We start from the raw sequence: 49,722 nt of genomic DNA on the forward strand, positions 1-49,722 counted from the left end.
TCGTCTGCGAACGAGGGATCCTTGTCGGCTCCATTGCCCCGGGAATTCGTCCCTACGCCATTCCCTATCGGCAGGTCACGCCCGGCAGCATTGCCGGGGTCGCCGGCGCGAACAGATATCTCAAAGAGGCCGGACTGCAAGGACAGATCGCGCAGTCGACTCTGCGAGCGTCCTGGTGGACGAAGAACGGTCTCCACTTCGTCGCCTGCTCAGCCGAGGATGCCAGGCGCGGACGCAGACGATTCACGCTGGCCCTCGACCCGATTCCACGGTCGATCGACGGCCGCTGGATCTGGTTCGCAGGGACCGGTCGGCAGTCCGCGAGGTCGGCGGTCGAAGTGATCGCTCGGGCCGCCTCGGCAGTGGGGTATCCACAGCTGGCTCAGGCCGCGCTCGACCGCGGAGTCGTCGAGCTGACCGGCAACCCCGAGGACGCGGCGCTCCAACTGCCCGGTCACCCACCGGTCCACGGGGGCGGGATCAGATAGTCGGGACTCGGGTTACCCGCGGTCGAGGTTTGTGTCACCTGGCGGCAAGCACCGCGTCGCGCTGTTCGGGCGAGAGTCGTTTGACGGCTTCGCGGACCGTCACTCCGGAGGCGCGGTGGGCGCGCGGGAGGATCCAGTCGAAGACGAGGTCGGGGCGTGTGCGTGCGGTGTCGCGCAGAATCCAGCCGATGGCCTTGCGGATGAAGAATTCCTTCTCCTCGAGCATCGCCTCGGCGAAACGGGAGAACCGGTCGAAGTCGCCGCGGCCCTGTCGCAGCGGAACCAGGTGCGCCAGCAGGGCCGAACGGCGGATCCAGAAGTCCTCCTCGCTCGCCCAGCGCTCGAGAATGGGATCGAAAGCAGCATCCCGTTCGCTCAACGGCCCGATGAGATCCCCGGCCAGGGGGTCGACAAGGGCTCAGGTCTTCGCTTCGCGCAGCAGGTCTTCAATGAAATCCGCATCCCCGGCGCCGAGGCGGTCCTGCGACTGGATGAGCACCATCGTGGCTGCAGCGCGACGTTCGTGGACGGGTGTGTGGTTCCCGGTTGACCCGCCGTCAGTCAGTTCGGTGCTGTCGGCCGAGTCATCTGACGACGTCGGCGCGGCCCAGAGAAGCCGGGCAAGCTCGATGACCTCATCGTGTTCGAGCCCCGTCCCTCGCAGTGCTGCCCGAACGATGGCTCGGGTGTCCGGGACGCTCACCCCGTAATGGAGGAGTTCGCTCTTGAGGTAGGCCTTTTCCTTCTGGGCGCGTTCGCTGCCGCCACGGGCGCGCAGATCTCGGTCGACCGCCTCGGCGAGGGCCTGGACGTTGTACCGGGAATCGGAGGTCATGGAACGAATCATTCCACGGTCGCACCGCACCGCATCGTGCGGACGCGGGCGCTGCAGCTCGCGGTGAATGCGAAACGGCCGGCAGGCGGACTCCGTCGATCGCATTGATCGGGGAGTGCGCCTGCCGGCCGTTCTCTGTTCTCAACCGGAGGCCGCGAGTCTCATGCTGCGCAGTGTCTCCGGAAGTCTTTCGCTATCCGGCACGGACGGGGTTCAGCCCGACCGAAGCCGGCGTCGGGCGCGTGACCTCAGTCCGTTCCCGCGTCGAAGGCGGCGGAAAGGCCTGCGCGGTCGCTGGCCTCGTCGACGTCGACGGTGGAGTTCGCGATCTCCTCGGCGCCGCCGGCCTCCAGTGAGCCCACGAGCTCCGAGGTCGGCCCGGACACGATGCCCATGGCCGCGTACTGCTCGAGACGCGCGCGCGAGTCGGCGATGTCGAGGTTGCGCATGGTCATCTGGCCGATGCGGTCCTCGGGGCCGAAGGCGGCATCGCCCACGCGCTCCATCGACAGCTTCTCCGGGTGGTAGGACAGGTTCGGGCCCTCGGTGTTGACGATCGTGTAGTCGTCGCCGCGGCGCAGGCGCAGGGTGACCTCGCCGGTGATCGCCGAGGCGACCCACCGCTGCATGGACTCACGCAGCATGAGCGACTGCGGGTCGAGCCAGCGTCCCTCATACATCCGGCGACCGAGGCGGCGGCCCTCTTCGTGGTAGAGGGCGATGGTGTCCTCGTTGTGGATGGCGTTGAGCAGACGCTCGTACGTCACGTGCAGCAGGGCCATGCCGGGAGCCTCGTAGATGCCGCGGGACTTCGCCTCGATGATGCGGTTCTCGATCTGGTCGGACACGCCGAGTCCGTGGCGGCCGCCGATCTCGTTGGCCTTGAAGACCAGGGCAACGGGGTCGACGAATTCTTCGCCGTTGATGGCGACGGGGCGGCCGGCCTCGAAGCGGACGGAGACCTCTTCCGATTTGACCTCGACGTCATCGCGCCAGGCGGCGACGCCCATGATCGGCTCGACGATGTCGAGTCCGGCGTCGAGGAACTCGAGGGTCTTCGCCTCGTGTGTGGCGCCCCAGATGTTCGCATCCGTCGAGTAGGCCTTCTCGGCCGAGTCCCGGTAGGGGTAGCCGTGTTCGACGAGCCATTCGCTCATCTCCTGTCGGCCGCCGAGCTCGTCGACGAACTCCGAGTCGAGCCAGGGCTTGTAGATGCGCAGCTTCGGGTTGGCCATGAGGCCGTACCGGTAGAACCGCTCGATGTCGTTGCCCTTGTAGGTCGAGCCGTCGCCCCAGATGTCGACGCCGTCTTCCTTCATGGCGCGGACCAGCATGGTTCCGGTGACGGCGCGGCCCAGCGGGGTGGTGTTGAAATAGGTCTTGCCGCCGGAGCGGACGTTGAACGCACCGCACTGGAGAGCGACGAAGCCCTCTTCGACGAGCAGGCGCTTGGCGTCGACGAAGCGGGCGATTTCGGCACCGTATTCCTTGGCACGCTCGGTCACCGACTCCAGGTCGGGCTCATCGTACTGGCCGATATCGGCCGTGTACGTGCACGGGATGGCACCCTTGTGGCGCATCCACGCGACCGCGCAGGAGGTGTCCAGTCCGCCGGAGAAGGCGATTCCAACGTGCTCACCGACCGGGAGCGAAGACAGTACTTTCGACATGGCACCAGCGTAACGGCATTCCCCGCCGAATGTCGAATTGTTATGCAACGGAATGTATTTTTATGTGGTTGGGGTGGGTGAGGCGATGGAATCTCGCCGAGGCGGCCCCGCCGATTGCTATCGTGAACAGGTGACGAATCCTCCCGCGCCTCAGTTCTCCGTCCGCGCCGAGGCGCGCGGCGACATCGACGCGATTCACGCGCTGACCGCGGCTGCCTTCGGTCAGGTCGACGAAGCCGAGCTCGTCGACGCCCTCCGCGCATCCGGCAATGGGCTCGAGGGTCTGTCGTTCGTCGGCGTCCTCGACGAGGAAGTCATCGCCCACGCCATGCTCTCCCGGTGCTTTGTCGGCGACGTTCCCGGGGTCTGCCTTGCCCCCTGTTCCGTGTGGCCCGAGCACCAGCGCACCGGTGTCGGCACCGCCGTCATCGAGGCGCTGCTGGCCGAGGCTGCCCGCAGGGGTGAGGCATTCGCCGTGGTCCTCGGCCATGCCGAGTACTACCCGCGCTTCGGGTTCACCCCGGCCTCGGGCTTCGGCATCACCCTGCACGTCGACGTTCCAGGCGACGCGCTCATGGCGATGCCGTTGGCCGGCGAGGTGCCTGCGGGTGCCTTGGCCTTCGCGCCAGAGTTCGGGGTCTGAGGCAGAGCAGGCGGCGCGACGGTGCTGGCGGCCGCTATCCGTTCTGCTGCCAGCTTGGTACCTCCGCTCGCGGTATCTGCCCACGAAGCTGGCTTCACCCGAAACAGCAGGTCGCAATCGGATATTTGCGCGTGGATATAGGTCAGCATCGGACACTAGCGGCAGAACTTAGGTCAACATCGGACACTTTTCGACGCCAGAAATGTCCGATGCTGACCTACATTTTTCACTGCAGTCCGAGATGTCGGCGGATGTCGCGTTCAAGCTGACGGCGATTGGTCGACTTCGTTACTCGCAATACCGTCCAGCCGGCGGCTTTCAGTGCGTTGACTCGGTCGATATCAGCGGCCCACTGTCCCTCTGATGTCCTGTGAAAGTCTCCCTCGTACTCCAATGCGAGTTTCTCCTTCAGGTAGCCGAGGTCGGGATGCAGGGTCCGGTCGATCGTCGGGCAGTAGACGGCGGGGTGGACGGCAGGTTCCGGAAGGCCTCGGGACACGGCCCACAGGCGGAGGTCGGTCTCCATCGGCGAGTCGACATCTTCCCGAATGAGTTCAACAGCGGCCTTGAGCTTCGATCTGGCCCTGAGGTGCCTCGTCTCGGCGACGTGCTCGACCAGAGACGGCAGTGTGAATTGCGGTGGGCTCTTCCAGTCGCCGATCGCCGCGTCTCCGATCTTCACCAGCGACTCCACGGAGCAGACGGAAGCAAACTGACTGAATACCTGCAAAGGACTCAAGGTCGGCAGGCCCAGCCATGAGATCGATCTGAGCATTCTCATTCGGTGCAGAACGACGCCTCTTCTGCGAATGCGCTTATTGGTGTCCGATGTCCCCAGGTGAAGATCGTTTCGTCTGAGTGATCGCGGCAATGGCCATCCATACAAACGCGCGGCAGTCTCTCTGCAGGCTACGACTCCCGGGTGTCTGTGGACGAGTGCCCTGAGCAGTCTCGCCTCATCGAGCCACGCGTCATCTGCCCACGTCGGAACCGGATACTCGGTGGAAGCCGAGTCATCGAAACGGAGCCCCCAAGAAGCCGGGGGAAGCCCGCGCCCGGCCCGGATCTCGTAGTCGGAAGCTCCCCGTGCTCGCGCCTCCGAGACCGAGAGAACTGCCGGATAGTGTGCGTAGATCAGTGGATGTTTCATGCACAGATCGTCTACTTGGACTCAGCGTGTGGGAAGACCTGCCTGAGGCGGCTGTGGGCAACCGTACTGCATCCACAGCCCGTATGCGCCTGAGTCAGGCCATTTGTCCACAACCGGTCGAGGGCGGAGCTGGGGGTGACCTCAGGCGATGTCAGCGCGCCCGGGAGAAGCTTCGGGTGTCCCGGCGACGGCTCGAACGAAACTCTGCACAGGAGTGTGTGTGCGAGTGGACTCAGCGAGACGCGTAGTCACGGCGGCATAGGGTGTGCGCGAAATAGTGGTCACCATCGGACTTCCGGGCTAGAGAATTAGGTCACCATCGGACATTTATCGAGCCAGAAAGTATCCGATGGTGACCTGAATTCGAGCACAGTGTCCGTTTGTGACCACTATTCGGGGAAGCGGCCGCGCCCTGCCCGCGCGAGTTTCAGCTTCGCGCGGTGGGCGCGGATCGCCTCGGCGACGGCGATGGCGTCACCTTCGGGAGCGTCGGACTTCCGATCCGGACGTGCCGTGAACAGGTAGATGAATCCGGCGACAAGCACGACGGCCAGACCGATGAGCACGATCCAGTCGGCGAAGAACGATCCGGAGTCGCCGGGAAGCGAGAGCAGGACCATCGCGAAGATGCCGTAGGCCAAGGCCGCGATGTTGACGACGACGCCCCAGCCTCCCAGCGACCACGGCCCCGCCGGTTTCCACCCGCGCAAACGCTGACGCAGCGCCCCGAGGACGACCATCTGGAAGGCGAGGTAGATGCCGAGGATCGCGAACGAGGTCACGGCGACGAGGATTCCGTCGTTGAACCAGATGAGCACGCAGATCAGAGCGGGTGCGGTGCAGGCGACGATGAGGGCGTTGTGTGGGATCTTCGTTCCGTCGGTGACCTTCGACAGCCACGTGTGCCCGGGCATCATTCCGTCGCGGGCGAAGCTGAAGATCAGTCTCGATGCGGCGGCCTGCAGGCTGAGCACACACGAGATGAACGCGAGGATCGCAACCAGCAGGAAGATCTTCGCACCGACATCGCCGAGACTGCCGGCGAGGATCGCGGGAATCGGGTCGGCGACCTCGCCGGCGACGATCTCCTCGAGATTCGGTGCCGCGAGCACATACCCGCCGAAGGAGAACAGCGCAGAGATCGCCCCGACGAAGATCGTCATGAGCATCGCCTTCGGAATGCCGCGGGCCGGATTCGACACCTCCTCGGCAACGTCACCACAAGCCTCGAAACCGTAGAAGAGGAAGAGCCCAGCAACTGCGGCTCCCATGAAGACGGGCAGGTAGCTGCCGTCACCGGCGGTGCCCATGGTGTCGAAGAAGACGGAGAAGCTGTGCTTGCGTTCGAAGATGAGCAGGAACAGGCCGAGCCCGATGACGCCGATGAGTTCGGCGAAGAGGCCGATGCGCGCGATGCGGGCCAACCATTTCGTGCCCGAGAAGTTGATCGCCAAGGCGAGGACGAGGAGTCCAAGGCCGAGGAACAGAGTGGAGTTGCGGCTGAGATCGAGGCCGAAGAGGCTTGCGAGGAACCCAGCCCCGAACTCCGCCACCGAGGTGATCGTGACGATGAGTGCGCAGATGTAGATCCAGGCGGCCATCCACGCATACCGTTTGCTCCACAGCCGCCTCGCCCATGGGTAGATTCCACCGGCGATGGGGAATTGGGAGACGACCTCCCCGAAGACGAGGGCGACGAGCAGCTGCCCGCAGGCAACGATGACGATCCACCAGATCGAGGGCGGACCACCGGTCGACAGTGCGACGGCCAGCAGCGAATAGACGCCGACGAGCGGTGAGAGATAGGTGAAGCCGAGAGCGAAGTTCGCCCACGGGCTCATCGACCGCTCGAACGAGTCACCGTAGCCGAGGACGGCGAGGTGATCGGAATCGGAGAGATGGCCATCGGCACGATTGCCGGCGGAGGTGTGAGCGCCCGCGGGATGGTGGGCCTTCGAGGGGAGATCGGACATGATGCAGTTCCTTCATTCGAATCGTCGTTGATTCCGTACTGTTCGCATCGTATCTCCGATTCTCGCCTGCGGAAGCGTTCTCGTCCGAGCGGCTGATCGCGATTTCCGCCTCACGGCGGAGGTGCCGGGCCACCGCGAGTCATAGCGTGGAATCACAAGCACGGACCACCGTCGAACCGGTGGGCCCGATGCAGGAACGAGGAGGAACCGTGAACACGCAGACGCACAGTCAAACCGGATTCGCCGAGGCGACCGGACCGACCGAGCCATCACCTCAGCCCGCTGTCCCACCCCACCCGCCCGGAACGACGGATTCCATTCCCGGTCCTGTCGCCTCGGCGATGAATGGATCGCACGCCCCCACCGAGGAGGTCGACGCGAAAGGGCGCCCACTCGCCGTCGTGCCTTCCCGGGTGCCGTGGCTCGAGATCGGAGTCTTCGCCGTCATTGCCTTCGGCCTCGCGTGGCTGGCCTGCCTGCCGCTGTGGACTTCGGGCGAGGGCATCAACGACCCGCTCGCCGTGACGGTCTTCGGCGGACTCATGATGTTCACACCTCTGGTCGCCAGCATCATCGCCTCCATCGTCCAGCGCCGCCGTGCCCGTGCCAGGGGAGAGGTCTTGGCCAGCGCTCCGCGCTACTTCGGCTTCTGGCCGTTGCGTCCCTTCGGTCGAGTCATCGGGGTGACCGTCGCGGCCTTCTTCGGCATCATGGTTCTCGTCGTCCTCGGCTATCTGGTCAGCGCTGCGTTCGGTTGGCTCACGCTCGACCTCACCGGGCTGTCCGCGTTCAAGGAACAATTGGCCACACTCCCGGGTATGGAGTCGGTGCCGATTGCGGTCGCTATCCTCGGTTATCTGCTGCTCATGCTCGCAGGCTCGATATCCAATTGCTTCGTCACGATCGGTGAGGAATTCGGCTGGAGAGGATGGCTGCTCACCAGCCTCCGCCCCCTGGGCGCCTGGCCGGCTCTGCTCATCGTCGGTGTCGTCTGGGGTCTGTGGCACGCACCGCTCATCCTGCTCGGCTACAACTTCAACCGCCCCGACATCACCGGCCTGGGACTCATGGTCGGCGGCTGCATCATGGTCGGCATCCTCTTCGGCTGGTTGCGCCTGCGCACCGGATCCGTCTGGCCGGCGGTCTTCGCTCACGCGGCACTCAACGGGTCCAACGCGATGCTCCTGGGGCTGCTCATGGACTCCGGTGCGTCGACTCCGGACCCGGCGCTCTTCACCCTCCTCGGGATCTCCGGATGGATCGTCTCTGCCGTCGTCATCGCCACACTCGTTCTGACGGGGCAGTTCCGGAAGCAACCGGAGCTGGGAATCAAGAAGGCCGCCCCCGCCGCACCAGATCACCGGCAGGCCGTCTGATCACCATCGAAATATGACGCCTGGGCCGGCCTCGAAATTGAGGCACGGCCCCGGCGTCCGTTAGGCTCAAAACCCCATAGACCTAAGGAGCCTCTTGTGATTTTTGGCCCATCGCTGCTGCAGACGGCAGGACGTATGCTCACCGCACCGATCTTCATCACCGGGGGACTCTCGGCTGTGAAGGATCCCGCGGGCAAGGCGGCGATGGCTGAGTCGACTCTCGATTCCATCCGCGAATACGTGCCCGGACTTCCCGACGACAATGAGCTGCTCGTGCGCATCAACGGCGGCGTGCAGATCCTCGCCGGTGCCACCCTGCTGCTCGGCATCAAGCCGCGACTCTCGGCACTGGCGCTCGCAGGCTCCCTCATCCCGACCACTCTGGCCGGACACTCCTTCTGGGAGATGGAAGGCGGCGACGCGAAGGCCCACCAGACCCAGTTCTCGAAGAACCTCGCGGCCCTCGGCGGACTGCTCCTCATTGCCGGAGACGGCGACAACAGCAAGGCCATCGAGAAGGCCGCGAGGAAGGCAGCGAAGAAGGCCGAGAAGCGCGCCCTCAAGCAGGCCTGAGGTCAGTGATGGTCTGTGCGCTCGAAGTTGCGGACGAGCCGTGCGGGCAAACCCGGTGAATTTCAGCACAGATCGTCCGCATCTCGGCGTTCGCCCCATCGCCTGACGCGCCCACCACCAGTCGCACCAGCCTTCAACCGAATCCAACGCACCCCTGGAAATCGGCCGGGAAACGCCTATGCTCGAGGCATGGCCAAGGCACTTCTCATCGTCGATGTCCAGAATGATTTCACCGAAGGCGGCGCGCTCGGCGTGACCGGCGGCGACACCGTCGCCGAAGGCATCACCGCTCACCTCGCCGCGCATGCCGGCGACTATGACGCCGTCATCGCCTCCCGCGACTGGCATGATGCCGACAATGACAACGGCGGCCACTTCAGCGACACTCCGGACTTCGTCGACAGTTGGCCCGTCCACTGCGTCGCCGGCACCGATGGTGCGGCCTTCGACCCGCTGCTCGACACCGCGGCCATCACCCACGAGGTCCGCAAGGGGCAGGGCAAACCCGACTATTCGGCGTTCCAGGGGATCACGGACACGGGGAGCCGCCTCGGCGAGCTTCTCACCGAACTCACCATCACCGAGGTGGACGTCGTCGGCATCGCCACCGACCATTGCGTACGCGCTTCCGCCCTCGACGCGCTGAGCGTGGGGCTGAGGGTCCGCGTGCTCACCGACTTCATTGCGGGTGTCGGGGGAGACTCGAGCACGGCGGCACTCGCGGAGGTCGAAAAGGCAGGGGTCGAGCTCGCCTGAGCCGCTGACTCTCCACCCCTGCCGTAACCTCAGCCGCAAGCATCACCCCAGGTCAGCGCGCTTCCTCCATCGAAAGTTGCAGACCGAATCCGAACTCTTCGGCGATGTGTGTGACTCCTGAGATTGATGGACTGGAGTCATGAACTCACCACTGGCGAAAACCGCACATACGCTGACATCGAAGCGCGGTTCGTGGCTCGTCCTCGGCGGGATCGTCGTGCTCGTCGCTCTGCTCTTCGGACTTCTGTCCGGGGCAGGGGAGGACCGGCCCACGGAAACCGCGCCGGCCGACTCCGAATCGACTCAGGCACAGACAATCCTCGACAAATTCCCCGAGGCGGACAAACAGTCCGTCATGGTCGTGGCGTCGAACGAGGACGGATCCGAGCTCTCCGCCGACGACCAGGCCGAGCTGGAGAAGCTCGGCGGCTCGCTCGGCGATTCCGGCGGCGATGAATCCACTGCGGCCGTGACCGGGCCGATCCTCAGCGACGACAGACAGGCCGCGCTGCTCATGGTGCCCATCACGGTGGGCCTGACGAACTCCGACACCGCCGAGACCGTCGACGATCTGCGCACCGCCATCGCCGATGACCCGACCGCCCAGTCGCTCACCGGCGACGGCATGTCTCTGCTGGTCACCGGCGGTCCCGCGATCGGCGCCGATATCGCCTCGGCGTTCAACGGTGCGGACTTCACGCTGCTCATCGTCACCATCGTCATCGTCGCGCTGCTGCTCATCATCACCTACCGTTCGCCGGTCCTGTGGCTGCTGCCGCTCATCGTCATCGGCACCGCCGACGGACTCGCCTCGACCGTGACCGCGGCCGTCGGCGACTGGCTCGACCTGCAGTTCGATGCGGGCATCATCAGCGTTCTCGTCTTCGGCGCCGGCGCGAACTACGCGCTGCTGTTCATCTCCCGCTACCGCGAGGAGCTGCGCCGCTTCACCGACCACCGCACCGCCCTAGCCGAGGCGTGGACCCACACCGCCACGACGATCCTCGCCTCGAATCTCACCGTCGTGCTGTCCCTGCTCAGCCTCGTGTTCGCGACCATCCCCGGCACCCGCGGTCTGGGCATCACCGCGGCAGTGGGCCTGCTCATCTCCGCAGCCGCGGTCCTCTTCGCGCTGCCGCCCGTGCTCGCGATCTGCGGCAAGACGATGTTCTGGCCGTTCATCCCCAAGGTCGAACGGGCAGCGGATGAAGAGCTCACCCCCGCCGAGGCGGCCGCCGCCACCCGTGCCACCGCACCTGCGAGTGCGGCCAAACCTTCGATCTGGCGCACGATCGCCACTCGGGTGGTGCGCAAACCGGGGCTCCACCTCGGCGCCGGGATCGTCATCCTCGGTGTCATGGCCACCGGTTTCATCGGGTCGTCGATCGGTCTCGATCAGACCGAGAAGCTCCGGGTCCAGTCCGAATCGGCGCAGGGACTCGACGTCCTCGCCGACCATTTCCCGCCCGGGGAATCCCAGCCGATCTGGATCGTCGCCGATACCGACCATGCCGATGACGTCGTCGATACGGTCAGCGATATGGACGGCGTCGTGCGCGCCTCGGCGATCGAGGACACGACAATCGACGGCACCTCAGTCACGAAGATCATGGTCACCGGAGAGCTCGAACCCGACAGCGCGAAGGGACTCGAGCTCGTCGAGGACATCCGCAGCGACGTCCACGCCATTGACGGAGCGAACGCCCAGGTAGGAGGGGCCGCGGCCACGGAGCTCGACGCCCGCGACGGCAACCGGACGGACTTCGTCACGATCGTCCCGATGGTGCTGGCGATCAGCTTCATCATCCTGCTCGGCATCCTCCGCGCACCGATCGCAGCGTTCACTCTGCTGCTCGTCAACGTGGTGTCCTCGGCCGCGGCGATCGGACTCGGAGCATTCCTGTCACGGACGATCTTCGGCCAGTCCGCCCTCGATGCTCAGGTGCCGATCCTCGCGTTCCTATTCCTCGTGGCGCTCGGCATCGACTACTCGATCTTCCTCGCCCACCGCGCGAAGAAGGAGTCCGTCCTCCACGGCGGACGCCAGGGAATGGTCGAAGCCGTCGCCCACACCGGTGGAGTCATCACCAGCGCCGGCATCGTCCTGGCCGGAGTGTTCGCGACACTGGGCATGCTGCCGCTGATGGTCCTCGGCCAGCTCGGCCTCATCGTCGGAGTCGGCGTGCTCGTCGACACGATCATCGTCCGCACCGTCATCGTGCCCTCGATCTTCGGACTCGTGGGCGACAAGATGTGGTGGCCGAACAAGGTGATCACTCATTTCGATGAGGGTGGTGTTGGTGGTGGGACCGGTGGCGCTGTCCGCGCTGCCGGTTCCGGTCAGGCGGACGACGCCGACGATTCCGCCGTCGACTCGGTGCCGACCCACCTGCTCGCCGAGCAGGAGCACGTAAACAGTGGTTCCGGCTCACACCACGGTCGGCACTGAGCTCGCGGGCCGAGCCTCGATCACATGTCAATGTGACTTGCCGGGCCCGGGTGGCGGGGAGACTCATCGCCCGGGCCCGGCTCGCCTGAGCCGCACCGCCGGCGGAGGCCCGGCCTTCGCACCACTTCGTCGCCCGGCGTGCCACCGACCGCGGGCATTCACACGACTTCGCCACCGGGATGTGGTTGAGTTGGCAGAGAGAATCGTGAGTACGGAACAACGTACGCAACAGCATCGCCTCGGCACCAACGCCTACGAGGCGGATCTGCAGGAAGGCGGCAGCGTGGGCGCACGCAAATGGACGGAACGCACGATGGAGATCGGCCAGCATGCCATCGCGCTCGTCCTCATGCTCATCTCCTGCATCCGCGCGATCACCACCGGCGCTCCGATGCTCGCCGCGATCGCAGTGAGCATCGTCTTCCTCGCCTGGTACGCCCTGGGCGCGGTCCGCGCCGCCCGAACCGGTGCGCTGGTGCTGGCGAAATGGTGGCTCATCGTCCTCGCCGCCGCGTGGCTGTGCACCCTGCTCGTCTCCGCCGAGTTCATCTGGGTCGCCTTCCTCCTCTGGCTGCTCGCCGGCCACCTCTTCTCCCTGCGAATCGCCATCGTCTTCACTGCCCTGACCTATATCGCGACCATCGTCGCGCCGCTGGCCCACTATGGTCAGGTGCTCCCGCCGAGCATCATCGGCTCACTCATCGGTGCCGTTTTCGCCCTCGGGCTCTCCCGCGGCTACATCGAACTCCTCCGTGAAGGTCGTCGCCGAGAGGAGCTGCTGCGCTCCCTCGAACTCGCCCACCAGAACCTGCTCGACCTCCAGGACGAACTCGCCCTGACTCAGCGGCATGCCGGCGAGATCCAGGAGCGCACCCGTGTCTCCCGCGACATCCACGACACGATCGCGCAGTCGATCTCGTCGATCCGCCTCATCGCCCACGCCGAGGCGGAGCGCACCACCGATGACCACGCGGGGCAGGTCCTCGCCCAAGTCGAGGGCCTCGCCGCGCAGAGCTCCCGCGACGTCCGCCGCATCATCGCCGCACTTGCCCCGGCCGAACTGGAGGACGGTGCGCTGACCGCGGCGATCCGGCGGCTGCTCGCCAGGCTGGAGGAGGACAGCTCGATCACGGGCCGCCTCGACGTCGACGAGACCCTGCCGACCCTGTCCGCCGAGGTGGAGGTGGCGCTGCTGCGCACCGCGCAATCGGCTCTGGCCAACGTTCGCCAGCATTCGCAGGCCACACGAGTGATGGTCAGCCTCATGGACCTCGACGGGGCGATCAGAATGGACATCGTCGACGACGGGGTCGGAATGGCCGATCCGCACAACCGACAGCGGAACCCGGATTCAGGATTCGGCCTCGACTTCATCGGCTCGAGGATGCGCGAACTCGGCGGGGAACTCGTCATCGAATCGAGCCCGGGCTCCGGGTTCGCGATCTCGGCGACCCTGCCCGGCCAATCCCAGCTGCACACTCGGGGTGCGGGGCTCAACCCCGCCGTCGAGGGCACGGACGCGGATTCGGACCGCCGCCTCGGCGAGGGTGAGGGCACAGGCACGGACGGGTCGGGCACGGATGAGTCGGGCCGCCACGGCGAGGGTGGCAGCGCAGGCGATAACACGGACACAGGAGAGAACGCATGAGCATTCGAGTCATCCTCGTCGACGACCACCCGGTCGTGCGGGCCGGTCTGAAGTCCGTCATCGACGCACCGGACCACATCGCTGTGATCGGCGAGGCCGGCAGCGGAGAGGAAGCGCTGATGATCGTCGACGAACTCGACCCCGACGTCGTCCTGTGCGACCTGCGGCTGGGGGAGGGGATCGACGGCATCGAGGTGACGAAGCGGCTGCGCGCGAAGTCGAACCCGCCGGCGGTGCTCATCCTCACCACCTTCGACCTCGACTCGGAGATCATCGCCGCGATCAACGCCGGGGCCTCGGGGTACCTGCTCAAGGACATCGACCCGGGGGACATCTCGACGGCGATCGAGAAGGCGGCGAAGGGGGAGACCTATATGCCTCCGGAGATCTCGTCGAAGGTCTTCGCCGCGATGCGCAATCCCAGCCCGAAACTCACCCGGCGTGAGCGTGACGTCGTGAAACTGCTGGCCACGGGAGCGTCGAACGCGCAGATCGCTCAGGAGCTCTTCGTCACCGAGGCGACGGTGAAGAGTCACCTCGTCAATGTGTTCACGAAGCTCGGCGTGGATTCCCGTGCCCGCGCCATCCGCGTCGCCGAGGACCAGGGGCTGGTGTAGAGGCCGCGCCTCTCGCGGTCTCCGCCGAGAAACGGGCTGAGTGTCGAAAAACGGGTGTGCACATGCGTTTCTCGACACTCAGCCCGTTTCTCGGCGATTCTCACGCGCCGGCCGAGCTCGCTTACTCGTTCGCGAACCGGGTGAACTGCGCTTCATCCTTGACCGAGGTGCCTCTGTACTCCTGTTGCTGCCCACTCGGCACCAGGTCTTGGTAGTAGCCGAGTCGGTTGTCCCAAGGATCTGTGAAGTCAACAAAAGCGACGACACCAGGCAGCTGTGACGGTTCGGACCGTTCTATCCCGGAGGAATCGAGAAACGACAACGCCTCGGCCAGATCGAGAACGCGAAAGCGGACTCGGTTGAGCAATGGGGATGCTGGGTCCTTCCCTGACACCTGAAACCAGCATTCTTGACCGGGGATCGGAGCCCATTCGAAGAAGTCGTCGTGCGGCTCGAACTTCGGATCGCGACCGAACAGCGAGCTGTAGAACGATCGCGCTGCGGCGGTCTCGTCGGTCGGCACGTAGACCTGCAACGTGAAACCCGTAGTCTTCACAGCAGAAACTCCCGCATCATTTCCCATGGCTCTTGCCCTCCTCGCAATCAGCTGTCTCGTGCGGGTCTCCGAACCACGCGCGCGGAACGCTGTCCTCCAGCTTCGTCAGATCGAGGTAGCGGAGGACGATTCCATCCCGGCTCAATGCGGCATAATTGCCGACCGGCACCACTACTGGCGAAATGATCCAAGAAGAAGAGTCATCCAGGCCGAACCATGTCACATCGTCGACCAGCAGCACCGGACCGGGCCCGAGTGCACGTTCAGCCGGATCGTCTTCGACCATCACGCAGGCGCGGTCGTTGACTCCTAACAACGCAGTCCGCGGATCGGGCCGCCAATAGACGTGGAGCCCGCCCGCCACGTGGGCGGAGACTGCTCCGGCGAGATCATCTGTGGGGACCATGGTGAATGCGTGCGCGAGTATCGTCATACTCAGCTCTCATTCTGTTGAGCATCGAATCGGCATTGATGTCGCGGTTCTGACAGTCAGTGTACTTCGAGGCTATCTGTCAGGAGGTTATCTGCCCGGTTCCGAACCCAACTGTCAGGTGAATAACTGATTGGTAATGATTCGTGGCATCGTAGCTGGTGACGGCTTCAGGATGCCGGCGTGAGTCGAGTGATCTCGCCCGGACCCGCTTCTTTCGGCTACGGAGTCTCACCTCGTACCGGTAGTGTGTTCCCTGCGCAACGGGACAGCCCGAGCGCGCGCAGGATCATTCGGATCGAGACAGCGGAGGTGACATGGCAGGCGAAGACGAGACTCTTCCGCCCCGCCCGGCGGCCCCTCCGAACCGTCGCATCGGCGCCCTGTCCGGCAACACCAAGGGCATTTCCACCACTGCAGATACCTCCGCCGAGGCGGCGCCGGACGTATCGACGAACGCGAACTCCGACCAGAATCCCGACCCTCGGTCCGCACCAGCCGGACCGTCGGAGGAGAACGCCGCAACCGCCTCGGCGCCGGATATCACCCTCCCGCATGTCGGGGAACTCGAATCGGCGAGTGACGACGCCATCGTCGACCCCTCGGAAGCGGTGCTCGAGAGCATCGACCTCGACACCTGGAAGTGGCCCGAGTTCTTCGCCTTCGCGCTCACCCGCATGCAGGAGATCTTCCCGACCGGCGGCATCCCGCGCGGCATCGGGCCTGTGCGCGAATACGTGACCGGTGACAACGACTTCCGCCCGCTGACCATCGACCGCGAGAAGTGGCCGGCGATCGACGAGGACTGGACCACCGTCGGCGACGTCCTGGCCAACACCCACACCGACGCCTGGCTCGTCACCCGAGGCGGGGTGGCGCTGGCCGAGGAATACGCGTGGCCGATGAAGCCGGCCCGCCAGCACATGCTCTTCTCCGTGAGCAAGTCCATCGTCGCCACCGTCATCGGAGCGCTCGCCGACGCCGGACTCCTGCGCACGACCGATCTCGTCACCACGCATGTGCCCGCACTCGCCAAGAGCGGATACGTGGGAGCGACGATCCGTGACCTGCTCGACATGCGCTCGGGCATCAAGTTCTCCGAGGAATACCTCAAGGAGGGCTCCGAGATCCGAGCCCTGTTCGAAGCGGTCGATTTCGCGCCGCGGACGGCCACCTCGGCGAAGGGGATCAAGAATTTCCTCAGCCGGCTGACCAGCGACCGCGAACACGGATCGGCGTTCGTCTACCGCAGCTGCGAGACCGACGTGCTCGCCTGGATCGCCGAGGCGGTCACCGGGCAGCCGTTCTCCATCGTCGCCAGCGAATACGTGTGGTCGCGCATCGGCGCCGCCCATGCCGCCCAGGTCTGTCAGGACCGGTGGGGCGGGTCGATCGCCGACGGTGCCATCAGCGCCACCCTGCGCGACCTCGCCCGCTTCGGCGAGATGATCGCCCGCGGCGGCACCACTGACAACGGCGAACGGGTGCTGTCATCCGAATGGGTCGACGACGTCTTCACCGGTACCGAGGACTCGGCGAAGATCTTCGCCGCGTCCCCGTCGGGGCGCTCCTATCCGGGCGGCATGTACCGCAGCCAGTTCTGGCTGCCTTCGGCCAGCCGAGACGTCGTCATCGGCATCGGCATCCACGGCCAGATGCTCTACATCGACCGCGCCACGCAGACCGTCGGAGTCAAACTCTCGAGCGACCCCGAGCCGGTGAGCCTGGCCGCCCAGCACGGCACCCTGGCCATGTTCGAAGCCATCGCCGAGGCGGTCCCGACCACCGGTCGGACGCCTGCCGATCCTGCCCCCACCGAGGCGGCTGCCCGGAATGCTGCACAAAGTGCCTCGCCTGTGGTGCCGACAGCAGCTGCTTCCGCCAGACCGACAGCGGCCGCTTCCGCCGACCCGAGCATCGGCAGTCCCGAGGCCGAGAGCGCAGAGGCCCTGGCCGCGGAGGCCGGCCCGGCCGCCGTAGCACCGGCCGACGCTGTGGCGGCAGCCGCGACATCCGTCGAATCGGTTCCTGCGGACACCCTGCCCGCACCGGCAGAGGCCGCACCGGTGGCACCGGCTCCCGCAGACCCGGCTCCGGCAGCCCCTGCCGCTGCAGACCCTGCATCTGGAGACCCTGCATCGGCAGCGCCCGTGCCTCCGGCGAGTGATTCCGCGCCTCCCGCCGCCGCACCTCCTGAGGCCACGACTTCCGCGGCCGCGCCCCAGACACCACCTCTGCCAGGAACTCAGGCGGCTCCTCTCGTCGGCCAGAACACTCTCTACTGAGTCCACGCGATTCGAGTGCCTCCTGCGGGTGGATCCGCCTCGAAACAGCGTGCGGAATCGAGGCGGATCCAGCCGCAGGAGACATTCCGCGTCACCATATGACGAAACAGGTGCGACCGGAGAACGGGATCGGTAGCGTGTGGAACGGAACGACGCCGATCACAGGAGGCAACACGATGTCAGACTTCTTCGACCGCGAGACCGACGGCAAGTACGACAGGGCCTACAAAGAGACCACTCCCGACATTCTCAAGGCCTTCGGCGAGTTCAACAACGCCGTCTTCGCTTCCGAAGGTCGTGAGATCCCGCTGAAGTACCGTGAACTGATCGCCTACGCCGTCGGCTTGACCACCCAGTGCGCCTACTGCATCGATGCGCATTCGAATGCCGCCGTCAAAGCCGGTGCCACGGAGACCGAGCTGGCCGAGACCGCCTGGACCGCCTCGGCGATCCGCGCCGGCGGAGCCTTCACCCACGGTCGTCTGGGCTTCAAGCTCACCGGAGTCCACGAGCACTGAGTCCGCCCCGGGACGAGCCCTGATCGCTAAACTGAGAGGCGATCATGAGTGACGAGCCCCGCACCCTTCCGCGCAGAACACCCCGTTCCCGCCCGCACCGCATCCTCGTGCTGGCGTTGGACGGGGTGTCTGCTATGGATCTCGGCGTCCCCGTCCAGGTCTTCGGGCGCGAGTCGAACGCCGCCACCGACCGCACCCGCACCGAGGCGGCTCCGCGCTCCCAGCCGAACCCGAGCGGTGAGGCGGCTTCCGCCGTCCCCGGTGCACGAACGACGACCGTGCCCGCGGGCAGCTGGCCCTATGAGGTCGAGGTCTGCGGCATCACCGCAGGCAAAGTGGTTGGATCGGACGGCCTCGACTATTCCGTCGATCGAGGTCTCGAAGCGTTGGAGACCGCGGATACGGTCATCCTGCCGGGTGCCACCTCGGCGGTGGCGGACGAACCGCCCGCTTCGGTCATCGGGGCCCTGCTCTCGGCGTTCGAACGCGGCGCGCGGATCGCCGCGATCTCCACCGGCACGTTCGTCCTCGCGCGCACGGGGCTGCTCGTCGGGCGACGCGCCACCACGCACTGGTCGACGGCGAAAGAGCTTGCTCGACGGTTCCCCTCGATCAAGGTCGACGAGAACGTCCTCTTCATCGACGAAGGACAGCTGCTGACCTCGGCCGGAGCCGCCTCGGCGATCGATCTCTGCCTCCATCTCATCCGCAGCGACCACGGGGTCGGCCTGTCCAATCAGGTCGCCCGACGCCTGGTCGCCGCCGCCTACCGCAGCGCCGGCCAAGCTCAATACGTGCCGCGCAGCGTGCCCGACCCGCTCGGCGACGACTTCGCCGACACCCGCGAATGGGCGCTGCAGCACATCGGAGAGACCATCACCCTGCGCGATCTCGCCGCCAATGCCGGGGTCTCCGTGCGCACCTTCTCCCGCCGTTTCGTCGAAGACACCGGCTACACGCCCATGCAGTGGGTGCTGCGAGCCCGAGTCGACCTCGCCCGGGAGCTGCTGGAGAACTCCGACCTGGGCATCGAACAGATCGCTGATCAGGTGGGACTCGGAACCGGCGCGAATCTGCGGATGCATTTCCAGCGCATCCTCTCGACCTCCCCGAACGACTACCGCCACTCCTTTCAGGGTTGAAAAGGCACTCTTCCCAGGGCTGAGTACAGGCCGCTTCCAGTGGTGAGGGCTGGGCGCTTTTCGGTACATTTCAGCGACCCGGATCACACGTCAGCGGCCCTGGCCAGAAACTTTCGGCATCTGGCAATACGACTGGCGAAAACCTTGCGCAGATTGACTGTCTGGCCACTGTTGTCACGCGTGGAAGTCGCCCATGATGGAGATATCAAGACGAATCCCGTGTCCAACATGTACAAGGAGTGACATTGACTCGCATCGCCATCAATGGTTTCGGTCGCATCGGACGCAGCACCCTGCGGGCCCTGATCGAGCGCGGCAGCGAGCTCGAGGTCGTGGCCATCAACGACCTCGGCGCCGTCGACGATCTCGCTCGGCTGCTGAAGTTCGACACCACCCTCGGACGCTTCAATCACGACGTCGAGGCCACCGAGGATTCCCTCATCATCGACGGCAAGACCATCAAAGTCTTCGCCGAGAAGGATCCGGCCAAGCTGCCCTGGGGCGAGCTCGGCATCGACATCGCCCTCGAATCGACCGGCCGCTTCACCAAGGCCGACAAGGCCAGCGCCCACATCACTGCCGGCGCGAAGAAGGTCCTCGTCTCCGCTCCCTCGAAGGGTGCCGACGTCACCCTCGCCTATGGTGTGAACAGCGAGGCGTACAAGCCCGAGCACACCGTCATCTCCAACGCCTCGTGCACGACGAACGCCCTGGCTCCGCTGGCCAAGGTCCTCGATGACCTCGCCGGAATCGAGCAGGGCTTCATGACCACCGTCCACGCCTACACCGGTGACCAGATGGTTCAGGACGGCCCGCACAAGGACCCCCGTCGTGCCCGTGCCGCTGCCGAGAACATCATCCCCACTTCGACGGGTGCGGCCAAGGCCATCGGCCTCGTCCTCCCGCAGCTCGACGGAAAGCTGTCCGGCGACGCCATCCGCGTTCCCGTCCCGGTCGGCTCGATCGTCGAGATCAACACGACCGTGTCCCGCGAGGTCACCCGCGACGAGGTGCTCGACGCCTACAAGAAGGCCTCGGAGGGCGAACTCAAAGGCATCCTCGAGTACGAGGACGAGCCCATCGTCTCCTCTGATATCGTCGGTCAGCCCGCTTCGTCGATCTTCGACTCCGCGCTCACCCGCGTCGTCGGCAACCACGTCAAGGTCGTTGCCTGGTACGACAACGAGTGGGGCTTCTCCAATCGTGTCGTCGACAACCTCGAGTTCATCGGCAAGGACTGACGTTCCCCGCTGATGTTTCCCGGCGCTCGACGCCGGCGACATTTCGGCGCCGAGGTGGTCCCTCGATGCCAACGGATGCAACTGTGGCCTCGAATCTGCTCAATGCAGATTCGAGGCCACAGCCTTGTGATGACTCAGCCGCCCTTGTGATGACTCAGCCGCCGGATCTTCACTGACGACGCCTGGACACTCAGCATCCTTCCGCGGAGGGCTCAGACGTCATCGGAGCCGGGGGTGCCGCCTTCGTCTTCCCAGCGTTCGATCGCGCGGACTTTCGCGCGGCTGAACTTCAGACGGACGCCGTAGCCACCCTCTGCGCCGTCGGGAATGAACCGTGCACCATACTCCTCGAGGGCGAGGATGAGGCGACGTTCCTGCTCGGCGGTGATGTCCGCGATTCCCTTCTCGTAGTCCTTGAGTTCGGACTTCTTGATCTCAGCCTTGTCTGCCACATGCTTGGCTGACACCTGGCAGAGGATCCGCGATGCGCGTGCCAGGGGGCCGTCGATGATGATCTCTGCTGTGCTCATGGCTCCACCATGCCAGAGCCCACCATGCCTGCCAAGGCCAGTCGCCTGAGACATTTCGCAGGTGGGAGCGGATTATATATATGTTCGATTCATGACCGAGCATGTTGTGTCAGTGCCGGTGTCTAGTGTTCTCCTCAAGCTTCCGACATCGGAGTCGGCGGCATCGCGTCGCAAGGTGCGGCGCATGACGGAAGGTCAGAACAATGATGATCACGACCAACAGCGTCGCTCGATTGGCGCAGAGGTGCGGAGAGTTCCTCGGCGACTTCGGTCAGGCGATGACACCGAGCTACCCGAGTAGCCTCGCTCTGTGCATTCTTGACGCGATCTATTCGACGGGCTCCCACCCGACAGCGGTGGATAACATCGTCGCCCGGTACATCGCCCGACACGGGAGCAGTGACGGTGCGAAATCGCTTCGCTATTCGATCGCCGCGGCTGGAGGGGCGGACGTATGGGCGCGGGAGGTGATCTGCAACCTCAAACCGGCCAGTACCCGCCCCGGGGCAGTTCTCAAGGCTGAGGTCGTCGACAGCGCCGTCCGAGTCATGGCCGACCATGGAATCGATGATGTCGGTGATCTGCGGGAGGCGGTCGGTGAGGGAGTCGGCAGCATTGCGTTCTCCAGCGACGTGTCGAAGGGGTGGCGAGCTCTGCCCAGCCAGAGCTCGGGCATCACCTGGCTCCACCTGTTGATGCTCGCCGGGTCCACCCATTTCGAAGTCGACCACAAGGTGGTCGGATACCTCGCCGAGGTGGCCGATCCCGCAGCCGATCTCACCGTCGACTACGTGCACGCTGAGATCGACGCGGTCGCCCGCGTGCTCGATGCCGAGGTGCCGACCGTCGAAAGGATCGTGTGGCAGGCCTCACACGGTCGCATCCTCTCACAGCTCAAGGACGAGGACCTGCTACCGGTCAGCGGTCCAGTTGAAGGGCCTGAGACGTCCGGTGCGGTCTGGGAGTTCTGTCCGGAACCGCTGGTGAGCAGACCCGTCTGAACCGTGTCGAGCGGTGCGCTCGGCTCAACTCTCCGTATTGCGCCGGTGCTGAGCGGCCAGCCGCACCGGCGCGTTCGGGGCACCGTAGCCCTGGTAATCTCCTCGGCGCTCAACCATCTCGAAGAAGACCGAACCGATCGTCGACGTATAGAAATGGAGGAACTCGCCCCGGTCGTCACGGTCGTAGAGGATATTGTGCTCACGCAGCCGGCCAAGCAGCTCAGGTTCGAGGTCGAAGCGCGCGGCAAGGTCCTCATAGTAGTTCTGCGGCACTGCCAGGAACTTCAAACCACGAGCGACCGCGGCCATTGCGGCAGTGAAGATGTCATCGCAGACGATAGCCACATGCTCCGGGTAGGTCTCTGCGGGTGAGCCGGCGCCTCGGCTCAGGGGGTTGGGGCTGTGGTCGGGAGAGACGTTGAGCGGCATCCTCACTGCCCCATCGGCACTCGACATCACTTGGGAGCGCACAAGACCGGAGGGGCTCGGCACGTCCTGGGACGGCAGAGCGGTCAGGGCGAGCAGGGAGGTGTAGAAAAGCACTGCTTCGTCGTAGTGATGAGCAGGCTGAGCGAGGTTGATGTGGTCGATCGCCGACTGCCGCTCGTCCGGGACGGTGCCGAACTCGTCGGTCCACTGCGGATCCACGCCGTTTCCGTCACCGAAGAAGACCTCCGATCCGTCGGGCGCGAAGACTCCACGCAGCACCTCTTCGTCGTGTGCCTGATCGCGGGGGACTTCGGTAGCCGAGAGCAAGAGCGCACGTTCCATTGCGGCGTCGGCATCGTCGACGGCGAAGCCGATGCCGCGCAGGAATGTTCCGGATCCGGGGGAGTCTGCTGCCACGGCGGCGGCTTCGTCAGCCGGGTCGGTGCTGTCGATGGTCACGGCGGTGGATTCGTCGTGCCGACTGGTGGGTTCGGTGACGACGATTCGAGCCTGACCGCGTCGCCACAGCTGCACATGCGGTTTCGTGCGATGGAAGCCGACGAACCGGAAGCCGAGCTGGTGGAGCTGCCGGGTGAGCGCGCCCAGATCATCGGTGCTCAGTTCGACGTAGTCGATGCCGCGAGGCTCCGAGACCTGGGGCAGAGGGCGCAGACTCAGCCGCGCGCGATTGCTTTCCGGCCCAGCACCGGGCGCCTCGGCCTCACCAGCGGCAGATGCCTTGGCCCCACTGGCAGCCGACACGTTGGCTTCGAGCCACCGCAGGGAACGCAGTCCGTCGACAGCGGTGCGCTGAGTGTCGGCCTGCCGGAAGGAATCGTTGAAGACCTCGAGCGACACCGGTCCGGCATAACCGGTCCCAGCGACGCGAGCGAGGAAGTCGGTGAGATCCCACGAGCCTTCGCCGGGGAAGACTCGGTGGTGACGGGACCAGCTGAGCACGTCCATCGACAGGGCCGGGGCATCGGCGAGCTGGAGGAAGAAGATCTTCTCTCCCGGGATCTCGGCGATGCGTGACAGGTCCGTGTCACGGGAGAGGATGTGGAAGCTGTCCAGGCAGGTGCCGATGCGCGGATGATCGGCGGCCTTGACGAGGTCCCAGGCGCGATCGTATTCGGAGACGAACCGCCCCCAGGCCAGCGCCTCGTAGGCGACGTCGATGCCGTATCTCTCGGCCAGATCGCCGAGGCGGCGCAGCTGATCGACGACGACCTGATCATCGTCGACGGTTGCGGTGGCGACGTTCGAGCACAGCAGCATCGTGGTCATGCCGAGCCGCTTCATCAGCTGGAACTTCGCCTCGGCGCGGGCCAGGTTGGCGGCGAACAGCTCGTCCTCGACGCCTTCGAAATCGCGGAAGGGCTGATAGAGATCAAGACTCAACCCGAGTTCTGCAGCCAGTCCGGCGATCACCTCGGGGGAACTGGGCGAGACGATGAGATCCTGCTCGAAGATCTCGACTCCGTCGAACCCGGCCGTCGCGGCAGCCTGCAGCTTCTCCTCAAGCGTGCCGGACAGACACACGGTGGCAATCGAGGTTCTCATCGTGACCTTTCCTCGTGGACGACATCGATCTCTTCCAGACTCAGTCCCTTCGTCTCCTTCGCCGTCATGGCGACCAGGCCGACGACGATGCAGACACCCGCGGTGAATGCGGCCCCCGAGACCCAATTCTCTCCTCCGGCGCCGGCGACAGCGGACGCGAGGACCGGAGCCAGACCGCCGGAGACCGCGAAGCCGACCTGAGTGCCCAGGGCCAGACCTGTCACGCGTGCCGTCGTCGGGAACATCTCGGCGTAGAACGAGGGCCAGATGGAGTTGGCCAGCGAGTACGCACAGCCGGACATGATGGCGCCGAAGACGAAAATGAGCGGCCAGTTCCCGGCCGAAACCGCACCCAGGTACGGGAACATCATCAGACCCGACCCGACGGCCCCGGTGCCCTGGCCGTGCCCGTCTTCGACCTCGACGGCACACTGTTGGCCTCGCTCGCTCTCGCCGCACCGGTCTTCCGCAGCAGCCTCGACGCGCTCATCGAATTCGTCCCCCAACTGACCGAGACCGCGGCATCCATCGCCGCCCGATTCCCGAGGTGACAATGCCTGAGATCCTCATCCTCAACGGCCCCAACCTCAACCTTCTCGGGGAACGCGAACCGGAGATCTACGGCCGCACCACCTTGGCCGATATCGAGGACATGTGCGCCGACACCGCCGCCGAGGCGGGGCTCGGCGTACGCTGCATCCAGAGCAACCATGAGGGCGGGCTCATCGACGCCGTCCACGCCGCCCGGCACTCCACGATCGGTGCGATCATCAACGCCGGAGCATACACGCACACCTCCCTGGCTCTGCACGATGCGCTGAAATCCTACGACCACCCGATCATCGAGGTGCACCTGAGCAACCCGCATGCCCGGGAAGCCGTGCGCCACCACTCCTACCTCTCACCCGTGGCCGCAGCCGTCATCGCCGGAGCCGGCGCACAGGGCTACGTCCACGCGGTCGAGATCCTCATCGACCACCTCACGAACGCGAAAGCGAGACTATGACCTCAACCCTCCTCCTCGGCCTCATCGGCGACGGCATCTCCGCCTCCCGCACCCCGCGGATGCATGAGAACGAAGGAGCCGCGCACTCCATCCCCACGATCTACCGCACCATCGACATCGGCACACCCCGCCTCGCCGAGGTGGGACTCGAGGAGCTGCTCGCCGGCGCGGTCCGGCTCGGCTTCGACGGACTCAACATCACCCACCCGTTCAAGCAGCAGGTCATCGGCCTCATCGATGAGGTCGATCCGGTGGCCGCCCGCATCAATTCGGTCAACACCGTCGTCATCGACAGCGCCGGCCGGACGACCGGATACAACACCGACGTCACCGGGTTCGCTGCCGGTTTCCGTGCCGGATTGGACGGTGCCGCCACCGAGGCGGTCGTGCAGATCGGTGCGGGTGGAGCCGGCCGTGCGGTCGGGTTCGCCCTCGCCGAACTCGGGATCGGCGACCTCGTCATCGCCGACATGGATGTGCAGCGTGCCGAAGGACTGGCCGCGGACATCGGCGCAGCGACGTCGGTCGGAACCCGGGCGAGAGCGATCGGACTCGATGAGCTGGGAGGGGCGGCCGCCTCGGCGCAGGGGATCGTCAACGCCACCCCGGTGGGGATGAAGGCGTACCCGGGAACCTCGGTCGACACCTCGGCATTCGGATCGGAGACCTGGGTGGCCGATGTCGTGTACTTCCCGCTCGAGACGCAGCTGCTCGCCGAAGCCAGGGCGAAGGGCTACCGCACGCTCGACGGATCGGGGATGGCGGTCAATCAGGCCATCGACGCGTTCGAGCTCTTCAGCGGCCGGAAGGCGAACCCGCAGCGTATGCGCGAGACTTTCCTGTCCTTCGGAGCCTGATGCTCAGACCTGTTCCTTCTTCTGCTTGCGGTATTCCTTGAAGAAGCTGATGGCGAAGATACCGACGATGAGGGCCAAGGTCAGCCACAGGGCGTACTTGTCGATGACCTTGAGGATGTCGACGGCGGCCTCTCCGAGCTGATAGCCCAGGAATGTCCAGATGAGAGTGAAGATGAGGCAGCCGAGGAGGTCGGCGACGAGGAACAGCGACAGCCGCATCCGCGTCCATCCCGCGACGAGATAGACGAGGGTGCCCGGGATACCCGGGCAACGCGAGATCAGCGTCATGAGGAACAGCGCCCAGCTCGGGATCTTCTTCAGCTGGTTGATGCGTTTGAGCTGGCGCTCGTTCTGCGCGAAGAGCCGCAGCACACCGTCGCCCCAGCGGCGACCGGCCAGCCAGAACGCCCAATCGAGTTTGGCCATGCCGACGAAGCCTGCGACGACGACCAGCCACAGCGGAATCTCACCGACCCGGGCATAGGCGGCGGCAGCGACGATCGAGGTCTTCGCGCCGTTGATGAATTCCTGGACGACCGGAGCATGGACGAGCATCCACGGTCGCAGCGGCATGAGGCCGAGGTAGATGAGCGGGACGCCGATGATGATGAACAGCAGCAGCTTGTCGAGGCCGGCAGCCTTGCCCTGCCAGGGTTTGATCGCCGCCCACGGATTCTCCTTGGGGTCAGTCTCGGAGCCGGCATCCGGCTCGGTAGTCGCGGAACCGTCTGTCCATGCGGAACCGGTGTCCGGCTCGGTGGGCTCGGACGTCGTCGATGAGGAGTCTGCGGATACGGGCTCTGCCTCGTCGCGGTCCGCGCGATCGTCGCTCATCGGTGGGCTCCTGCGGGTCGTCGGGGCGGTCGGCGCTTACGGTATCACAGGCGCCCGAACATCCCGCTTAAGAAGACTCTCATCGCCTCCGGCTCGACTTTGCCGCGGGCCTTGGGCAATGTGGACGGTATGGGTGGACGATCGAAGATCCTCGGCGGGGTTGTGGCCGGTCTCGTCGTCATGCTCGCACTGCTGACCGTGCTCATCGTGCGCAACACCACCCAATCAGAACCGCCGGATCTCAGCCCGGTGGAAGTCACCCCCGAACCGACGGAGACCTCCGAGCCGAAGAATTCCGAAGCCGATGCCGACAGCTCTGTCGAGGCAGACTCCAACGGCAGCGCATCTGATAGCAGCGCCGCCGACGGCCGCGCATCGGAGGGCAGCGAGTCCGGAGATGCGGACTCGAAGGACCCGCAGGAGATCGAGCACTCCTACGAACCGGTGCCGAACCCGCCTCGCGAAGTCCCCGGCGGCGGGGACGACGACGACGACGGCGACGACGGCGACGACGGCGACGACGGCGACGACGGCGACGACGGCGACGACGGCGACGACGACGGCGACGACGGCGACGACGGCGACGACGGCGACGACGGCGACGATGACGGCGATGACGGGGACGACGATGACGACTGAACGGCGCGTCGGGCTGACCGTTCAGAACCGCCTGACCATCACCGTCGCCGTGCTGTCCGTCCTCACTCTCTCCATCGTCGGCCTCATCCTCTACACCGTGGAGTCGAACAACGTCTCCGGCCGAATCACCGCCTCGATGTCCCAAGAGATCGACGAGATGCGAACGTTCTCCGAGAACGGGATCGATCCGCAGACAGGCAAACCGTTCACCTCCGTCGATGAGATCCTCAGCAACTTCCTCGCCCAGAACAGGCCGGACGAAGACGAGGTGCTCTTCGCCTTCCTCACCGACGGCAGAGTGCTCTATCAGGGCGAACCGGAGGACCTCCTCGGCAGTTCGAGCGCCTTCGAGAAGGCCGTGGCTGGTGCGGCCGAGAAAGGCGGGGAGGTCCGCCTGACCGTCGGCGACGTCGAGTACGAAGGCTTCGTTCTGCCCATCACCGGCGCCGAGGCGGGAGCCGCCACGACCACGGACACCCAGACCGCGCCCACCGACTCGACGACCCGGACGAAGGGCGTCGGCGAAGTCGCGGGCGGAGCGGCCGCGACGAACGGGGCGGGAGCCTTCGTCGTCGTCCACAACGTCTCGGCCAGCCACGCCGACCTCGTGCAGATCATGCAGATCTATGTCGTCGTCGCGCTCGCCGCCACCCTGCTCATCGCCGGTCTCTCCTCACTTCTGGCGCGACGGCTGCTGTCACCGGTGACCGAGCTGAGGCGGACCGCACAGTCGATCTCCGGCGGTGACCTCAGCAGTCGCCTGAAGACGAAGGGCCATGACGACATTGCCGAACTCGGGCACACCTTCAATGACATGCTCGACCGTCTCGAGGCGGCTTTCGAAGCTCAGCGGCGGTTCCTCGACGATGTCGGGCATGAGCTGCGCACCCCGCTGACCATCCTCGGCGGTCATCTGGAGACGATGAACGCGGAGGACGTCAGCGACGTCGAGGAGACGCGGGCGATGCTGCTCGATGAGACGGATCGGATGGGCCGCCTCGTCGAAGAGCTGCTCCTGCTGGCCCGTGCCCGACGCCCTGATTTCGTGCGTTTCGCCGAGGTGGATCTCACTGTGGTCGTGTCCGATTCCTTGGCGAAGGCCAAAGGACTGGGAGATCGGGAGTGGGGCCTCGAGGTGCCCGAAACGCTGAGTTTCCACGGAGACAGACAGCGCCTGACACAGGCGCTTCTCCAGCTGGCGTCCAATGCCGTCGAGCACACCGAGGACGGTCAGGTGATCGTCTTCGGTGCCCGCGACGACTCCGAATCCGTGCACATCTGGGTCCGCGACGAAGGCAAGGGCGTGCCCGACGAGATCGCCGAGGACATCTTCGATCGTTTCTGCCGCCGGTCGACCGACGGGGCCGGCTTCGGGCTGGGGTTGTCAATCATCACGGCCATCGCCGAGGCGCACGGAGGCACGGTCGTGCTCGACCCGACCACCATCGGTGCACAGTTCCGCATGATCCTGCCGAAAGGACAGAAGTGAAGAGCATTCTCGTGATCGAGGACGAACAGCGGATCTCCGCCTTCATCTCGAAGGGCCTGACCGCCGCCGGATTCGGTCCGCAGACCGCCGCCGACGGCCTCACCGGGCGAGACTTGGCCTTGACGGGAGACTTCGCACTCGTCATCCTCGACATCGGTCTGCCCGGACTCGACGGATTCAGCGTGCTGAGACATCTGCGCGAGCGACGACCCGAACTGCCGGTGCTCGTGCTCACCGCCCGGGACAACCCGGACGACACGATCTATGCCCTCGAGTCAGGGGCGGTCGACTATATGATCAAGCCCTTCCGGTTCGCGGAACTGCTGGCTCGGGTCCGTCTGCGGCTCAAGGAGAGTCCGCAGGAGCAGGAGGTCACGGAGCTCATTCGCGACGAGGTGCGCATCGACCTGCTCAAGAGACAGGTGTGGGTCAAAGACCGTCTCGTCGAGCTCTCCGCTCGGGAACTGTCCCTGGCCGAGATCCTGCTGCGCAACCGCGGCAACGTCCTCTCCCGCGGACAGCTGCTCTCCCATGTGTGGGGATTCGACTTCGACCCCGGCTCGAACGTCGTCGACGTCTATATCGGGTACCTGCGCAAGAAACTCGGCTCCGATTTCGTCACTACCGTGAGGGGCTTCGGATACCGCGTGGACTGAACCTAAGATCTTTCTCATCCGCGTCTTAACTTCATCTTAAGCACAGCCGACAAGCTGAGATGTATGAGAAGACGCTTGAGAGTCGCACTGTTCTCCCACGACTCGCTGGGACTGGGCCACATCCGCCGCAACCGGGCACTGGCTTTTGCGCTGGCCCGGGACCTGCCGGCACTGACCGGCCGTGAGGTCTCCGGTCTGCTCATCGCCAGCAGCCCCGAGGCCGCGCGATTCGACCTGCCCGATGGCTGGGACTGGGTCATCCTGCCCGGAGTCACTCCCGCACCCGGCGGCTATGTCCCACGGGCGCTCGCCTCCTCGATGCAGGGGCTGCGGGCGCTGCGGGCGGCGGCGGTCTCCGCGATCCTCGACCAGCAGCGGCCCGAGCTGTTCATCGTCGACCGGCATCCCTTCGGCATCGGCGGCGAACTCGCCGAGGCCATCGACCAGGTCCGCGGCCACGGCTGCCGTACGGTCCTCGGTCTGCGCGAAGTCCTTGACACCCCGTCGGTCATCGACGCTGAATGGGAGAAGGTCGGAGGACCCGCACGCGTGGCCGATGCCTTCGATGAAGTCTGGATCTACGGTGACCCGGACGTCTACGATCCCCGGTCCACCGGCGAAGTTCCCGCGACCTTGGCGGCCAGGGCCGTCACCACCGGCTACCTGTCCCAGGACCGTCCCGATGACGGCGGTGCCCTTCCTGAGGGAGTCGAGGCGGCGCGCGTCGGGTCGGCCGGGACCGAGTCTCCAGGGGTCGGATCCCAGCGTTTCGTCCTCACCTGCCTCGGCGGGGGATCCGACGGCGGCAGCCTCGCCTCCATCGCCGTCGACGCACAACCGCCCGATGGTCACCGTCACCTCATCGTCACCGGTCCGCAGATGGACACCGAGGAGTTCGACCGACTGCGTGTGCGCGCCGGTGCGACCACCACCGTCATCCGCCACCACCAAGACATCCCCGGACTCGTCGCCTCCGCCGAGGCGGTCGTGTGCATGGGCGGGTACAACACTCTGGCCGAACTGATGGCCACCGACACTCCGGCACTCGTCGTCCCACGCAAGGGACACCGGGCCGAGCAGCCCAGACGGGCATTCGCCCTCGTCGCTGCCGGCGCGGTCGATGCCCACACGATCGACAGCCTCGACGCCGAGGTGCTCAGCGAATGGTTCGCCGGCCGGGTCGGACGTCCCACCGATCGCTCCCATATCGACCTCTCGGGTCTGACCACCGTGCCTCGCCTGGCGGCCGAGCTCATCGCTGATGCCCGCGCCGAGGCGCCGGCCTTTGTCCCCGAAGCCGCACCGACAGCGGGGCACCGACCGACCGCGCCTCGCGGCACAGCCTCATCCGCCCGTCTGCCCATCACCTTGGAGGAGACCAGCCATGCTGTCTGAACAGACACACACCATTTCGACGCCGGCAGCGCCGTCAACACCGCAGGCACGACAGTCCGGCCGCCGTGCCTATGTACTCAAGATGTACCCGCGGTTCTCCGAGACCTTCATCGTCTCCGAGATCCTCGCCCGCGAAGCCGCCGGAGAAGACCTCGTGATCTTCTCCCTGCGCCCGAGCACGGACACCCGCTTCCACCCCGAACTCGCCCGCGTCCGCGCCGAGGTCATCCACATCGATCGGCCCTCGAGCGCCCGCAGCTTCTGGCAGACCTTCGCCGAGGCCGCAGCGGAACCGCGCGTGGCCGCGGCAGTGCCGGGCCACCTCGGCGAGCTCATGGAACTGAGCCACGATGATGTGATCCAAGCGCTCACCCTCGCCCGGTTGGCACTCGACCACGAAGTGACGCACCTGCACGCGCACTTCGCGTCGGTGGCGACGACGGTGGCCCGGGCCGCCTCGGCGCTGACGGGGATCCCGTACTCCTTCACCACGCATGCGAAGGACATCTTCCACGAGGATGTCGTGCTCACCGACCTCGCCCGCAAGACCGCGGACGCCGACCATGTGATCGCGATCAGCGAATTCAATCGCCGCTACCTGTCCACGGTGCTCGGGCCCGAGCTGGCCGACCGGATCGTCGTCGTGCGCAACGGCCTCGAACTCGACCGCTTCCCGTACCGACCCAGTCAGGGAGCAACGGGCGAGGTTCCCTCGCTGCTGGCTGTCGGCCGCCTCGTCGAGAAGAAGGGGTTCACCCACCTCCTCGACGCGCTCGCCCGCCTCCGCGACGAGGGAACGAGCTGCCGCCTCGATCTCGTGGGCACGGGCCCCCTGGAGGAGGAGCTGCGCGCGCAGTCCCGCACGCTCGGGCTCGATGAGCTCGTGACGTTTCACGGAGCGCTCACCCAGGCCGAGGTCCGTGACATGCTCACCGACCACGACATCCTCGTCTCCCCATTCGTCATCGGCTCTGACGGCAACGCCGACGGCCTGCCCACCGTGCTGCTGGAGGGCATGGCCACCGGAATTCCCTGCATCGCCGGCACCGTCACCGCCGTGCCCGAGGTCATCGACCACGGCCGCACCGGGTGGCTCGTCGACGGCACCGATGAGCAGAACATCGCCTCCACCATCGCCGAGGTGGTCGCCGCCCTGCGTACGGGCCCCGCTGGAATCCGTGCCGTCACCGATGCCGCCCGTGACCGCGTGAGCCGCCTGCACGACTCGACCGTCCAGGCCGGTCAGCTCGCGAGCCTGGCCGACGCTGCGGCGGTGCCTGGGGCGGTCCCTGCCGTTCCGACAGTCCGTGAAATGGAGTCAGTGTCATGAGAATCGCCTATGTCCTTCTCGACCCCGGCATCGGAGTCTTCGGCACGAAAGGTGCCAGCGTCCACGTCCAGGAAGTCGTGCGCACCTTCCGAGCACTCGGTCACGAAGTCAGTGTTTTCTGCACCCGCACCGATGACGACGTGCCCTCCGACCTCGCCGACCTCGATATCACCCGACTCGAGGTGCCGCGCGGTCTCGACCGCTCCCAGCGTGAGATCGCACTGCTGCGACTCTCCGACATGCTCGCCGACTTGGTCACGGACACGGTGGCCGCCTCGGGGCAGGGGTTCGACCTCGTCTACGAACGGTATTCGCTGTTCTCCACGGCCGGTGCTCGGATCAGCCAGCGCCTCGACGTGCCTTTGATCACGGAGGTCAATGCGCCTCTGCTGGAGGAGCAGCGGACCCATCGCGGACTCGTCCACGCCGAACACGCCGCCCGTGCCACGGCGGCAAGTTTCGCCGGAGCCGCACGCATCGTGTGCGTGAGCGAACTCGTCGCCGACTGGGTCCGCACCGACTATCCCGGCCTCGGCGACGTCAGCGTCGTCCCGAACGGAGTGAACACGGAACGGATCACTCCACGGTCAGGTCACGACTGCCTCGGCGGGGAAGGATGCGGGTCGCCCAGCGGTCGCTCGATACGGGAGGACCGCCCCGGTGGGGGACCTCCGAGTGTTCACGGTCCGGTGCGGATCGGGTTCGTCGGCACCCTCAAACCCTGGCACGGCACGGATCGGCTCCTTGCCGCCTGCGCTGGTCTGGTCGGGGACTTCCGCGTCGACATCGTCGGCCACGGCCCCGAAGCCGAGGCGCTCGAGAACCAGGTGCGCAGGCTCGGGTTGGGAGGACGAGTGCGCTTCCACGGTGCGCTGGCGCCGGAAGCGGTGCCTCAGGCTCTGCGCGAATTCGACATCGCGGTCGCCCCGTACCCAGCAGGCGAGAACTACTTCTCCCCGCTCAAGGTCTACGAATATCTGGCGGCGGGCCTGCCCGTCGTCGCATCGGCGGTCGGCGCGATCCCCGGCGTGCTCGCAGACACCGGGGCCGCGATCCTCACCGACCCGGCCGACACCGCGGACCTCACCGGCGCGCTGCAGAGACTCATCGACGACGCCGAACTGCGTGCGACGATGGGGCAGCGCGCTCGGGAAGAGGCTCTGACCAGCCATTCCTGGACTCGCCGGTGCCAACAGATCCTCGCACGGGTGACGGGAACCGCCGGCGACACAGCCGCCGGAGAAACCGCCGCCGTCGATGCCGGTGCCGCCCCCATCGACATGAGGATGCCGGTGTCAGGACGGCACCCCGCCTCGGCGGTGATCTCATGAGCGGCAAGAAGCTCACGGCCTCGGCGCTGCGGCGGACCCTGCGGATCATCCGTCCGCACCTGCGCCGGCACACGTGGCTGATCATCGGCGGGATGGCCGCACTGCTGGCCGACGTCGTCTTCCGCATCCTCGAACCCTGGCCGATCAAGATCGCCGTCGACGCCGTCACCGCGGCCCTGGGCGCCCAGATCGCCCCGACGTTCGGTCTCGACGCCGGAGTCGGCACGACGCTCGCGGTCGTGGCCATCGGCCTGGCCGTCATCGTCGGCGGACGGGCCGCGGCGAACTACGCCTCGACGATCTGCTTCGCCCTCGCCGGCGCACGCGTGGCCACCCAACTGCGCTCACGCGTGTTCGACCACGTCCAGTCCCTGTCGCTGCGCTACCACTCGAAGGCCTCGATCGGAGACACCTCACAGCGACTCGTCGGTGACATCGGACGGCTGCAGGAGGTCGCCGTCACCGCGGGCCTGCCCCTGGTCGGCAATGTCATCACCCTCGCCGTCCTGCTCGTCGTCATGGTCATCCTCGACCCGGTGCTCAGCGCCATCGTGCTCGTCACGGCGGCGGTCTACGGACTGCTGTCGAAGGCGGCGACCCCGAAGATCACGAAGGCCTCCCGGTCCACCCGCAAGGGCGAGGGCCGACTCGTCGGATCCGCCGCCGAGGCGCTCGGTGCCATCCGCGTCGTCCAGGCCTACGGACTCGAGAAGACCGTGGCCCGCGACTTCGCCGACGGCAACGAACGCGCACTCAAAGCTGGGGTGCGGGCACGCCGTCTGGCGGCCGGGCTCGAACGCTCCACGGATGTCCTCGTCGGCATCTCGCAGGCCCTCGTTCTCGCCTTCGGCGGGTGGCAGGTGCTGCGCGGGGCGATGTCCCCGGGTGACCTCGTCCTCTTCCTCCTCTACCTCAAGATCGCGATGAAGCCGCTGCGGGACATGGCCAAATACACCGGCCGGATCGCCCGCGCGGCCGCCTCGGGGGAGAGGATCGCCGACCTCCTCGACGAACCCGTCGAGATCGCCGACGCCCCCGACGCCGTGTCCATGGGCCCGGTCTGCGGCGACGTCGTCTTCAACCGCATCACCTCGACCGATGGGCACGGCAGGCCGCTGTTCGACGAGCTCGATCTGCTCATTCCAGCAGGACAGAAGATCGGCATACTCGGTGCCTCCGGGGCCGGAAAATCGACCCTGATGAGCTACCTGATGCGGCTGTCTCAACCGGACTCCGGTTCGATCTACCTCGACGGCTACGACACCCACAACGTCACCCGCGCCTCCCTGCGGCAGAACGTGTCCGTCCTCCTCCAGGAGTCCGTGCTCTTCGCCGCGAGCGTGCGTGAGAACATTCGCTACGGTCGGCTCGACGCCACCGACGCCGAGGTGGTCGCCGCCGCCCGTGCGGCCCGTGCCGATGAGTTCATCCGCTCTCTTCCCGACGGCTACGACACCGAGCTCGGCAACCGCGGAGACACGCTCTCCGGCGGGCAGCGGCAGCGCCTGGCCATCGCCCGGGCCCTGGTCCGCGACGCCCCGGTCGTCGTCTTCGACGAAGCGACGACGGGGCTCGACCCGCAGACCCGCGCCGAGGTGGCCGACTCCGTGACCGCGCTGACACGGGGGCGCACGAGCATCGTCATCAGCCACGACGTGGCGATGATCCGCGACCTTGACCGGGCGGTGTGGCTCGAGAACGGGCGGATCGTCGAAGACGGTACGCCGAGCGAACTCGCGGCGGCCGAGGGCAGCCGGTTCGCGCGGTGGATCCGCTCGCAGGCCGACGAGGCCGACAGCGTGCCCGGTGGGATGTCCGACCCGATGTCCGCGGGACCGCCAGCGCCCGCGGCGTCCGACGCCCCGGTTCAGGCCCCGGTGCTCGACTCGGTTCCGGTCGCGGCTCCTGACGTGGTGCCGCGACCGGCAGAGCCGCCGACCATCGGCAGAGCATCTGTCCAGGTAGGAGCCACATCATGACCGCATCGGCAGTCGACACCGTGGACACGCGGTTCGCGCAGCTGCCCTTTATCGACCAGCTGCGATCCGGGGAGGAGCTGTCCCGGCAGCTGGGCTTCGCGGTTCGGCCTCTTCGGATCCGCGTGAAGCCGGGGCGCGGCGCCATCGTCGCATGGCGGCGAGAGGTGGCCGGCCACCTCGGCGAGTTCGCCGACTGGGGGTTCACCGCGGTGATGACGAGCCCGGACAAGCTCGCCAACGCTCGGCGGCGGGCCGCCCGGCACGGGCAGGAGCTGGTCGTCCACGAGGCTGCCGACCCGCGCTCGGCGGGTGCGACCGGTGCGGTGCTGGTCAGCGGCGACGTGCTTGCCGACCCCAGGATCGGCAAGCATGTCGCACGGACACTCGACCACCTCCGCGGGGATCTGCGGATCATCGGATACAACCCCGCCAGGCGGCTGCTGCTCAAACACACCCCGGCCGATGGGGCGCCGGAATTCGTGCGGATCGCCGCCGACTCCCAGATCCACCTCGCCGAGGCAGCCGACCGTTGGCAGCGCGCGCAGCTGCCGAGCCTGCCGGTCGAGTTCGTCGGCGGACGTGAGACTGCCACGCGTTCGCCGTGGTGGGGGACCGGCGACCTGGGCGATCGACCGGATCCGAACGTCGCCGAGGAGGTCGGCGTGATCATCGCCGAACTGCACAGAAGCGGTGTGCCTGACAACGGCGGAGAACCGGCAGAGAGTGTAGGCGCTTCGGCGGAGGCGGACCGTGCGCTCGGCTCTCCGCTCGACCAGCTCGAGACCATCAGCCGGTCGCTGGTTCGTCTGCTCCCGGAACGAGAGGCGGACATCGTCGGACTGCTCTCAGAACTGAGCAGACGGCTCGGGTCGAGGCGAGGATTCGGACCGAATCGACGCCTCGGGCCGAAGCGGGAACTGCGGGAGATCCACGGGGACCTGAGCCCCGACCAGGTGCTTCTGGCGAATTCCGAGTGCCGGATCATCGACCTGGATCGATCAGGGTATGGGGCGATCGGGATGGATCTGGGGCGGTGGATTGCGGCCTGCCGCGTCGATTCCCGGTTGCACGAGCTCGAGCGACCCTTCATCGACGGCTACCGTTCCGCCGGCGGCGAGGAGACCGACCTGGGCGCATGGACGGCGTGGGCGATGCTTGTGGCCGGACTCGAACCCTGGCGAAACTGCTCCGAGAGCTGGAGGGACGAGACGATGCGAATCATCGACCTCGCGGGCACCGCTCTGGAAGAGAACGCCCCGACGACGGAGGTCGGATCATGACCGCGACGAAGCAGACCGTGACGAAACAGATCGCGGCGAAGCAGATCGCGGCGAAGCAGGTCGTGACGAAAAAGTCTGCAGCGAAGTGGGGCGCGGCCCTGCACATCCCCGACGCAGTCACGATCGGCGGACAGGACTGGAATGTGCGTCGAGCCTGGCCCGCAGGAGACAGTCGAATCGCGTGGGAGGCTTCTCTTCCTGGCCAGGGGATCCGGGTCGGCTATCTCGACGAACGCGGCGTGACGGTCCTCGACGCTGACCGTGACCCGAAGCTGCCGGGTCTCGCCAGGCTGCTCGCAGACGGAGGCAGGTTGGTCTCCCATCGACCGGGCAAACGCGCCGTCGTCCGCCTGCGCGACGGCAGCTTCGCCAAATGTGTGCGCGACGGAAAGGCCTCCGCCGTCATCGCGGGACAGCGCCGAGCGGCTGGGTTCCTTCCCGGTTTCGCCCTCCCGCAGGTGCTCAGTTCGGATTCTTCGACCGTTGTGCTCAGCGTGGTGCCCGGGGTCGAACTCCACGATCCTGCGAGGCTCGGAGCGGAGTGGTCACGCGCCTGGGCCGAGTCCCTCGACGCCTGGGCTCAGGCAGAGCCACATCCGACCGGTACCGTGACAACGGCTGCGACGAGGCTGCCGACCGCGATGCCGTTTCATGGGACCGCGGACGAGGTCGAAGTGCTCCACTTATGGCGTGAGCGCGCCCGTCCTCTGCTGGAGACCACGCGGACGGTGCGAGGGGAGACTCTGCTCGCCGACGTGGACGAACTCATCGCAGAGGTCACGGTCGAACTCGACGACGGGGCCGCCTCGGCGAGGGACGGATCGATCGGGCTCATCCACCGGGACCTGCACGATAAGCAGATCATGTGGGATCCGGTCTCCGGACCGGGACTGCTCGACGTCGATACGGCGTGCCGGGGTGAACGGGCGCTCGACCTCGGAAACCTCTGCGCGCATGCCCGGTGGCGCACCGAGCAGGGACTGTGGACCTCCGCCGAGGCGGCCGTGGTCATCGATGAGATCGCCCGGGTCGCCTCAGCGGCGGGGATCGACCCGGCCAGGGTCAGCGCATACGAACATGCCACCCTCATTCGGCTCGCCTGCGTCTACGCTTTCCGGCCCGCGTGGAGCGACCGGATCGGGTGGCTGCTCGAGGCGGCGCAGGCGATGTGAGACTGCGACACTTGAGCCCTGCGGAGGGCCGCTGACTTCACTCGGCAGTGCTGCGTCGCGCGTCTCCCCAGATATCGACTCCGGAATCGACGGCGAATTCGTCGATTGCCGTGAGTTCTTCATGGCTCAACGGTGCCGCGTCGAGAGCCGCGACATTGTGCTCGAGCTGTTCGACACGGCTGGCCCCGATGACCAGCGAGGACACTCGGTCATCCCGCAGTGCCCAGGACAGGGCGAGCTGTGCCAACGACTGACCGCGAGCGGCCGCGATGTCGTTGAGCCCGCGGATCCGGGCGAGGTTGTCGGCGCTTAGGAACCCGTCCTTGAACGATGGCTTCGCCTTGCCCGCTCGCGAATCTTCGGGCACTCCGTCGAGGTACTTGTCCGTGAGCAGGCCCTGCGCCAGCGGGGAGAAGCAGATGACACCGAGCCCTTCGTCAGCGGTTGTGTCGAGGAGCTCATCATCGTCGATCCACCGGTTGATCATCGAGTACGAAGGCTGGTGGATGAGCAGGGGAGTGCCGAGATCGCGGGCGATCCGCGAGGCCCGGGCCGTATCGGCGGCGGAGTATGAGGAGATCCCGGCGTAGAGAGCGCGACCGGAGCGCACGGCGGTGTCGAGTGCGCCGATGGTCTCCTGGAGAGGCGTCGAAGCATCGGGGCGGTGGGAGTAGAAGATGTCGACATAGTCGAGGCCGAGTCGGCGCAGTGACGCATCGAGGCTGGCCAGAAGGTATTTGCGGCTGCCGCCGGGACCTCCATATGGGCCGGGATGCATGTTCCAACCGGCCTTCGTCGAGATGATGAGCTCATCGCGGTAGGGGCGGAGGTCTTCGCGCAGCAGCCGGCCGAAGTTCGTCTCCGCCGAGCCCGGGGGAGGTCCGTAGTTGTTCGCCAGGTCGAAGTGCGTGATGCCCATGTCGAAGGCGCGACGAACGATATCGCGCTGGTTCTGGAAGGCGACATCGTCGCCGAAGTTGTGCCACAGTCCCAGTGACAACGCAGGCAGGACGAGTCCGGATCGGCCGACGGGGCGATAGGTCATCGAGTCGTAGCGGTTCTCGGCTGCTAGGTACACACGGACTCCCTGGAGTGAGTGGAAGAGGTCGGGTCCCAGCTTACGGGCGTGCGGCCAGCGTGCACACGCAGGCGCGATTGCCGTCGGCGTCGGCAAGGACGGTGAATGACGGTGCCTGGGACTCGTCGACGATCGTGCCTCCGGCGTCGACCGCGGCTCTGATCCGCTCCGGCGCGACCGCCGCCGGCACGGAGACATCGACGTGCAGACGCTGGTGCGGAACCTCGTGTTCTTCGCAGTCCTGGAACCACAGCAGCGGCATCTGGCCGGAGGGGTCGACGACGTCGGGGCCGGAGACGTTGCTCGCATCCCCGGTCAGGAGCGCCGCCCAGAACGGGGCGATGGCGTCCTGATTTGCGGTGTCGAGGCCGAGTTCGAGCAGTGCCGGGATGGTGGGGTCCGACTTCACCCCCGCCGAGGCGGCCGCCTCGCTGATCTGTCCCGCGAGGTTGAGGTCGCGTTCGGTCACGGCACCGGTGTCGTGGCTGGTCAGGCGGATGTCGACGTGGGGGAAAGTGAGCGTGACATCGGGATGGTGGCCGGCCGCCTCGGCGAGGGACCCGATCTCGGCCACGAGGTCGAGCCCGGTGGCGAAGTCGCCGGTGAGGAACCGGGCGCCGATGCAGTCCGGCAGCCCCTGCCAATCGCCGAGCCCGTGGGAGTCGAGTGCGTCGAGCAGATTCTGTCCGGTATATGCAGTCATGGCTTCATGCTAGGGACTTCTCCCTCCCGCGTGAACCCCTCCCGCGTGAACCCCTCGTTGCCGGATCCAGCAGTCAGGGGCGTAACGTTGCCCCAGTGATTGGCTCAACCGCATACCTCGTGACGCTTCTCTTCGCGTCGATCGCGCTTCTCATCCTCCTCATCAACTGGAAGACGAAGCTGCATCCGTTCCTCGCTCTCCTCATCACCTCCGCCGTGACGGCACTGGCCGCCGGTGAGGAAATCGCCAAGATTCCGGAGACGATCGCCGCCGGAGCCGGCGACACCCTCGGCGAGACCGGTGTCGTCGTGGCCCTCGGAGCGATGCTCGGACGGCTTCTGGCCGACAGCGGCGCCATCCAGCGGATCGCGAACCTCGTCATCGTGCACTCCTCGCCGAAGGCCGCACCGTGGATCATGACGGGAGTCGCCTTCATCATCGGCATCCCGATGTTCTTCGAGGTCGGCCTCGTCGTCCTCATCCCCGTCATCTACGCGGTCGCCTCGCAGCTGGAGAAGAAGACCGGGCAGAAGAAGCTGTGGTACCTGCGCATCCTCGTTCCCGCGATCGCCGCGCTCGCCTGCCTCCACGGCATGGTTCCGCCCCATCCGGGACCGCTCATCGCCGTGTCCGGACTCGACGCGAACGTCGGAATGACCATCGGCCTCGGCCTGGTCTGTGCGATTCCCACCGTCATCCTCGCCGGCCCGGTCTACGCCCGCTGGATCGCCCCACGGGTCAAGCTCGAACCGACCGCTGACCTCATCGACCAGTACACCGGAGCCCGCGCCGAGGTGGACCAGAAGGAACTGCGAACGATTCCGGTCTGGCTCGCCTTCGTCACCGTCCTCGTCCCCGTCGTGCTCATGCTCGTGCACACCGTGGTGCAGCTCGTGGCACCGGAGTCATCGTTCGAACCCATCGCCGAGGTGATCGGCAACCCGATCATCGCCATGCTGGCCGGAGTCATCTTCGCCGCCATCGCACTCGGATGGACCTCGGGAATGGGCGGTGAGCGGATCCGCAGCTCCTTCGGCGACAGCCTCAAGTCGATCGCCGGAGTCATCCTCATCATCGGCGGCGGTGGCGCCTTCAACGAGGTGCTCAAGGACTCGGGCATCGGCGACGCCGTCGTCGGCGCGACCTCTCACCTGGAGATGAACCTCATCCTGCTCGGCTGGTTCATCGGCATCCTGCTGTCGTTCGCCACCGGATCGGCGACCGTCGGAATCACCTCGGCCACCGGCATCGTCGCACCTCTCATCGGTGATCACTCGGGGGCATACGTGTCTCTGGTCGTCATTGCGATCGGCTCGGGATCGATCGGCCTGAACTGGGTCAACCATGCGGGATTCTGGTTCGTCAAGGAGAGCTTCGGCATGACGATCGGTCAGGCGACGAAGACTCACATGATGGTCCAGACCCTGGTCAGCGTCTTCGGACTGATCTTCGCCTTCCTGCTCTCACTGCTCTTCGTCTGACCGGAGGCGTGCGCTCGCCCGACCTCCGCCCACCCGGTCTCCGCCCGTCCGCCCGGCCTCCGCCCGCACGGCCTCCGCCGGCCCGGCCTCTGACCGCCCGCCCTCTGCTCGCCGATTTCTGCCGATCAAGCCGGAGCGCGGATATGTCATGGTCGACGACGCCATATTCGCGGCCACGCTTGACCGAAAGGAGGGAGCGCTTGAACGTGAGCGAGCGCTTGATCGACGGCACGAGTGCAACGCTGACCGAGGGGGATGGGCACCACAAAATAGACCAGTGGTCTTGATTTAGTGGTGTGTCCTGTGCCTCAATGGTGGTGTGACGAAATTCCATGCCATCCGCGACCAGCTCCTCGACCGCCTCGAGGACATGGCCGCCGGTGAGCAGTTCCCTCCGGAACGACAGCTCGCCGAGACTCTCGGCATCTCGCGGATGACCCTGCGCCGCGCCATCGACGAACTCGTCGCCAAGGGCATGGTCCGCAGGCGTCACGGCACGGGCGTCTTCGCACTCGGGCCGAAACTCGACCAACCGCTGGCGGCGAGCTCCTTCACCGAGGATATGCTCGCCCGCGGAATGCGTCCCGGGTCCCATATCCTCAGCTTCGACACCGCCGAGGCGGGCGCGCACATCGCTCGTCGACTCCACATCTCCGAAGATGACGACGTCATCGCGATCCTGCGTCTGCGCCTGGCCGACGACGAACCGATCGCTCTCGAAGAACTCCACGTCCCCTCGGCTCTCGTTCCGGGGCTGAGCCCAGGCGACCTCGAGGACCAGTCCTTCTACGATCTGCTGCGCCGGAATTTCGGCATCCGCCTCAACCACAGCGTGCAGACGATCGAGCCCACCCTCCTCGATGCCGGCGAAGCTCAACACCTCGGCGTCGAAGAACTCTCACCGGCCCTGCTGTTCGAACGCATCTCCCGCGGTGCCGATGACCGCCCGTTCGAGTTCGTCCGCTCGGTCTACAGAGGCGACCGTTACAAGGTCCGCACCGAACTCACCGTCCCCGCCCCGGCGGCAGCCGGAGCCGCAGCCGAAGCCGTTCCCACCGGCACCGTCCCCACCGGCACAGCTCCCGCCACCGTCACCGACCACACTGGAGGAGTGCAGCCATGATCATCGCCGGCCTCATGACCGGAACCTCCGCCGACGGTCTCGACCTCGTCATCGCCGAGTTCCGACCCGACCCCATCAGCGACACGGAACCCACCCCCAGCTTCGACCTCGTCGGCGCGGACCCCACCACCCTGACCGTGCGGATCCTCGCCGAACGCGAAACCCCGTTCGACGACCGACTCTCCGCCGACATCCTTCGTCTCCTCGAACCGGCAGATCTGCCGTTGTCACTGGTCAGCAGCGTCGACGCCCGGCTCGGCCGGTTCTGCGCCGACGCCCTGTCCGAACTCTGCGCCGACCACGACCTGACCCCTGACCTCGTCGTCAGTCACGGACAGACCGTCCGCCACGACATCACCGACGGGCAGGTCACTTCGACCCTCCAGCTGGGACAGCCGGCCTTCATCGCAGAACGACTCGGTGTTGCCGTGCTCTCCGATGTCCGCTCCCGCGATGTCGCCGCAGGGGGACAGGGCGCCCCGCTCGTCGGGCTGCTCGACTCCCTCCTGCTCTCCGACGTCGAGGCTCCGACCGCGGTGCTCAACCTCGGCGGAATCGCGAACATCACCGTCATCGCTCCCGGTGAGGACCCCATCGCCTTCGACACAGGCCCGGCCAACGCCCTCATCGACATCCTCGCCCGCCGCATCACCGACGGCCGGCAGAGCTATGACCGTGACGGCGCACTCGCCGCGGCAGGCACTGTCGACGAGGACCTGCTCACCGCGCTCCTGACCGAACCCTTCTACGGCCGCCCGGCCCCGAAATCGACGGGCAAGGAACTCTTCCACGCCGCCTACCTCGACTCATTCCTCGAATCCCACCCCCGCCTCGGCGAGCATGATCAGATCGCCACGGTCACGGCGCTGACCGCGCACACCATCGCCGAGGCGGTCCGAGACCACAATGTCACCACCGTCATCGCCTCGGGAGGTGGGACGAGGAATCCGGAGCTGATGCGCCGCCTCGGCGAGGAAGTGGGTGACGGTGTCACCCTCACGAGCACCGACCAAGCCTTCGGGCTGCCCGAAGGCAGCAAGGAAGCCCTGCTCATGGCACTCCTCGGATGGCTGAGCTGGCACGGACTCGACGGCACACAGCCCAGCCTGACCGGGGCGATCGGGCCGCGCATCGCGGGTCGGTTCACCCCCGGTGACGGACCGCTGCGGCTGCCCGAACCCCTCCACCGACGACCCGCTCGGCTGAGACTGACCGACTGAACCGCGGCCGGACTGAACCGCAGCCGGCACCGTCCGCGCGATCTCACCGGCACACCGACCACGACTGACCAACCCAACCCGACACACTCCACCACCACCAAGACACCCCCAACACAACACCCCCAACAAGGAGAGACCAATGCAGATCATCGACCTCCTGGTGATCGTCGCCTATCTCGTCGCAACGGCGTGGCTGGGACTGGCACTGAGCGGAAAGCAGAGCAGCCTCAAGGGCTACTTCCTCGGCGGGCGCGACCTGCCGTGGTGGGCCGTCTGCCTGTCCGTCGTCGCCACCGAGACGAGCGCGCTGACCGTCATCGGCATCCCCGTCATGAGCTACCTCGGCGACCTCAACTACCTGCAGCTGGGGCTGGGCTACATCCTCGGCCGCGTCATCGTCGCCTACTTCATGCTGCCGCGCTACTACGACGGTGAGATGATCACCGCCTATGCCTACCTGGGCAAACGCTTCGGCCAGTCGACGCAGACCACGGCCGGCGTGACCTTCCTCTTCACCCGACTGCTCGCCGACGGCATCCGCGTGCTCGCCGCGGCCATCCCGCTCAAGGTCATCCTCGACGGGCTCGGCGTGCACACGAACTACTTCGTCATCATCGTCGTCCTCTCCCTGGTCACGATCGTCTACACGTTCATCGGCGGCATCAAGGCCGTCATCTGGGTCGATGTGGCACAGATGATCCTCTACGTCCTCGGCGGGATCCTCGCGATCATCATCATCTCCGCCTCGGTCGGAGGCGGCTGGTTCGCCGAGGCGGTCGAGGCCGGGAAGACGAACATCTTCGTCTTCGAGGGCAATCCGATCAACGCGGCGAACTCGTTCATCCCCTCCCTGCTCGGCGGTGCGGTGTTCGCGATGGCCTCACACGGTTCCGATCAGCTCATCGTCCAGCGACTCCTGTCCTGCCGATCGAAGGTCGAGGCGCAGAAGGCGCTCATCACCTCCGGATTCGTCGTGGTCGTCCAGTTCGCGATCTTCCTGCTCGTCGGACTGGCGCTGTGGGCCTACTACGATCGCGCGCTGCCGGCCGATCTCGGCCTGACCCGCGACGACGAGATCTTCCCGCACTTCATCATCGAGGGCCTGCCCGCCGGTATCTCCGGGCTGCTGTTGGCCGGCATCCTCGCCGCGGCGATGTCGACCCTGTCCTCGTCCCTGTCGGCGCTGTCGTCGTCGACGGTCAACGACGTCTACGCGAGACTCAAGCGCACGCCGATGACCGACGAACAGGGCTTCAAGGTCGGACGTTGGGCGACGATCGGCTGGGGCATCGCGTTCATCCTGCCGGCGACGATCTTCGAGTCCGACTCCGGCAACATCGTCATCCTCGCACTCGGAATCGCGGGCATCACGTACGGCGGTCTGCTCGGGGCGTTCGTCTTCGGCATCGTCAACAAGCGGGCCCGGGCGCTGGATGCGAACATCGCTTTCGCCCTGGCCGTGGCCGGCAACGCGTTCTTCTTCGTCATGGAGAAGTACGTCACCGGCGAAGTGTGGGTGGCGTGGCAGTGGTACCCGCTGCTCGGCGTCATCGTCACCTTCATCGTCGGCGGCCTGCTCGGTCTGCGCCACACGACCAAAGTCGAAGAGCCCACCATCGCCGAGGCGGAAGGAAGCCCCCGTCCATGACCTCCTCCCAGCCGGGCTCAGCCCACCCGATCTCGCCGACGGAGTCGTCCTCGTCGACGTCTGAAACGGCACCGCCGGCGGCCGTCCGGCCGCTGTCGCCGACCGAGCAGCGCAATCCGGCCAGCTCCGGCCTCGACGACCTCGACACCCTCGGGGTGCTGCGGGTCCTCAACTCGCAAGACCACGCCGTCATCGACGCGGTGGCCGCAGCCCTGCCGCAGCTGGCCGAACTCGTCGACATTGCCGCTGACCGCATGCGCCGAGGCGGCCGCGTCCACTACTTCGGCGCAGGCACCTCGGGGAGGCTGGGCGTCCTCGATGCGAGCGAGCTCCTGCCGACGTTCAACCTCGAACCGGGCCGGGTCATCGGGCATATCGCCGGTGGTCAGGCGGCATTGGTCAATGCGGTGGAGAACGCCGAGGACTCCGGGGCCGACGGAACCGCGGCCGGTGCCGAGCTCGGACCCGACGATGTGGCCATCGGCATCGCCGCGAGCGGGTCGACCCCGTACGTCGGCGGGGCGCTCGACGCGGCGCGGGCCAACGGCGCCCACGCTGTGCTCATCTCGAACAACCCGTACGCCTCTCTGGCGGAGAAAGCCGATGACCACATCGTGCTCGACACCGGCCCCGAAGTGATCACCGGATCGACCAGGCTCAAGGCCGGCACTGCCCAGAAGCTCACCCTCAACGGGTTCTCGACCGCGCTCATGGTCGCTCTCGGCCGGACCTGGGACAACCTCATGGTCTCGGTCGTTGCGACGAACGCGAAGCTGCGCGAACGCACTGTGCGCATCCTTCGCGAGGCCGCGGACCTCACCGATGCCGACGCGCGAGCTCTGCTCGAGAGCTGCGATGGCGATCTCAAGACCGCCATCGTCGTCTCCTTCACCGAGGCGGCCCCCGCCCTGGCCGCGTCGACTCTGGAGTCTCATGACGGATCCGTCAGGGCCGCGATCGCCGAGCTCGTCCGGACGGGCTCATCGTCCGATAACGGATCCGGCTCCGGACCGGACGATTCCGGTCAGGGCAATCCTGGGCCGGGTACCGTGGGCGCATGAGCCTGATCCTCGGCATCGATATCGGCGGCACCGGCAGCCGTGCCGCACTCGGTGGCGTCGGCGATGCTGCTGACCATCGTGGCAATGCCGTCAGCGGACCGGGCATCGCTGACGGCGCGGGCTTCGTCCCACGCATCATCGACCAGATCGCCGGACCGCGCATCGAGATCGGGCCGAACGGCAGCACCGTCCTGCATGTCGTCCGGGACCTCCTGCGATCGGCCGCCGATATCTGGTCGGAGCGCTTCTCCGAGGTCGGCGGCATCGGCGTCGGTGCGACCGGCATCGCTTCCCTCGCCGAGGATCCTGCCGAGGTTCTCTCCGAAATCTCTTCTGAGCTCGGCGTGCCGGCAGTCGCGGCCATCGATGCTGTCACCGGCTACCTCGGTGCGCTGGGCGGTACCGGAGGAGCGATCACCGTGCTCGGGACAGGGGCGATCGCCATCGCCCATCCGGGTCCGGATGAGGCTGGCCATTGGTCGGCCGAATGGGCACGAGCCGATGGCTGGGGTCACCTCTTCGGCGACCGCGGGGGAGGAGCATGGCTGGGAGGTCATGGTCTCGAACTCGCCCTGCGCACTCATGACGGTGTCGACGAACGAGGTCGCGCACTGCTCGAGGCAGCCACCCGACGCTTCGGACCACCGGCCTCCTGGCCGGGACAGTTCTATACGCGCAATGACCGGGCAGGACTCCTCGCCGAATTCGCCGTCGCCATCGGCGAGACTGCTCGAGCCGGCGACACAGCCTCTGCCGACCTGCTTCGGGCAGCGGGCCAGGAAGCTGCCCGCAGCGCCGTCGCCGCTCGAGCGCGAGCCGCGGGTGAGCCCGCGCGCATCGCTCTCACCGGGGGAGTCGCGGCCGCGGGCGATCACCTCGTCGAGGGATTCCGCACCGAAGCCGCACGGTTGGACCATGCTGTCATCGTCGTCGACCCCGCCGGCGGACCGCTCGATGGGGCACTTACGCTGGGTCACCTCGGTGCCGGTGGGAAACTCAGCGCGCAGGACCGGGTCATCTGGGCCTGACGGGGCGTCTGGTGGCGCGATCCTCAGCCCGGGCCTCTCGCACCATCCGCACCTCGCGCACCCCGTCGTACTCGTCGGTCTTGACCGTGCCGTCGGCGACGAATCCATTCTTCGCATAGAACGCCTGAGCGCGCGGATTCGGATCGGCAACCCACAGCGCAGTCGTCACGGACGGATCGACGACCGCATCGAGGAGGTCCTGGCCGACGCCCGTGCCGTGCATGGACCGATAGGCGTAGAGAACGTAGAGGTGCCGGTCTTCGACGCTTCCGTCAGTTTCCGGCGGTCCGGACATCGCGATGCCGACGATGTCGCCGTCGGATTCGGCAACGGCGCTGACGTATTTCTGCGGGGCCGCCTCGGCGAGAATCTGCGTCCACATCTGTCGGCGTCGAACGACGAGGTCGCGAGCATCGAGGAGTTCGTCGGGCATGATCCCGCGGTAGGTCTCCTCCCAGCTGTCGACGTGGACTCGCGCCATTCCGGCGACGTCGGCGATGACTGCGGGACGGACTGCAAGTGTCATGAACCGACTCTACCCCCGAGTGCCGATCGTTCTCCTGGCCTGCGACGTTTCAGAACTGCTGGTGGAGGAACGGTCGCCGGCACGAGATATTCACCTGACCTGCACCTGCCGACAAACAGCTGTCCGGCCGGGACGCCCAGGATCGAGAGAGTGAGAGCGAACCGCGAACCAGTCACCTCCGTCGAATCATCACCCTCAGCCCACCCACTTCATCGCCGGTTCCGGCCGTCACCACTCGGTCCTCGGAGCTCCGGCGGGGGAGCCGTAGCATTCGAGCCGGTGGCAGCACCACCGCCCACCGACCTCGAACTGCCGATGGGCCCGCGTACCCGGTTGTATCGATTCTTCGAGGCCGTGCCGGCGGCGATCAGCTTCACCGCTGTCGGGCTCGTACTCGTCCTCCCGTTCGTCGACGCAATGCTCGGAGCGGTCTACGTGCTCTCCATCGTCGGGCTGATGTTCGTCCGCGCCATGCTCGGCGCGATCCACGTCGCCCGCGGCTCCCTCCGCTTTCGACGCAGCGCTCGCGTCGACTGGGCGGCACGCCTGACCGACCTCGAGCGGGTCCTGGACGGTCGCCCTTCCCTGGCGCATCCTCGGGGTGGGTTCCGTGCTGCCGACCACGCCGCCCTCGTCGCGAAAGTCAGCGCCGATCCGACCTCGATCATGCGTCCATCGACCCTGCTCCACGCGGTCGTCGTGGCCGCGTACAACGAGCCCTATCCGGTCATCGCTGACACCATCCGCACCCTGTTGCACACCTCGACGAAGCCCGAACAGCTCCTCGTCTTCTTCGCCCATGAGGAACGGGGCGGACCTGCCATGGCCGAGACGGCTCGGCGGCTCGAAGCCGAGTACGGCCACCGCTTCGGGGCCTTCGTCCTCGTCGAACATCCAGCCGGATTGCCCGACGAGATCGCCGGCAAGGGAGCGAACATCACGTACGCCGGTCACCTCCTGGCCGAATGGGTCCGTGACGAGGCCATCGACCCGCGTCGGGTGATCGTCACGAGCCTCGACTGCGACAACATTCCGCACGAGTCCTACTTCGACTGTGTCGCCTACGAATATGCGGCCGCGCCGGACCGGGAGCGTCTGTCGTTCCAGCCGATCAGCCTCTACATCACGAACATCTGGGACGTGCCCGCACCATCGCGAGTAGTCGCCAGCGCGAACTGCTTCTGGAATCTCACGACCACTGTCCGCAGGATCGCACTGCGCAACTTCGCCTCCCACGCGCAGCCGCTGACTGCTCTGGTCGAGATGGGCTTCTGGTCGAAGCGGACCATCGTCGAAGACGGTCACCAGTACTGGCGCAGCTGGTTCCACTTCGACGGCGACTACCGGGTCGTGCCCGTCCATGTCCCGATCTTCCAGGACGCCGTTCTGGCCGGGAGTACTCCGGTTCTTCTCCCTGCTCGAGGGGCACGTCACCCTCGCCTCGATCTCGATCATCATCGCCATCGGCGGTTGGATCCCCTTCGTCGTGGCTACGCAGACGGGGCAGGCCACCTCGGTGGTGGAGGGCATGCCGATGACCGTGGGCATCATTCAGCAGATCGGCATGATCGGACTCATCGTGTCCGTCGTGGTGTTCAATGCGCTGCTGCCGCCCCGGCCCGTCCACGTCCCGCGCGAACGCTGTGTGACGATGTGGCTGCAGTGGCTGCTCTATCCGCTCACGCTGCTCGTGTTCAACTCCTCGACCGCGCTGTACTCGCAATGGTGGCTGCTCACCGGCCGCTACCGCGAACGCTTCGACGTCACGGAGAAGAGGGCCGGCGGAGCGTCCCGGTGAACCGCTGACCCGCTGACGCCGACCCGCTGACCGAGTGCCACCACACCAACTGCTTCAAAGTGTGAGCGTCCAGCCTGAAGGCTGCGCTCGCGCCCTGTCAAGCTGTTTGGAGTCACTCACGCTGCTAGCGTGTCTATCTCTCGATGGTTGATCCCGACGACCTCGGCTGGTGCCGGGGTCGTCGGTGGTTTCGCGAACCGTTCCGGATGCTGCGC

Annotated in this window: 45 protein-coding genes and 1 pseudogene (1 of these 46 running past the window's edge); 32 read left to right on the plus strand and 14 right to left on the minus strand. The window is 66.3% G+C overall.

The genetic code is table 11. From position 1 onward, the window contains the following. Window positions 1-488, plus strand: partial view of a hypothetical protein gene (locus BLIN9172_RS07770; RefSeq protein WP_101554537.1) — the 3' portion only. Its footprint begins 226 nt before the window's first position; 488 of the gene's 714 nt are visible here — the last part of the coding sequence; its start codon lies off the left edge, out of view; the stop codon is at window positions 486-488. Window positions 489-522: 34 nt separating this feature from the next. Here BLIN9172_RS07770 and BLIN9172_RS18490 read toward each other — a convergent pair. The 3 genes and pseudogenes from BLIN9172_RS18490 to argG form a co-directional block, all read right to left on the minus strand. Further along, a pseudogene (locus tag BLIN9172_RS18490) lies at window positions 523-894 on the minus strand (DNA alkylation repair protein); the annotation flags it as partial. Window positions 895-906: 12 nt separating this feature from the next. Beyond that, complete coding sequence (locus BLIN9172_RS18495) at window positions 907-1,323, minus strand: DNA alkylation repair protein (protein WP_240812124.1); 417 nt, start codon at window positions 1,321-1,323, stop codon at window positions 907-909. Between the two features lie 248 nt (window positions 1,324-1,571). Then, complete coding sequence (gene argG, locus BLIN9172_RS07780; RefSeq protein WP_101554538.1) at window positions 1,572-2,993, minus strand: argininosuccinate synthase; 1,422 nt, start codon at window positions 2,991-2,993, stop codon at window positions 1,572-1,574. 130 nt (window positions 2,994-3,123) lie between these two features. On the opposite strand from argG, the gene BLIN9172_RS07785 reads away from it, so the two are divergent. Further along, window positions 3,124-3,636, plus strand: coding sequence for a GNAT family N-acetyltransferase (locus BLIN9172_RS07785; RefSeq protein ID WP_240812123.1), 513 nt, complete (start codon window positions 3,124-3,126; stop codon window positions 3,634-3,636). 226 nt (window positions 3,637-3,862) lie between these two features. Here BLIN9172_RS07785 and BLIN9172_RS18500 read toward each other — a convergent pair whose 3' ends face one another. After that, the gene (locus BLIN9172_RS18500) at window positions 3,863-4,318 is read right to left on the minus strand and encodes a putative endonuclease domain-containing protein (protein WP_240812122.1); all 456 of its coding nucleotides are present in this window, start codon (window positions 4,316-4,318) and stop codon (window positions 3,863-3,865) included. A gap of 857 nt (window positions 4,319-5,175) precedes the next feature. After that, the gene (locus tag BLIN9172_RS07795) at window positions 5,176-6,759 is read right to left on the minus strand and encodes an APC family permease (RefSeq protein WP_101554540.1); all 1,584 of its coding nucleotides are present in this window, start codon (window positions 6,757-6,759) and stop codon (window positions 5,176-5,178) included. Between the two features lie 209 nt (window positions 6,760-6,968). Here BLIN9172_RS07795 and BLIN9172_RS07800 point away from each other — a divergent pair, with 209 nt between their 5' ends. The 6 genes from BLIN9172_RS07800 to BLIN9172_RS07825 all read left to right on the plus strand — a co-directional run bounded on the left by BLIN9172_RS07800 (window position 6,969) and on the right by BLIN9172_RS07825 (window position 14,178). Continuing rightward, a complete protein-coding gene (locus BLIN9172_RS07800; protein WP_257904160.1) occupies window positions 6,969-8,135 on the plus strand; it encodes a CPBP family intramembrane glutamic endopeptidase in 1,167 nt (388 codons plus the stop codon). A 96-nt stretch (window positions 8,136-8,231) separates the two neighbouring features. Next, complete coding sequence (locus BLIN9172_RS07805) at window positions 8,232-8,708, plus strand: DoxX family protein (protein WP_101554541.1); 477 nt, start codon at window positions 8,232-8,234, stop codon at window positions 8,706-8,708. 189 nt (window positions 8,709-8,897) lie between these two features. After that, complete coding sequence (locus BLIN9172_RS07810) at window positions 8,898-9,464, plus strand: isochorismatase family protein (RefSeq protein ID WP_101554542.1); 567 nt, start codon at window positions 8,898-8,900, stop codon at window positions 9,462-9,464. A 139-nt stretch (window positions 9,465-9,603) separates the two neighbouring features. Continuing rightward, a complete protein-coding gene (locus tag BLIN9172_RS07815) occupies window positions 9,604-11,913 on the plus strand; it encodes an MMPL family transporter (RefSeq protein WP_101554543.1) in 2,310 nt (769 codons plus the stop codon). 205 nt (window positions 11,914-12,118) lie between these two features. After that, window positions 12,119-13,561: a sensor histidine kinase gene (locus tag BLIN9172_RS07820; RefSeq protein ID WP_240812227.1), complete on the plus strand. Its 1,443-nt coding sequence runs from the start codon at window positions 12,119-12,121 to the stop codon at window positions 13,559-13,561. Continuing rightward, complete coding sequence (locus tag BLIN9172_RS07825; RefSeq protein WP_101554544.1) at window positions 13,558-14,178, plus strand: response regulator; 621 nt, start codon at window positions 13,558-13,560, stop codon at window positions 14,176-14,178. Before BLIN9172_RS07820 ends, BLIN9172_RS07825 begins: the two co-directional genes overlap by 4 nt. A gap of 121 nt (window positions 14,179-14,299) precedes the next feature. Here BLIN9172_RS07825 and BLIN9172_RS07830 read toward each other — a convergent pair whose 3' ends face one another. Beyond that, on the minus strand, window positions 14,300-14,761 hold the full coding sequence (locus BLIN9172_RS07830; RefSeq protein ID WP_145997935.1) for a VOC family protein: 462 nt from the start codon (window positions 14,759-14,761) through the stop codon (window positions 14,300-14,302). Then, on the minus strand, window positions 14,751-15,140 hold the full coding sequence (locus BLIN9172_RS07835) for a hypothetical protein (RefSeq protein ID WP_145997936.1): 390 nt from the start codon (window positions 15,138-15,140) through the stop codon (window positions 14,751-14,753). Before BLIN9172_RS07835 ends, BLIN9172_RS07830 begins: the two co-directional genes overlap by 11 nt. A 341-nt stretch (window positions 15,141-15,481) precedes the next feature. Between BLIN9172_RS07835 and BLIN9172_RS07840 the strand changes: the two genes are divergently transcribed. The 4 genes from BLIN9172_RS07840 (at window position 15,482) to gap (ending at window position 20,350) form a co-directional block, all read left to right on the plus strand. Further along, window positions 15,482-17,449 (plus strand): serine hydrolase domain-containing protein, encoded by a 1,968-nt coding sequence (locus BLIN9172_RS07840; protein ID WP_101554547.1) that lies wholly within the window; start codon window positions 15,482-15,484, stop codon window positions 17,447-17,449. Window positions 17,450-17,625: 176 nt separating this feature from the next. After that, window positions 17,626-17,967, plus strand: a complete 342-nt coding sequence (locus BLIN9172_RS07845; RefSeq protein ID WP_101554588.1) for a carboxymuconolactone decarboxylase family protein — start codon at window positions 17,626-17,628, stop codon at window positions 17,965-17,967. A 44-nt stretch (window positions 17,968-18,011) separates the two neighbouring features. Next, window positions 18,012-19,109 carry a GlxA family transcriptional regulator gene (locus BLIN9172_RS07850; protein WP_101554548.1) on the plus strand — a complete coding sequence of 366 codons (1,098 nt, stop codon included), beginning with the start codon at window positions 18,012-18,014 and terminating at the stop codon, window positions 19,107-19,109. 245 nt (window positions 19,110-19,354) lie between these two features. Beyond that, entirely contained in the window at window positions 19,355-20,350 is a 996-nt protein-coding gene (gene gap, locus BLIN9172_RS07855; RefSeq protein WP_101554549.1) for a type I glyceraldehyde-3-phosphate dehydrogenase, read from the plus strand. Window positions 20,351-20,562: 212 nt separating this feature from the next. On the opposite strand, the gene BLIN9172_RS07860 is transcribed toward gap, so the two are convergent. Continuing rightward, the gene (locus BLIN9172_RS07860) at window positions 20,563-20,880 is read right to left on the minus strand and encodes an XRE family transcriptional regulator (RefSeq protein WP_180956951.1); all 318 of its coding nucleotides are present in this window, start codon (window positions 20,878-20,880) and stop codon (window positions 20,563-20,565) included. 203 nt (window positions 20,881-21,083) lie between these two features. On the opposite strand from BLIN9172_RS07860, the gene BLIN9172_RS07865 reads away from it, so the two are divergent. Continuing rightward, a complete protein-coding gene (locus BLIN9172_RS07865) occupies window positions 21,084-21,881 on the plus strand; it encodes a DUF8548 family protein (protein ID WP_101554550.1) in 798 nt (265 codons plus the stop codon). A 24-nt stretch (window positions 21,882-21,905) separates the two neighbouring features. Here the strand turns inward: BLIN9172_RS07865 and BLIN9172_RS07870 are convergent, their stop codons facing one another. Next, on the minus strand, window positions 21,906-23,873 hold the full coding sequence (locus BLIN9172_RS07870; protein WP_101554551.1) for a bifunctional sugar phosphate isomerase/epimerase/4-hydroxyphenylpyruvate dioxygenase family protein: 1,968 nt from the start codon (window positions 23,871-23,873) through the stop codon (window positions 21,906-21,908). Beyond that, window positions 23,870-24,241: an MFS transporter gene (locus BLIN9172_RS07875; protein WP_240812226.1), complete on the minus strand. Its 372-nt coding sequence runs from the start codon at window positions 24,239-24,241 to the stop codon at window positions 23,870-23,872. Before BLIN9172_RS07875 ends, BLIN9172_RS07870 begins: the two co-directional genes overlap by 4 nt. 36 nt (window positions 24,242-24,277) lie before the next feature. Here BLIN9172_RS07875 and BLIN9172_RS07880 point away from each other — a divergent pair, with 36 nt between their 5' ends. The 3 genes from BLIN9172_RS07880 to BLIN9172_RS07890 are packed head-to-tail and all read left to right on the plus strand — an operon-like array spanning window position 24,278 to window position 25,736. Then, window positions 24,278-24,424 carry a hypothetical protein gene (locus tag BLIN9172_RS07880; RefSeq protein WP_180956953.1) on the plus strand — a complete coding sequence of 49 codons (147 nt, stop codon included), beginning with the start codon at window positions 24,278-24,280 and terminating at the stop codon, window positions 24,422-24,424. A 2-nt stretch (window positions 24,425-24,426) separates the two neighbouring features. Beyond that, entirely contained in the window at window positions 24,427-24,879 is a 453-nt protein-coding gene (gene aroQ, locus BLIN9172_RS07885; protein WP_101554552.1) for a type II 3-dehydroquinate dehydratase, read from the plus strand. Next, entirely contained in the window at window positions 24,876-25,736 is an 861-nt protein-coding gene (locus BLIN9172_RS07890; protein WP_101554553.1) for a shikimate dehydrogenase, read from the plus strand. Before aroQ ends, BLIN9172_RS07890 begins: the two co-directional genes overlap by 4 nt. A 3-nt stretch (window positions 25,737-25,739) precedes the next feature. Here the strand turns inward: BLIN9172_RS07890 and BLIN9172_RS07895 are convergent, their stop codons facing one another. Continuing rightward, window positions 25,740-26,570, minus strand: coding sequence for a DedA family protein (locus tag BLIN9172_RS07895; RefSeq protein ID WP_101554554.1), 831 nt, complete (start codon window positions 26,568-26,570; stop codon window positions 25,740-25,742). 129 nt (window positions 26,571-26,699) lie between these two features. On the opposite strand from BLIN9172_RS07895, the gene BLIN9172_RS18080 reads away from it, so the two are divergent. The 9 genes from BLIN9172_RS18080 (at window position 26,700) to BLIN9172_RS07935 (ending at window position 37,841) form a co-directional block, all read left to right on the plus strand. Further along, complete coding sequence (locus BLIN9172_RS18080) at window positions 26,700-27,209, plus strand: hypothetical protein (protein WP_180956952.1); 510 nt, start codon at window positions 26,700-26,702, stop codon at window positions 27,207-27,209. Beyond that, entirely contained in the window at window positions 27,199-28,698 is a 1,500-nt protein-coding gene (locus BLIN9172_RS07905) for a sensor histidine kinase (protein WP_240812224.1), read from the plus strand. The genes BLIN9172_RS18080 and BLIN9172_RS07905 overlap by 11 nt, the downstream gene beginning before the upstream one ends. Then, window positions 28,695-29,354: a response regulator transcription factor gene (locus BLIN9172_RS07910; RefSeq protein WP_101554556.1), complete on the plus strand. Its 660-nt coding sequence runs from the start codon at window positions 28,695-28,697 to the stop codon at window positions 29,352-29,354. Before BLIN9172_RS07905 ends, BLIN9172_RS07910 begins: the two co-directional genes overlap by 4 nt. A 63-nt stretch (window positions 29,355-29,417) precedes the next feature. Continuing rightward, window positions 29,418-30,749 carry a glycosyltransferase family protein gene (locus BLIN9172_RS07915; RefSeq protein WP_101554557.1) on the plus strand — a complete coding sequence of 444 codons (1,332 nt, stop codon included), beginning with the start codon at window positions 29,418-29,420 and terminating at the stop codon, window positions 30,747-30,749. Between the two features lie 82 nt (window positions 30,750-30,831). Further along, window positions 30,832-32,079 (plus strand): glycosyltransferase family 4 protein, encoded by a 1,248-nt coding sequence (locus tag BLIN9172_RS07920; RefSeq protein WP_420867216.1) that lies wholly within the window; start codon window positions 30,832-30,834, stop codon window positions 32,077-32,079. Beyond that, window positions 32,076-33,410, plus strand: a complete 1,335-nt coding sequence (locus BLIN9172_RS07925; protein WP_101554559.1) for a glycosyltransferase family 4 protein — start codon at window positions 32,076-32,078, stop codon at window positions 33,408-33,410. Before BLIN9172_RS07920 ends, BLIN9172_RS07925 begins: the two co-directional genes overlap by 4 nt. Next, window positions 33,407-35,389, plus strand: coding sequence for an ABC transporter ATP-binding protein (locus BLIN9172_RS07930; RefSeq protein WP_101554560.1), 1,983 nt, complete (start codon window positions 33,407-33,409; stop codon window positions 35,387-35,389). Before BLIN9172_RS07925 ends, BLIN9172_RS07930 begins: the two co-directional genes overlap by 4 nt. Next, window positions 35,386-36,669 carry a phosphotransferase family protein gene (locus BLIN9172_RS18085; RefSeq protein ID WP_170286964.1) on the plus strand — a complete coding sequence of 428 codons (1,284 nt, stop codon included), beginning with the start codon at window positions 35,386-35,388 and terminating at the stop codon, window positions 36,667-36,669. Before BLIN9172_RS07930 ends, BLIN9172_RS18085 begins: the two co-directional genes overlap by 4 nt. Continuing rightward, entirely contained in the window at window positions 36,666-37,841 is a 1,176-nt protein-coding gene (locus tag BLIN9172_RS07935; RefSeq protein WP_170286963.1) for a phosphotransferase, read from the plus strand. The genes BLIN9172_RS18085 and BLIN9172_RS07935 overlap by 4 nt, the downstream gene beginning before the upstream one ends. Before the next feature lie 37 nt (window positions 37,842-37,878). On the opposite strand, the gene mgrA is transcribed toward BLIN9172_RS07935, so the two are convergent. Both mgrA and BLIN9172_RS07945 read right to left on the minus strand, forming a co-directional pair. Continuing rightward, entirely contained in the window at window positions 37,879-38,919 is a 1,041-nt protein-coding gene (mgrA, locus tag BLIN9172_RS07940; RefSeq protein ID WP_101554562.1) for an L-glyceraldehyde 3-phosphate reductase, read from the minus strand. 40 nt (window positions 38,920-38,959) lie between these two features. Next, window positions 38,960-39,622, minus strand: coding sequence for a 4a-hydroxytetrahydrobiopterin dehydratase (locus BLIN9172_RS07945; protein WP_101554590.1), 663 nt, complete (start codon window positions 39,620-39,622; stop codon window positions 38,960-38,962). Between the two features lie 95 nt (window positions 39,623-39,717). On the opposite strand from BLIN9172_RS07945, the gene BLIN9172_RS07950 reads away from it, so the two are divergent. The 6 genes from BLIN9172_RS07950 (at window position 39,718) to BLIN9172_RS07980 (ending at window position 47,183) form a co-directional block, all read left to right on the plus strand. Further along, the gene (locus tag BLIN9172_RS07950) at window positions 39,718-41,103 is read left to right on the plus strand and encodes a GntP family permease (RefSeq protein ID WP_240812223.1); all 1,386 of its coding nucleotides are present in this window, start codon (window positions 39,718-39,720) and stop codon (window positions 41,101-41,103) included. A gap of 319 nt (window positions 41,104-41,422) precedes the next feature. Beyond that, a complete protein-coding gene (locus BLIN9172_RS07960) occupies window positions 41,423-42,226 on the plus strand; it encodes a GntR family transcriptional regulator (protein WP_101554565.1) in 804 nt (267 codons plus the stop codon). Further along, on the plus strand, window positions 42,223-43,446 hold the full coding sequence (locus BLIN9172_RS07965; RefSeq protein WP_101554566.1) for an anhydro-N-acetylmuramic acid kinase: 1,224 nt from the start codon (window positions 42,223-42,225) through the stop codon (window positions 43,444-43,446). The genes BLIN9172_RS07960 and BLIN9172_RS07965 overlap by 4 nt, the downstream gene beginning before the upstream one ends. A gap of 139 nt (window positions 43,447-43,585) precedes the next feature. Continuing rightward, window positions 43,586-45,094, plus strand: coding sequence for a sodium:solute symporter (locus BLIN9172_RS07970; protein ID WP_101554567.1), 1,509 nt, complete (start codon window positions 43,586-43,588; stop codon window positions 45,092-45,094). Next, window positions 45,091-46,155, plus strand: coding sequence for an N-acetylmuramic acid 6-phosphate etherase (murQ, locus tag BLIN9172_RS07975; RefSeq protein ID WP_101554568.1), 1,065 nt, complete (start codon window positions 45,091-45,093; stop codon window positions 46,153-46,155). Before BLIN9172_RS07970 ends, murQ begins: the two co-directional genes overlap by 4 nt. Then, a complete protein-coding gene (locus BLIN9172_RS07980; protein ID WP_101554569.1) occupies window positions 46,152-47,183 on the plus strand; it encodes a BadF/BadG/BcrA/BcrD ATPase family protein in 1,032 nt (343 codons plus the stop codon). Before murQ ends, BLIN9172_RS07980 begins: the two co-directional genes overlap by 4 nt. Here BLIN9172_RS07980 and BLIN9172_RS07985 read toward each other — a convergent pair. Further along, entirely contained in the window at window positions 47,170-47,709 is a 540-nt protein-coding gene (locus BLIN9172_RS07985) for a GNAT family N-acetyltransferase (protein ID WP_205751085.1), read from the minus strand. The genes BLIN9172_RS07980 and BLIN9172_RS07985 overlap by 14 nt on opposite strands. Window positions 47,710-47,988: 279 nt before the next feature. Between BLIN9172_RS07985 and BLIN9172_RS07990 the strand changes: the two genes are divergently transcribed. After that, a complete protein-coding gene (locus BLIN9172_RS07990) occupies window positions 47,989-49,515 on the plus strand; it encodes a glycosyltransferase family 2 protein (RefSeq protein ID WP_101554570.1) in 1,527 nt (508 codons plus the stop codon). The last annotated feature ends 207 nt before the right edge of the window (window positions 49,516-49,722 follow it).

The organism is Brevibacterium linens ATCC 9172 (genome assembly GCF_900169165.1).
GTDB classification, from domain to species: domain Bacteria; phylum Actinomycetota; class Actinomycetes; order Actinomycetales; family Brevibacteriaceae; genus Brevibacterium; species Brevibacterium linens.

Coding starts and splice junctions, on each gene's coding strand:
- BLIN9172_RS07795 (WP_101554540.1), bottom strand. CDS start 6,759: ATGTCCGATCTCCCCTCGAAGGCCCACCATCCCGCGGGCGCTCACACC.
- BLIN9172_RS18085 (WP_170286964.1), top strand. CDS start 35,386: ATGACCGCATCGGCAGTCGACACCGTGGACACGCGGTTCGCGCAGCTG.
- BLIN9172_RS07970 (WP_101554567.1), top strand. CDS start 43,586: ATGCAGATCATCGACCTCCTGGTGATCGTCGCCTATCTCGTCGCAACG.
- BLIN9172_RS07875 (WP_240812226.1), bottom strand. CDS start 24,241: ATGTTCCCGTACCTGGGTGCGGTTTCGGCCGGGAACTGGCCGCTCATT.
- BLIN9172_RS07890 (WP_101554553.1), top strand. CDS start 24,876: ATGACCTCAACCCTCCTCCTCGGCCTCATCGGCGACGGCATCTCCGCC.
- BLIN9172_RS07965 (WP_101554566.1), top strand. CDS start 42,223: ATGATCATCGCCGGCCTCATGACCGGAACCTCCGCCGACGGTCTCGAC.
- BLIN9172_RS07850 (WP_101554548.1), top strand. CDS start 18,012: ATGAGTGACGAGCCCCGCACCCTTCCGCGCAGAACACCCCGTTCCCGC.
- BLIN9172_RS07895 (WP_101554554.1), bottom strand. CDS start 26,570: ATGAGCGACGATCGCGCGGACCGCGACGAGGCAGAGCCCGTATCCGCA.
- BLIN9172_RS07840 (WP_101554547.1), top strand. CDS start 15,482: ATGGCAGGCGAAGACGAGACTCTTCCGCCCCGCCCGGCGGCCCCTCCG.
- BLIN9172_RS07830 (WP_145997935.1), bottom strand. CDS start 14,761: ATGGGAAATGATGCGGGAGTTTCTGCTGTGAAGACTACGGGTTTCACG.
- BLIN9172_RS18080 (WP_180956952.1), top strand. CDS start 26,700: ATGGGTGGACGATCGAAGATCCTCGGCGGGGTTGTGGCCGGTCTCGTC.
- BLIN9172_RS07935 (WP_170286963.1), top strand. CDS start 36,666: ATGACCGCGACGAAGCAGACCGTGACGAAACAGATCGCGGCGAAGCAG.
- murQ (WP_101554568.1), top strand. CDS start 45,091: ATGACCTCCTCCCAGCCGGGCTCAGCCCACCCGATCTCGCCGACGGAG.
- BLIN9172_RS07930 (WP_101554560.1), top strand. CDS start 33,407: ATGAGCGGCAAGAAGCTCACGGCCTCGGCGCTGCGGCGGACCCTGCGG.
- BLIN9172_RS07860 (WP_180956951.1), bottom strand. CDS start 20,880: ATGAGCACAGCAGAGATCATCATCGACGGCCCCCTGGCACGCGCATCG.
- BLIN9172_RS07870 (WP_101554551.1), bottom strand. CDS start 23,873: ATGAGAACCTCGATTGCCACCGTGTGTCTGTCCGGCACGCTTGAGGAG.
- BLIN9172_RS18495 (WP_240812124.1), bottom strand. CDS start 1,323: ATGACCTCCGATTCCCGGTACAACGTCCAGGCCCTCGCCGAGGCGGTC.
- BLIN9172_RS07985 (WP_205751085.1), bottom strand. CDS start 47,709: ATGACACTTGCAGTCCGTCCCGCAGTCATCGCCGACGTCGCCGGAATG.
- BLIN9172_RS07865 (WP_101554550.1), top strand. CDS start 21,084: ATGATGATCACGACCAACAGCGTCGCTCGATTGGCGCAGAGGTGCGGA.
- BLIN9172_RS07920 (WP_420867216.1), top strand. CDS start 30,832: ATGTACCCGCGGTTCTCCGAGACCTTCATCGTCTCCGAGATCCTCGCC.
- BLIN9172_RS07825 (WP_101554544.1), top strand. CDS start 13,558: ATGAGCATTCGAGTCATCCTCGTCGACGACCACCCGGTCGTGCGGGCC.
- BLIN9172_RS07835 (WP_145997936.1), bottom strand. CDS start 15,140: ATGGTCCCCACAGATGATCTCGCCGGAGCAGTCTCCGCCCACGTGGCG.
- BLIN9172_RS07845 (WP_101554588.1), top strand. CDS start 17,626: ATGTCAGACTTCTTCGACCGCGAGACCGACGGCAAGTACGACAGGGCC.
- BLIN9172_RS07980 (WP_101554569.1), top strand. CDS start 46,152: ATGAGCCTGATCCTCGGCATCGATATCGGCGGCACCGGCAGCCGTGCC.
- BLIN9172_RS07915 (WP_101554557.1), top strand. CDS start 29,418: ATGAGAAGACGCTTGAGAGTCGCACTGTTCTCCCACGACTCGCTGGGA.
- BLIN9172_RS07815 (WP_101554543.1), top strand. CDS start 9,604: ATGAACTCACCACTGGCGAAAACCGCACATACGCTGACATCGAAGCGC.
- BLIN9172_RS07905 (WP_240812224.1), top strand. CDS start 27,199: ATGACGACTGAACGGCGCGTCGGGCTGACCGTTCAGAACCGCCTGACC.
- BLIN9172_RS07945 (WP_101554590.1), bottom strand. CDS start 39,622: ATGACTGCATATACCGGACAGAATCTGCTCGACGCACTCGACTCCCAC.
- BLIN9172_RS07810 (WP_101554542.1), top strand. CDS start 8,898: ATGGCCAAGGCACTTCTCATCGTCGATGTCCAGAATGATTTCACCGAA.
- BLIN9172_RS07925 (WP_101554559.1), top strand. CDS start 32,076: ATGAGAATCGCCTATGTCCTTCTCGACCCCGGCATCGGAGTCTTCGGC.
- aroQ (WP_101554552.1), top strand. CDS start 24,427: ATGCCTGAGATCCTCATCCTCAACGGCCCCAACCTCAACCTTCTCGGG.
- argG (WP_101554538.1), bottom strand. CDS start 2,993: ATGTCGAAAGTACTGTCTTCGCTCCCGGTCGGTGAGCACGTTGGAATC.